We start from the raw sequence: 57,671 nt of genomic DNA, 5'->3' as shown, positions 1-57,671 counted from the left end.
TAGAAAATGGCAAAGTAACATTTACAGGTGATGAACTGGCCATTTGTCGAGCGAACCTATGGCTAAGAACGGCTGACCGAGTTAAAATTAAAGTAGCAGAATTTAAAGCAACGACCTTTGAAGAATTGTTTGAAAAAACAAAGGTGATTGATTGGGCACGATACATACCTGAAAACGGTCAGTTTCCGGTAATTGGTAAATCGGTTAAATCTCAGCTTGCTAGCGTACCAGATTGTCAAAAAATAGTGAAGAAAGCCATTGTAGAAAAATTAAAAAACCAATATAAAAAAAGAACAGAGTGGTTAGATGAAACCGGTGCTCTTTATAAAGTGGAAGTGGCCTTACATAAAGATGTGGCAACAATTACGATTGATGCTAGCGGTAGTGGTTTGCATAAACGAGGTTATCGTGTAGGACAAGGAGATGCACCGATCAAAGAGACGCTCGCAGCAGCTCTCATACAGCTCACGAATTGGACACCTGAACGACCGTTTGTTGATCCGTTCTGTGGTTCAGGTACCATTCCGATTGAAGCGGCTATGATCGGACAAAATATTGCTCCGGGATTTAATCGTGAATTTGTTTCAGAGTCTTGGGATTGGATTGACGACAGGTTGTGGGATGAGGCACGAAATGAAGCTGAACACCTTGCAAAATATGATCAACCACTTGACATACTAGGTACAGATATTGATCATCGAATGGTTCAAGTTGCAAACGACAATGCTTTAGAAGCTGGTTTTGCAGATATAATTCAATTTAAGCAAATGCAAGTAAAGGATTTTCATACGACAAAAGAATTTGGTGTAATTGTTGGAAATCCTCCATACGGTGAACGTTTAGGAGAAAGACAAGAAGTAGAAAAAATGTATCAACAAATGGGGGAAGTTTTCTCTCCATTAGATACATGGTCTGTTTACATTTTAACATCTTACGAAAAATTTGAATCTCTTTACGGAAAACCAGCAACAAAAAAACGAAAACTGTTCAACGGTTTTATTCGTACAGATTATTATCAATATTGGGGAAAACGCCCTCCTAAGCCAGATCAACCACGTATAAAATGATGTTTTTAGGCATATAATAAAACCACTCTGAATTTTTTTGGATGGAGTGGGAGAAATGTTAACAAATCAAGATTTCGAGCGCATTTCAAATGCGTTGCAAAACGCATATGATCAGCTAGTCAAACAAAATTCAACAGATGATGTTTTATTTACGATTAAAGAGGCAGAGCAAAATTTACAAAGTGCGATGTCTGTTCAATCTAGTATAATTTCCTACAAATAGCGATTTTTAAAACATACACTAATGATTGGCTTTCCTGGTGTGGAAAGCCATATTTTTTGTTGTTTAGGAAACCTATGTACAACCTTGTTAATAGAAGGTTTTATGTCTAGCTTCGGCGTTAGCGAACGCCTTGCGCTTTTGTTCTGTGAATCATTTGATTGATTCATTTTTACTAGTTATAAGTGAATGTTTTGGAGGTAACGATGATGGTTCAAACACGACTGCCATTTCCCATTTCAAAAGATGAAACATTTTATGAAGCGTTAAACGGCTGGATTGGTGACGTTTTATATGATATTTTACCTGAACAAGGATTCGAATTGCGTGATGAACAAATTTTTATGGCCTTTCAATTAGACAGAGCCTTTAAGGAGAAAAAGGTGATGTTTGCTGAAGCAGGCGTTGGTACTGGAAAAACGATTGTGTATTTACTATATGCGATAAGCTATGCTCGTTATACAGGAAAGCCTGCCGTCATTGCTTGTGCAGATGAAGCATTAATTGAGCAGCTTGTTAAAAAAGAGGGAGATATTAAAAAGCTTGAGGAAACACTAAATTTAACGATTGATGTTCGCTTAGCGAAATCAAATCCTCAATTTTTATGCTTACAAAAATTAGACAACGCTTTAGGGAAGCGAAATGGACAATTTGACCAAATTTATAATGAATTACCTGATTTTGTCCATGAGAATAAAGGGATGCAATCTTTCTACCCATTTGGCGATCGAAAGCAATACCCGCATTTAACGAATGAAGAGTGGAATGACATTAATTGGGATCCGTTTCAAGATTGCTTTTCATGTTCAAAAAGGCATCGTTGTGGACTAACGTTAACCCGAGAACATTATCGAAAAGCATCGGATCTCATTATTTGCTCACACGATTTTTATATGGAACATATTTGGACATATGAAGCGAGAAAAAGAGAGGGGCAACTTCCACTTCTCCCAGATCATAGTGTTGTTGTGTTTGATGAAGGTCATTTACTGGAGTTTGCTGCACAAAAAGCGCTAACATATCGAGTGAAACGTGGTACGTTACAACAGTTTTTAGAGAGGTTACTTGCCAATGATATTCGAGAAGAGTTTGCGCTATTAGTAGAGGATGCATTGGCACTTCAAGATAAGTTTTTTGATGAACTGGATGATCATTCAAACGTTGTGAAAGGATCAAATCGAAGAACAATTAAACGTTCAAAAAGGCTACTCGATGTGACAAAGGCATTGCATCAGCACATTTTGCAATTAGGCGATGCACTTGTTTTCGAAAGTGAATTGTATACAATTGAACAATATGAATTATCCATTGTAGAGGAATATTTAGATCAGATGGAGTACTCTTTACGTCTTTTTTTACATGATCATCAAGCAATAGATTGGCTAGAAGGCGATGTTGATTTAACATTAGTCATTATGCCGAGAACAGTGAAAGAGATATTAGCGAACCAAGTGTTTTCAAAAAAAATACCTTATATCTTTTCATCTGCAACATTATCTGATCAAGATGGATCGTTTCAATTTTTAGCAAATAGTTTAGGTGTTGATGATTATGTATCTTTCTCTGTTGCCTCTCCGTTTAACTATGAAGAACAAATGGAAATTACGATAGAAACAATAGGAGATCGGGATAAATCAAATTATGTACGAAATTTCGTGAAAGCAAAAGGCGGAAAGACATTAATTTTATTTCGATCAGAAGAGGAAATGGACACATTTAAACAGTCGATCGATGATGAACTCCCATTCTCACTATATTTTGAAGGTGATCGAGAAATTAGTGAGCTCATTTCCTTATTTCAAGAGGAGGAGTCAAGTGTATTAGCAGCAGTCCATTTATGGGAAGGGTTAGATATTCCAGGACCATCACTATCTAATGTCATTATTTGGTCACTGCCGTTTCCTCCAAATGATCCAGTTTTTGAAGCGAAACGAAAGTCGGTGCAAGATCCGCATCTTGATGTGGACATGCCATATATGATATTAAGACTTAAGCAAGGAATTGGTCGATTAATCCGCTCGAAAGACGACCGCGGATCTATCGCCATTTTAATGAATAAAGAGACGGATCAATCAATCTTGAATGAAGTGCAAAAAGTTTTACCTGTTGAAGCAACGGTTGGTACGGTTTCGAAAGAATAAAAAATGGTGGTGTCATTTTTGCCGCCATTTTTTTATTCGATTGAAAAGCTATTTTGTAATAATGACTTTCATTGACACGAATCATCTATGTAAAGTAATCTGAACATAGTTAATATTTTTGAATCTTTGGGGTGAGGATATGAGCTTGAAAGAAAAGGAAAAACAATTTTTAGCATTATTAAAAAAAATGAAACAATATGAAGAAGCGATTAATGTGATGTATTGGGATTTGCGAACAGGAGCTCCAAAAAAAGGGGTAGAAGATCGATCAGAAGTGATTGGTATGCTTTCTACTGAAGTTTTTCAATTATCAACTTCTGAAGAAATGGCCTCATACATAGCAGAATTATCGAATGATGAACATTTATCACATATAACGAAAAAGTCCCTTGCGGAATGTAAAAAAGAATACGATCGTAATAAAAAAGTTCCTCGAGATGAATATAAAGAATATGTGATTTTACAATCAAAAGCAGAATCAGTTTGGGAAGAAGCAAAAGAGAAGGCTGATTTTAATCTTTTTGCTCCTTACTTAGAAAAGCTAGTTCAGTTCAATCAAAAGTTTATTGAATATTGGGGTTTTGATACTCATAAATACAATACACTGCTTGATTTGTATGAACCAGGTATTAAAGTTGATTTATTAGATCAAGTATTTGCTCAATTAAAAGAAAAAATTGTCCCGCTCGTTCACGAAATTATAGAATCACCAAATAAGCCTGCAACCGACTTTTTATTTGGTTTGTTTGAAAAAGAAAAGCAAAAAGAATTTTCTCACCTTTTACTACGTGAGCTTGGTTATGACTTTGAAGCAGGACGACTTGACGAAACCGTTCATCCATTTGCTATTGAATTAAATCAAGGAGATGTTCGAATTACAACGAAATATGATGAGAACGATTTCCGGTCGGCAATTTTCGGAACGATTCATGAATGTGGCCATGCAATTTATGAACAAAATATTTCGAAAGACATAAAAGGTACACCGCTTGCAACTGGAACTTCAATGGGGATTCACGAATCACAGTCTCTTTTTTATGAAAGCTTTATTGGAAGAAGCGAATCTTTTTGGAACCGTTATTATGAATCATTAAAAAAATATTCCCCTCACCAATTTAAAGGTGTTGCATTAGAACGTTTCTATCGCGCCATCAATGAAGCTAAACCATCTTTAATTCGCATTGAAGCAGATGAATTAACGTATCCGTTGCACATAATCATTCGCTACGAAATAGAAAAGGCATTATTCGCTGATGAGATACGAGTAAAAGACTTACCTGGGATATGGAATGAAAAATATGAAGAATATTTAGGGATTCGTCCGAAGCATGATGGGGAAGGTGTATTACAAGATGTACATTGGGCTGGAGGAAGCTTCGGTTATTTTCCATCTTATGCATTAGGATATATGTATGCTGCCCAATTTAAACATACAATGCTAAAAGATCTTCCAAACTTTGATCAGTTAATCGAAGAGGGAAAATTTGAAGTTATAAAAGAATGGCTAACGAAAAATATTCATCAATATGGAAAAATGAAAAAGCCGCTAGAAATATTGCAAGATGTTACAGGAGAATCATTAAATCCAACGTATTTAATCGATTATTTAGAGAGAAAATATAAAAAAATATATAGCTTATAAGAAAGCACAAGTGCCTTGTTCATCCTTAGACACAAATGTTCTTGCGATGAAAAGGCGCTTTTTGCCTTTACAGCGTCACGTTTTTGACTCGAGGAGATAGATGATTTTCATTGGCCACTGAAGACTCCATTACCATTGAAAACTTAATCAAAATGAAATAAATTCTCATATTAAAAGAAAACCGGTGCAAATGTGCACCGGTTTTCTGCGCCTATCAAAGAAGCATTATGCCTTCTGCTGGCGTGTAATTAACATGACGAAATAACTTAGGACACCAAATAGTAACGAAATGAATAAAGCGTGTGATAGAGCAAGCATTAAATTTAATTTGCTAAAAACGACAAGCATTCCTGATAGAGCTTGCAGGACGATGAGAATAAATGCAATGATCCAGCCCCAGTACATAACACGTTGATCTTTGTAATTTTTAATCGCATGGTACGTGGCAGCGCAAATCCAAATGAAAATAAGGAATGCTGCCAAGCGGTGTCCCATTTGGACAAATTCATGAAAAGTTGTCGGTAAAAAGTTGCGATTACTACAAAATGGTACACTTGGGCATGCTAAACTTGAGCTTGTATGTCGTACGTAAGCACCTGTGTAGACGACGATGTAGCTATAAATGATAATTCCGAATACGTGAAATCGCATAGTTTTGCCTATTTTTAAGGATGAAGCGTCAAACTTTCGATCTATTTCAAATATGAGTAATGTCAATAATAAGACAGATGCAAACGAAATTAATGAAATCCCGAAGTGAAGAGCTAATACTGCATCAGATTGTCCCCATACAACAGCTGCTGCACCGATGAGCGCTTGAAGGATGAGGAAAAAAACAGATAATACGGCTAACAACTTTGTTTCGCGTTTATGCCCGATGTATTTCCATGATAAAATGGACAAGGCTAAAACGAGAAAACCAGCTGTCCCACTAACGAGTCGGTGTGATAGTTCGATAATCGTTTCAAGTGTCAGCGGATCTGGAATAATTTGTCCGTGACATAAAGGCCATGAACGGCCGCATCCCATGCTGGATCCAGTTTTCGTTACAAGTGCACCACCCATAAGGACAAATAACATAACGAATGAAGTAATTACGGATAAAAATTTTAAAAAGCGTTGCAACTGTGTCACCTTCTTCATTTAAGATAATTTTTTTACATCATAATGTTGTCTTCACTCATCCTATTATAGTGAAAAGAGAGAAGAAAATAAAAAAGTTATTTGAAAAAACTTGAATATTTATATAGAGTTTGCTAGAAATAGTAAAGGGATAGTTTTAAGCATTTTATTAGCAAACGCACATTTCATTATAACGCTTTATTTTTTTTATTACATGCCCTTCACAATTTCGACAAACTTTATTCATGAACTATACACAAAAAATTGACGAAATATGGTTTAATAACAAGTGTATGTTTATTTGTCCTATCTTTTTTTATATGATGTAAAAGTATGAGTTGGAACCGCCTTCAAAGAGGAGCCGATGTTTGAAATAAGGAGGAAAACAGATGGCAAATACTAGGGGTGAGATAACCATTCAATCTCATAAGATTGAAAACACAACTACTATTTGGAAAGATTTTCTTTCCTTAATTAAAATAGGCATTGTGAACTCCAATTTAATTACAACATTTACTGGTTTATGGTTGGCTCTATACTTTAGTGGAGAGAGCTTTTTACATAATATAGATAAAGTTTTATTCACACTAAGTGGATCCGCATTAATCATAGCGGGCTCTTGTGCCATTAACAATTTTTATGATCGAGATATTGATCATATCATGGAAAGAACAAAATCTCGTCCGACAGTGACTGGGAGAGTAACGCCACTACAAGTCGTATTACTTGGTTTAGGTTTTCTTTTCGTTGGGACATTTCTTTTAGTAATGACTTCGATTACAGCAGCTGTAATCGGGTTAATAGGTGTCTTCAGTTACGTTGTGTTATATACAATGTGGACGAAGCGCCATTATACAATTAATACCGTTGTCGGCAGTATTTCTGGAGCAGTGCCCCCATTAATCGGGTGGACAGCGATTACAGATTTATCGACAGTTGCTTGGGTATTATTTTTGATTATGTTTGTTTGGCAACCACCACATTTCTTGGCACTAGCAATGAAACGATGTGAGGAATACCGAGAAGCTAAAATTCCAATGTTACCAGTCGTTCATGGCTTTGCTATAACGAAGCGCCAAATAATGATTTGGGTTGCGTGTCTCTTGCCATTACCATTTTATTTATATAGTTTAGGTATTGGATTTATTGTTCTTGCAACACTATTAAATATTGGGTGGTTAATCCTTGCTTTAGCAGGAATAAAAATGAAGGATGACCTAAAATGGGCAAAGTGGATGTTTGTCTATTCGTTAAATTATTTAACAATTCTTTTCTCTCTGATGGTTATCTTTGCGATTCAATAACTTTGGTTGTAATTCTTTCTAAAAGAATTTCAATATAGAAGGAATTTATTATTTTCTTCATCACAACTATGTGGATATTAAGGTAGAAAGAGGGGTTTGATTTTGCTATGAAAAAGTGGCTGACAAAATGGCGTCTATTTTCACTTTTTGCTATGGTGGCGCTAATTTTATCTGGCTGCGGTGAACCATTCCTTTCCACGTTAACACCAGCAGGTGAAGTGGCTGATGAGCAGTACTCATTAATGATGTTAAGTACGCTTATCATGGTGGTTGTCGTTGCAGTCGTAACTGTAATTTTCATCTATGTTATTATTAAATTCCGTCGGTCTAAAGTGGGAGAAAAAATTCCAGTACAAGTAGAAGGAAGTCATAAGCTTGAAATAATTTGGACAGTTATTCCGATTTTGCTTCTAATTGTACTAGCGATTCCTACTGTTGCTGCAACTTTTAAGTTAGCGGATGTAGATCCAATGGAAAAAGCATTGGCTGATTCAGAAAATGGCGGAAAAGATCCGCTTGTCGTCAATGTACGTGCAAACCTTTATTGGTGGGAGTTCGAGTACCCTGGATATGGAGTCATCACAAGCCAAGACTTAGTGATGCCAACTGATGAAAAAGTATACTTTAACATCGTTGCATCTGATGTGAAGCACTCTTTCTGGATTCCTGCTGTCGGTGGTAAGATGGATACGAACACGGATAACGTGAATAAATTTTGGTTAGAAATTGATTCAGAGCGTGCGGAGGAAGCTGGCAATGTATTTTATGGTAAATGTGCTGAGCTATGTGGCCCTTCTCATGCATTAATGGACTTTAAAGTCCAAGCTGTTTCACGCGCAGAATTTGATCAATGGGTTGCAAAAATGCAAAACTTTGATCCTGAAAAAGTGGCGAAAACAGCATCTGCTAAACAAGGTGAGCAATTATTCCAAGATAAAGGATGTATTGGCTGTCACGCAATCTCTCCAGCTGATACGCGTCCAGAAGCAGCACGTACTGCTCCAAACTTAGCGAACTTTGGAGATCGTGAAAAAGTAGCTGGTATTGATGAAAACAATGAAGAAAACGTTAAAGCTTGGTTGGCAGATCCTGAAACGATTAAACCAGGTAATAAAATGACAAATACGTATCCAAAGCTTACGGATGAAGAGTTGGATGCATTAACAGAATACTTATTAAACCTTTCTGTAGAGAGCAAATAAAAACATTAGTAAAAAGGGAGGTAGCAAAGTGAGTACGTTAGCTCAGAAAAGAGGATTCGGAGCAACTTTATGGGACTACTTAACAACAGTAGACCATAAAAAAATTGCCATCCTTTACCTACTTGCTGGTACATTACATTTAATCATTGGCGGTATTGAAGCGCTATTAATGCGCTTACAGCTGATGTACCCAGAGAGTACACTAGTTAGTGCACAAACATTCAATGAATTATTAACAACACATGGTACAACGATGTTATTTTTTGCTGCAACACCACTTTTGTTTGCGTTTATGAACGCTGTTGTACCGTTACAAATTGGAGCTCGAGATGTAGCATTTCCGTTTTTAAACTCGCTTGGCTTTTGGTTATTTTTCTTTGGAGCATTATTCTTTAACCTAGGGTGGTTTTTAGGCGGATCTCCTGATGCTGGTTGGACATCATATGCTTCACTAGCATTGAATTCACCTGGCCATGGTGTAGATTTTTATCTATTAGGATTGCAAATTTCCGGTTTAGGTACATTAATTTCAGGGATTAACTTCCTTGCGACCATTATTACGATGCGTGCACCAGGTATGACGTTTATGCGTTTACCGTTATTTACTTGGACGACATTTGTAACATCTTCACTTATTTTATTTGCCTTTCCACCTTTAACGGTTGGATTAGCATTATTAATGTTTGACCGCTTGTTTGGAACAGCATTCTTTGTTCCAGAAATGGGTGGTAATACGATCATTTATGAGCACATTTTCTGGATTTTTGGTCACCCAGAAGTATATATTCTTGTTTTACCTGCATTCGGTATTTTCTCGGAAATTATTCCGGTATTTTCCAGAAAACGCTTATTCGGATACTCATCCATGGTATTCGCAACCGTTTTAATTGGATTCTTAGGATTCATGGTGTGGGCTCACCACATGTTCACAACGGGTCTTGGTCCTGTAGCTAACGCAATCTTCGCGGTTGCAACGATGGCAATCGGTGTACCAACTGGTATTAAAGTATTCAACTGGTTGTTAACAGCATGGGGAGGAAGCATTCGCTTTACCGTACCAATGCTCTATGGAGTTACATTTATTCCATCATTTGTTATGGGTGGGGTAACGGGTGTCATGCTTGCAACAAGTGTAGCTGACTATCAATATCATGACACATACTTTGTTGTTGCTCATTTCCACTATGTAATCGTAGGTGCGATTGTGTTTGCGATATTAGCTGCAACGCACTATTGGTATCCAAAAATGTTTGGTCATATGTTAAGCGAAAAATTAGGCGTTGTAACCTTCGTATTATTTACGGTCGGTTTCCATTTAACATTCTTTATTCAGCATTTCTTAGGACTTTGGGGAATGCCACGTCGCGTGTTCACTTATTTACCAAACCAAGGTTGGGACACGGCAAACTTTGTAAGTTCCGTTGGAGCCATTTTCATGGCAGTTGCTGTTATTGTGTTAGTGATTAACGTCATTGTTTCTGCGATAAATGCAAAACCTGTTAGTGGAGATCCTTGGGGAGATGGACGTTCTTTAGAATGGGCTGTATCTTGTCCACCACCAGAGTATAACTTTAAACAAACTCCACTAGTTCGTGGATTAGATCCACATTGGATTGAAAAAATGGAAGGTAACAAAGAATTAACGCATGCTGAGCCATTAGGTGATATTCATATGCCAAATTCATCGATTTTACCGGTTATCATCTCGATCGGTTTATTTATTGGAGCGTTAGGTCTCTTGTATATTAATGACTACTCATGGGGATTAGGAGTGGCCATTTTAGGATTAGTGATTACTTTAGGTACGATGTTCTTCCGCTCTGTTATCGATGACCACGGTTATCATATTCATAAGGAAGATCTGTTAAATGATGATGATAAGGGGGTTAAGGCATAATGAACGTTGAGGAAAAATTAACGGCTGAGACGTTTCCAGCTCATCCAGAAAAAGCCACCCTCGAAGGGAAAAATAAATTTATAGGATTTTGGTTATTTTTAGGTGGAGAGACCGTTCTTTTTGCGACTCTCTTTGCCACATTTATCGCTTTAAGGAATTCCAATGCGGGTGGTCCAACCACTCAGGAACTTTTTGAAATACCACTCGTATTTGCTATGACGATGATATTATTGACGAGCAGTTTAACAAGTGTGTATGCGATGTACCATATGAAGAACTTTGATTTTGGTAAAATGCAGCTTTGGCTTGGCATTACCGTGTTATTAGGGCTAGCGTTTCTTTCATTAGAAATTTATGAGTTCAATCATTATATCCATGGCTTTGACTTTACACTTAAAACAAGTGCTCTAGGTTCTGCATTCTATGTACTTGTTGGTACACATGGTGCCCACGTGGCTTTCGGATTGTTATGGATTACAACATTAATCGTGCGAAACGCAAAGCGTGGATTAAGCTTATACAATGCACCAAAATATTATGTTGCAAGCCTTTACTGGCACTTTATCGACGTAGTATGGGTGTTCATCTTCACAGTTGTATATTTAATGGGAATGGTGGGATAAACTGATGGCAAATAGTCAAAATTCAGGTAACCCAAATGTTGATGTTGCTTATCGTCGTAAGAAAAATAAAGAGGAAATGAAATATCAAGTCGTTTCTTTTGCATTAATGATTTTCCTTACGATTGTAGCGTTTATAGCAGTAGGATATGAAGGAATTGGAGAATGGTTTAAAGTTCCATTTATTCTTCTTCTTGCATGTATCCAAGTGATATTCCAACTTTACTATTTTATGCACATGAGTCATAAAGGGCACGAAGCGCCACAAATGTTTATTTTTACTGGTATACTTATTACATTCGTTACAGTTCTTGCCCTTTCTACAATCGTATGGTGGTAAAAAAACAACTGGCACAATGCCAGTTGTTTTTTTGTAATAACAAATTGAATATGTATAAATTGAAGTGAGTTAGGTTCATACTTTTTTCTGAATAAATTTTTTCAAAGAACGTTCATTTGTATTTAGGCAGACAAGTTGTATAATAGAACATGTGAAAGATTTGCAATGAATGGTATGGATTAGCTTAAAAGGAGATGAGCCTTGATGAGTTTGAATATTTTTGGGTTCCGGGCATTGTGGAGTCCTTATTTTATTTTGTTCGTTATTGCGTTAACAGTCATGTACTTTTATTTAATTGGTCCCGGACGCAAGCATTTTAAAGAGGCTGGCGATGTTTCTTTGAAACAGAGAGTGTATTTCGTGTTAGCGATGGTAATGCTTTATATTAGTCTAGGGAGTCCATTAGACTTATTTGGCCATATCTCGTTTAGTGGACATATGGCTTCGATGGCCATCCTTTTCTTAATTGTTCCACCTTTGTTAATTTTCGGGATTCCTGTTTGGGGTTGGAATGCATTTGTCCATCTACCAATCGTTCATCCAATCATGAAGTTTTTTACCAAACCAATTATTTCCTTGGTGCTATTTAATACATTTTTCTCACTTTATCATGTTCCTTTCATCTTTGATGTCATAAAAACGAATGCCGTTTATCATGCCATTGTTACGTCACTTATTTTTGTTTTTGCCTTTTTTATGTATTGGCCATTATTAAATCAATTGCCGAATTGGAATCAGATTAACGGACTAAAGAAAATAGGGTATATTTTAGGGAATAGCGTATTAATTACACCAGCTTGCGGTCTAATTATTTTTGCGGGGACACCGCTTTTTGCCACGTATTCCAATCCGGATGCTTGGGTTCAAGCGCTTAGCTTATGTGTACCTACAGATATGTTACAAGGTCTTTCGTTAACAGGACCAGAGATGTTTACAAGCATGGACCTTCGTGAGGATCAGCAACTTGGCGGTATTATTATGAAAATTATTCAAGAACTTGTATACGGTAGTTTTTTAGCGTACGTATTTTATGAATGGGCACGAAAAGAAAGAGAGAATGATCAAGTTGACTATTCTCCTGAACCAATAAAGTAACGTACAAGGCTGAATCCAATGAATGGATTCAGCCTTTATATTTTGAAATTCAGTTTAATAATCCCAGCTTCTCTAGCTGAATTGTAGGCGATGAGTAACAGCGGACCGATAAAGAATCCTAAAAAACCAAAAAGCTTTAACCCTAAATACATTGAAATTAATGTTGAAAGTGGCGATAAACCAATTTGGCTTCCCATAACTTTTGGTTCAAGTGTTCGGCGAATAATGAGTAATACGGCTGTTAAAATTCCCAATTCTGTTGCCATGCCCATGTCACCAGATAATAAATAGAAAAGTGTCCAAGGCCCCATAATAATAATTGATCCTAGAATTGGAATAACATCGATGACCCAAATAATGAATGCCATTAATACCGCCACATCCGGGACAATAATCAATAGACCAATTAAAGATGCTATGAAAATGACGATACTTACTAAAAATTGAGCCTTAACAAAACCGAAGACCACATAAGATAAACGCGAAAACATGAAGGTTACTTTTTCTGCTGTACTCTCCGTTAAATGTGAATACAATCTTTTTTTCAGTCTCGGTAAATCGATCAAAAATAAAAATAGCGCGATTAAATAAACGAGTAAATTAACTAAATAGTTTGGTATATTCGTAAATATATTTTTTATATTTTCAATGTTTACAGCACTAATTAAATATAATTTCACTGATTGTAAAAATTGCCCTACTTGATTACTTACCTCTCTCACGAATTCAGGCGGTAAATCTTCAGCTGTGTTATACAATGTTTTTTCAATGTTTAACCATATATGGTTAATATCATTAATATAAATTGGTAAGTTTTCTGCAACTTCAATCACTTGTCCTATTACTTTTGTCGCTAAAAATAATGTACAAAATGTACTTATCAGCATAAATAATAAAAATACGATAAGAACAGAAAAATTGCGTTTTAACTTTAATTTCTTCTGCCCTAGCTTTACGACCGGCTCTAATACTAGCGCTGTAAAAAAGGCAAGGATAAGCGGCACGCTAATTGGTAAAATAAAATATCCGATTACAACGAGAAATAGTAAATAAAGTGTAATAATGAATGGTTTCTTTCGGAAAAAAGCAGTCAAACGAAGGCCCCTTTCTACGTTCTAATTACATTAAAATTATAGTATGTACATATAAAAAAAACAAAGAGTTTTCAGTAAAAAAACTTTATGACAAATACGTTACAAAGGAACTAGGGTTGGGATAGTAAAAAAGCAAAAGCATCGAGGCTTTTGCTTTATAATAAAGAAGAGTAAAAACTTTGCACATGTTGTCAGTGTCAAGCTCATGGAAACCATGGCTAGAACTTCACAAATGAGTCTCATCAAATGGGTATAGGGACTCTTTATCCGAATAGAGAGGCCCGATCATGACTTAATGAGCCACTATTAAATTATACATTCAATTTTTCCACTACTTCTTTTGCACGTTTTAAAAGCTTTTCGCTAGTTTCTACGATCGTTGTTGGGAAATGTTCATCTTCACCGTATTCAACACCGTGTGGATAGTAATGTTTACCAAGCAATGGAGTCATTAATTGAATGATCGCCTGATGTGCACCTACATCCCCTTCAACTGCATGACCTTGAATACGTAAATAAAACACATCTCCTTTATGCTCAAATTTACGATCATACGTTACTCGTTCATAATCCCATTGTGCGGCACGCACAAAACCTAAATCCTCTAAAGCATCATCAAGTGTGGATAATTCAACCTTTAACCCTTCAATTCCAAAATTAGTAAATTTCATATGTATTCCCTCCTATGACCTTATAGCATTCCATCACAAAAGTATTCTCTACTGTTTAATAATAGTATGAATGAATAAAACATGCAATTATCTATCAGAAAATGTGATAGCGTTTTAATTAATTTTCAACATTTCGTTCAATAATTATGCAATTGGACATACTAAATAAGAAATACTTAATGTTCTCTACACGAATTTTACGTGCATAGGATTAACATTCAAATTAATAATAAATACGAAAGGAGTATCCGTTAAGATGAAAACTGTAAGAGACGTAATGACGACACATGTTGATTGTTGTACAACACTTGACAATGTTTATGAAGCAGCTCTGAAAATGAAGGAATTAAATGTAGGGGCTATTCCAATTATAGAAAATGATCAGCTTGTTGGTATGGTGACAGATCGAGATTTAGTTGTACGAGGAATAGCGGAAAAACATCCAGGCTCCAGTAAAATAACGGATATTATGACTAAAGATATTACAACGGTCTCACCTTCAGATTCGGTTGAAAAGGCGTTACAAGTAATGTCGGAGCAACAAATTCGTCGCTTACCTGTTTTAGAAAGTGGAAAATTAGTTGGAATTGTATCACTTGGTGATTTTTCAATCGAAGAACAGAGTGATGAGTTAGCAGGTGAAGCTTTATCGGACATTTCTGAACATGATAACCATCATTAATCTAAATCATGATCACAATATTCCTTTGTTGAGGCGTCTGTTGACGTCTTTTTTATGTTTCTAAAGAGCATGAGTTTGCAGGTTTTTCAAAATTATACTACTATTAGATTAATTATCATATGCTGAATATGTTTCATTTCTCACACTATGATTGGTAGAAAGAAAAGAAAGTAGGGAAATGCTTGAGAACATTATTTCGAACGATTATGATGTTCATCGTGGTGATGACCATTTATTTGATTTTGACCGAACCTTTTGATGAAAACAAAGATGAACAAAATCGTATATCGACAACAATTGAGAATGAAACAACTTTAAACACGAATCAAATGCCAATGACGTCACTTATTGGACAATCAGAAGAAGAATTAATGGAGTTGTATGGTAAACCGACTCGAATAGATCCATCTTTTTATGGGTATGATTGGTGGATTTATGATCAAAATGAACGTGAATATATGCAAATTGGGATTCAAAACAATACGGTTGTAACAGCTTATATCATTGGTGAAGCTATTAATATAGAGCCGTTTCATATTGAACAAAACATATCAGATATTTTTTCGATCACGACACCTGAACCGACGATTGCTGTTGAATACGATGGAAATTATTATCGCTTTGAATTATCAGAAGAAGATATGAATATTCGACCATTGATTGATATGGATGGCGTATTTGTCCAGCTTTATTTAGACCGGTATACTGGAAAGCTTTCGAGTGTCAGAATGATGAATGCTGAAACGTTAATCAAACTACGCCCGTATGAAGTTGTGTATCGCGGAGAGCTAGTATCGCCAGAACGAGTAAACAAAGAACAACTTCGCATGATTGAACGAGGTCAAGAGAAACAGATTTTTGATGTTACAAATATTATTCGTAAGCGCCATCAATTACGAAAACTAATTTGGGATGAGGATACAGCGAAAGTAGCCTACGGTCATAGTAAAGACATGAGTGAGGAGCACTACTTTTCACATCATTCTTCTAAACATGGTTCTTTAGGAAATCGATTAGAAAAAGGGGCGGTTTCGTACGAGTTAGCAGGTGAAAACATTGCGGCACAATATATAGATGGGCTTGCAGCGGTAGAAGGTTGGTTAAATAGTGAAGGACATCGGAAAATGTTATTAGAAAAAAATTTCACTCATATCGGAGTTGGCGTGTACAATAAGTACTACACGCAAAATTTTGTGAAAAAATCGAAAAAAGAATCATAATTTTTTTACACAACATCGAAATTCACGCCTTTTAACATCCATTAATATATTACTAATAGGCCAACAGCTATAGGGGTGTTAAAGATGACGAAAAAAAGTGTACATCCAACCGTTCAACAATTTAAGGAATTTGTCAAGGAGCATCCGAAGCTAATTGAAGCTGTTCGAAAAGGGGAGAAAGATTGGAAAGATATATTTGAAGATTGGCGTCTATTAGGTGCTGACGATCCAACGTGGAAAAAGTATAAAGAAACGGAAAGCGAAAAATCAACAAGCTCAGAAGGGAAATCATCTTTTTTTACAGCTTTGTTATCGTCAGTAAAAAAAATGGATGCAGATCAACTAAATGAAAATATTTATAAAATGAATAATGCCATTTCCTCTATACAAGAATTGCTTCAACAATTTAGTCAAGGGAAAAGTCAAGACATTCCTTCAAACCAAAAACGGAACCAACCTTTTATGTTTCGAAAGGATTAGCGTAAAAGATGAGACGAGATTTATATGAATACATCCAATCCGATCCAGATTTAAAAAAGTTTATTCGTGAACAACCGCATTGGTACCGGAAATTGTCACGAAACCCATCGCAAATTGAAAATATGCAAATTGAGATGTTGAATTTTTACAAAAAGACGATTCCTCATAAAGTTTCAGGGTTATCTCAATCGCTTCAACTAGTTGAAATGATGATGGGAATGATGGGATCAATGATGAAACAAGATTAAAAAGATGATGGCACATGTTTTTCCTTTATACGTAAACAATATGTTTATAAAAGGAGGGAATGTGCTTGAAAATCTTCGCCTTAATTTCTTGTGGATTGTTAGTATTGTTAGCAGGTTGTACGAACGATAAGCCTACTCCAGAAGGAGTTACACATGATACAGTACCGACAATTGAAGTATTAAACATGCAAGAGCTCTCTCATTCAACTGACCAATCGATGTCTGTACGCCATCATGTAAGAGGAAATCGAGTTTATGTAGAATGTTATGTTTCGCATTTCACTTTTTCGGAAGGGAATGGCTATTTACAACTATCAATTGACGGAAATAAGATAAAAAGGCTTCGAACAGCTGCCTTTGTCATAAAGGACCTATCAAAAGGAAAGCATCAAATAAAAGTCGAACTTGTTAAAAATGACCATTCCAAACAAGTGTTAAAGAAAGAGTGGACAGTCGATATTCATGATATGTAGTAGTTGTGACAAATTGGCTTAGCATGGTAAAATGATTGCATGGAGGTGTCGTTCTCTATGCATGTTTCTACAGAAAGCATTGTCCTATTGGATCAAGCAGATATGCTTGCAAAGATGATTTTAAGGTCAGAAATTGCAGAACATTATCGACGTTCATTATATAAATTAGAGCAGGATAAAGAAGCTCAAAGGATTATCGAGCAATTTAAGAAAACGAAAGATCTTTATGAAGATGTAATGAGGTTTGGAAAGTATCATCCTGATTATAAAGTTATTTCGAAAAATATGAGGGAAATAAAACGTGAGCTAGATTTAAACGAACGAGTAGCGGAATTTAAAAAGGCAGAACGAGGATTACAGCAATTACTAGATGAAATTAGTATGTACATCGGTCGTTCAGTTTCAGAGCATATAAAAGTCCCTACTGGTAACCCGTACTTTGATGCGACTCCATGTGGGTCTGGCTGTGGTTCAGGAGGCAGTTGCGGTTGCAAAGCTTCATAAAGTGAAGCATTATTCAGTGAGGGATCTTATTGCTCGTTAAGAGTTGGCTAAAATTTGGCGAGGTGAATTCCCTCGCTTCTTTTATGTAATTGATTCGGAATAAAACAGTCTCTACATAAATTTCCACAACCAACAAAGCATTTTTTCCCGTAGTACATAAAAACGATCGTAAAAAACATACGTATAATCGTTTTGCTGTGCATAAATCGTTGCAAACGTAAGACGTTTATTTATGATGAGACGTTTCGACTTAGCTCTAATTACGATTCACGGTAATAGAAAGAAAGGGGATGCAGGTAATTTTTTTAAACGTATATTGTAAAATTTCACTTTGTTCTAACAATTCAACGAATTGATCGATGTAAGCATTCATAGTGTCCTAAAATCCCCTTTTGATTCGTTTCTCGTAGTCGATAATAAATCATTCATTAACTTAACGTATTGTTAGAAAAGGAGAATGAAAATGTTTCAAAAACGCCAAGGGTTAATCATTTGGCTTCATTCATTAAAACATGTAAAAATGATTCGAAGATATGGAAATTTACATTATGTATCAAAAAGAATGAAGTATGTTGTCATGTACTGTCATATGGATGAAATCGAAGAAAGAATCGAAAAGCTTTCCTCGTACTCCTTTATAAAAAAAGTGGAACCTTCCTACAAACCGTTTTTAAAACTTGAGTTTGAATCGAAAGTTGATAAAGCAAAAGAATACGATTATAAAATGGGAATATAGATGTATGACCTAATAAGAAGGGGATGTCCGAAAAGTGTTATTTACGCCCCGACATCTAAAAAAATAGACCGAAAGAGTGCTGATGTTACAGCATTCTTTCGGCCTTCATTTGGCGGTATTTTACTCTAATATGGACTTTTTAGACAGCTCCTTATTTCATAGGTGCGATGTAACGATTCATTCTTAAAATACCGATTAAATGCTGATAGTATAATTCTTTTTCTGGAAAAATCGTTGATGGTTTTACCGTTAATTCAATCACTTCTTTTTGGAGCTGTTCAGCTGTATCTTTAAATAATTGATATCGCTTATTCTCCTTTACATGCGGATTAGGAATCCCTTCACGGCATATGTATAATGGCTGAAAATCCCCAGGATTCGTCGGGTTCAATACGACAACAAGTGATGTGACATCTTGCCCATTTAATTTTGAATGAAACGCCATTAAATGACAAAGCCGTTTTTTATTTGCTTTTGCAATTTCGATTAACTCATACAAATCAGAATATCCTTCACCTAGCTCAATAAACCGTTGAATCATGCTTATCCCTCCATTACAGAAAAACATCAATTCATATTATCATGAATGATCAAGAATGAAAAGAAAACGTAATCGTTGTTTTAAGGAAAAAAGGCTTTTTTCAAATTATAGTTAAAGGCTTCTAACAAAAAAACCCTGCATTTCTGCAGGGTCCTTCCATGTCTTGAAGCAATGCTTCAAAACAAGAAGGCAAAGGGAGAGGAGAAACCGGAGGAAGAACTTATGGGGAAACGTAAGTCTTCTCCGCGGTTGGCAACAACATCATCGTATCGATGTTGTCATTAATCATTATGAGCCAATACGAAAAAGCTTATACGTGATTTTTATTTTTTCTTTCAGAAAGTAAACCTACCTAGAACGTTTTTTGTCCCCCCCTATCTTTTTTTGAATGTTTTAGATGAAGTCTTTCTGCCCGTTAGAAGTCGGATAATTCATGAAGATAAAGGCGAATATTGTCTCTTGATGTCCGCTATGTTAAGATGTTAGTGCAAAAAAAGAGGATTTTTGTAAAGTTGTGGTGAATAAATGATGAGAGTTGTATCCGGGTCATGTAAAGGGAAACAATTAAAGGCAGTTCCTGGAATGAATACAAGACCTACGACAGATAAAGTGAAAGAAGCTGTTTTTAATATGGTAGGACCTTATTTTGAAGGAGGGATGGCACTCGATTTATTTGCAGGAAGCGGAGGTATCGGAATCGAAGCGCTTTCGCGAGGGATGGAACGATGTGTTTTTATCGATCGTGATCGTAAAGCTATTCAAACGATACATATGAATTTGAAAAGTTGCCGATTAGAAGACCGAGCAGAAGTATTCAAGGCGGAGGCAGAGAGAGCGTTAAAAGCTCTTGTCAAACGTTCTTTAACGTTTGACTTAATTATGCTCGATCCTCCTTATAAAAAACAAAAGCTTGAATCACTAATTACGTTTATTGATGAAAACAAACTATTAAATGAGCATGGAGTCATTATTTGTGAGCATAGTGACGATGTCGAGTTGCCAGAGGAAATCGGCTCTTGCGAAGTCGTAAAAAAGGAAACATATGGTCATACAGTGATTACCATTTATAAATTGATGAAAGATGGATGGGGGAATGAAATTGGCTAGTATTGCGGTATGCCCAGGAAGCTTTGATCCAGTTACATTCGGGCATTTAGACATTATTAAGCGGGGGGCAACTGTGTTTGACAAAGTGTACGTATGTGTTTTAAATAATGCATCAAAAAATCCGCTTTTTACAGTTGAGGAACGATGTGAGCTTTTAAGAGAAGTAACGTCAAATATACCGAATGTATTCATTGATTCTCATCAAGGTCTCCTTGTGGACTATGCACGGAATAAACAAGCAAATGCCATATTACGAGGTCTTCGTGCTGTTTCAGACTTTGAATATGAAATGCAAATTACGTCTATGAACCGAGTTCTGGATGAGAACATTGAAACATTTTTTATGATGACGAATAATCAATATTCTTTTTTAAGTTCGAGCATTGTGAAAGAAGTAGCAAAGTATGGCGGTAACATTTCTGAGCTTGTGCCAAAATCGGTCGAGCAAGCACTGATAAAAAAATATCAAGTGTAAACGGGGATTTCTAAAAAGTCTAAATTAGGATAAAGTACTCCAAAATGAAGACCGAAAGAATGCTGTAAGATCAGCACTCTTTCGGTCTATTTTTTTAGATTTCCGGGCGTAAATACTACTTTTCGGACAGTCTTTTCGCTATCGTTAGGGGGTTAATTGTGTGGCTTTGTCTTGTATTTATGCCAAAATAAATAAATGTAAAGGAGTATCGCGAGAAGGGTTAATACTGGACCAATTTCAATGACCTGATTCCAAATGTAGATAAGCCAATTTACCGATGTTTCTCTTTGTAAAACAGGAATAACGTGTTGAACTGTGAAAGTTGATTCAACATAAAGTGGATGAAATAAAATATTCGTTAAAATAGCAGCTAAAACCCCTTGTGCGATTCTTGCAAAAAAGAAGGGATAAAATTTGATGTCCGTTTCGGCCAATATGCTGGCAACTTGAGCTTGAACAGAAAAGCCGCTAAACGCTAATATGAAGCTAACAATCATTGCTTGTTGCAAAATCGACCCATCCGTATCGCTCGTTAATTTGCTCCCTAACGTAATTTCAAACAATCCAGATATTAAAGGGACACCTAATGTAGTGGGAAAGTCGAATAATAGGATGAATGAAGCAACGATGGAACCGAGAAATTGTGTCACATGAATGAGCGATAGCATTTTGTTCAAAACAGAAAAAAGAATGATGAAACCGCCTATCATGAGCAACGTTTGAATGGAATGGGTTACTGCATCTCCTAACATCTTTCCTAACGGTTTTACTTCATTTCGTTGAAAATGATGTAATGCTCTCAATGCTTTCGTTATGGATGGAAAAGTGATTGTCTTCTTCTCTCTTATGTTTTCTTGTTTTCTTCCGTAAAACCTCATCATAATTCCGACGAAAAAATTGCTTAAATAATGAGAGGTAATTAAAAGAAGTCCGAGCTGTTCATTTTTAAAAAAACCAACGGAAACAGCAGCAAATATAAATAGTGGATTTGAGCAATTTGTAAAGGAGACTAACCGTTCTGCTTCAATGGCTGTAATTTGCTTTTCTTGTCTTAACCTTGCAGTAAACTTTGCTCCTGCCGGAAACCCTGAAGCCATGCCCATAGCCCATACGAACCCCCCCACACCAGGTACTCGAAATAATGGCCGCATTAATGGCTCCAATAATACGCCGATAAAACGTACTACCCCGTATCCAATTAATAATTCTGATACAATGAAAAACGGTAGCAACGATGGAAATACGACATGCCACCACATATGCAATCCATTTTTGGAAGCTTCTAATGCCTCTTTCGGAAATAAAACGATTAATAATGCAAATATAGAAAAAAACAGTGCCAAAAATATGGTATTCCATAAACTTCGCTTCAAGAAAATGACCCCCATTGAAAAAATCAATATGATCATCGTAAGCTTCTCGTAACTGCATGAACACGATGAACATGATAAAATAAAGTAAAACGATTATTTGTGTACTTGAAATAGAAGCATAAACTCCCGTTAAAATCGAAGGAAAGTTCGTCCACCCTTTATATCCAAATATACGTGTATAGGTGGTATATTTAGACCATAAGATAGATAACAAATTCATACAATTAGGAGGCACTAGATGTCTAAGAGACCTCATGTCGGTTTAGCATTAGGTTCAGGAGGAGCTCGGGGATTTGCACACCTTGGCATTATTAAAGTATTAAAAGAACATGGAATACCGATTGATTTTATCGCAGGAAGTAGTATGGGAGCGTTAATAGGATCTTTTTTTGCAGCGGATCTTACAATTGATCAAATGTATAAATTAGCAAAAGCGTTTAAAAGAAAATACTATTTAGATTTTACCGTGCCTAAAATGGGGTTTATTACAGGAAATCGGGTAAAAGAGTTAATAAAAGCATTTACGAAAAATAAAAATATTGAAGATTTGTCCATTCCATTAGCTGTCGTTGCCACAGATTTATATGAAGGGAAAAAGGTCGTTTTTCGAAAAGGGCCGGTTGCTGATGCTGTTCGTGCGAGCATTGCGATTCCGGGTATTTTCGTACCTGTACAAATCGATGACATGCTTTTAGTAGATGGTGGTGTCGCTGATCGAGTTCCGGTATCGGTTGTAAAACAAATGGGAGCAGATATCGTCATTGCCGTGGATGTATCCCATGTAAAGAAACATGAACAAATAACATCAATCTTTGATGTCATCATGCAAAGCTTAGATATTATGCAAGATGAGCTTGTACACCATCGCAAAATTGCATCGGATATTATGATTCGTCCAAGTGTCGGACAATATAGCTCAAAAGCATTCACGAATATTGAAGAAATTTTGAAAAAAGGGGAGGAGGAAGCGGAAAAGTATATAGAAGCAATTAAAGAGCGGATATCGAATTGGGAGGAAGAACAGCTTGAGAAAAAATAAATGGATTCGAACAATTACAATTGGCATGATGTTAGCAATTGTCCTAACATTTTTGAAGTTACCCTTCTATGTCACTCAACCAGGTATGGCAACAGAATTAAAGCCGATGGTAGAAGTGGAGAATGGCTTTCACGAGCAAGGAACGTTTCGTTTAACGACAGTCAGGATTGGAAGAGCCAATCTATATACTTACTTATGGGCGCAAACACAAAAATATTATGAAGTATTCCCAATAGAAGACGTAAAATATGAAGGGGAGACGGACGAACAATATATAAAACGGCAAATACATATGATGGAAGCTTCTCAACAGTCGGCAATTAAAGTTGCTTATGAAAAAGCGAATAAACCGATTCGTTTAAAGTATAAAGGGATCGTTGTCATGCAAGTACTTGAAAATATGCCCGCATTTAACATATTAAAAATGGGTGATCGTATATACGAAGTAGATGGACAAGAAATACATACAGCAGATGAATTTATAGAAATCGTAAAACAGAAAAAGGCAGGAGAAATGTTAACACTTTCCATTGAACGAGACGGTCATGAACTGACAAAAACAATTGAAGTCGTTCCTTTTCCGGATCAACGAGATCAAGTCGGGATCGGAGTAAGCTTAATCACGGATCGAGAGCTTGAAACATCTCCAAATATTATATTAAATACAAAAGATATTGGCGGTCCTTCTGCAGGGTTAATGATGACTCTTGAAATCTATAATCAATTAACCGAAGAAGATATAACGAAAGGATATAAAATTGCTGGAACAGGTACAATTAACGAAGAAGGAAAAGTTGGACCTATTGGTGGGATTGCTCAAAAAATCGTTGCTGCAGATAAAGCAGGAGTGGACATTTTCTTTGCTCCAAATGAAAATGGTGCCAAAAACTCGAACTATGAAGAAGCCGTACAAACGGCTAAGGATATTGATACGAACATGAAGATTGTTCCAGTAGATTCGTTTGAGGATGCTATTCAATATTTAAAAACACAATAATGGAAATTGTAGACTCAACAAGACGAACTTTTCATTCGTCCTGTTGAGTCATTTACGTTAAAAATACGTTTTGTTCTTCATCATATCGCAATGGTGGAGTGGAATACTCTTTATTTAAAAAATCCGTTTGATTATGTTTATGAATGGCTAAAGCGTATACGTTGGCAGCTTTAATGTCTAAATGCAAAAGCGGTAAATCGTATGCTGATAATTTTGCTATAACAGGTACTTCTATTTTTTTCTTCATATGTTTTAAATATTTCTGCCCTTTTTTATTCATGCCTAGCAAACGAATGTAAGGAGCCCTCAAAAGCAAGCCAGCTTCTTTCATCCAGTCTTTTTTCGTATTCGTTAAAATATGTACACAAACTCGTTGAAGTCGTGTCCAAGTATATCGTTTTGTTTTGACAGCTTCAATGAATGGATAGAAGGAGTCAGCTTCTTTGATTTTTGCTTTCATGCGATATTCGAGACCTTCTTCCATTTCATAAATGTTTGCAAGTTCATCAGTGGATTTCGTTAGAATCGCATACTTTAAGTATGGAAAATAATTTTCCCAACGATGAAAGAGATGATACGATTGTTCATATTCATATAGATGTTCATAAGTAGGAGATGGAACGTATGCTCTTAATGAAGAAAGGTCTTTTGTCTCAAACAGTGCTTTGCGAATACTTGTTGCACTCGAAATGGTTGTTTCATGAAGAGCTTCGTCATTGTAGCCTCCACCTATTCGCTTTATCGTCCTAGGCTCGATTTCACTTTGAAGTGTTTCGATCGCGTTAATATATTGATAACCTAAAATATTATTCGGTTGACTTAAATCAACGAGCTCTTTTTCACCGTCCATCACTTGAGCAAAAGCGATGGACTTCGCTTTTGGATAGCTGTACCCTTGTTGGAGAACTTTTTTTAATATGGTTTCGTATTGCGGCTGTTTTTCCTTTAACAACGATCGAGTTTTTAAAAATGGTTCTATTTTACCGAGTTCACTCCCAAAGCATAGCGACTGACAATAAAGGGAATCTAAAATGGAAACGGCACCTTTTGCAAATAATTCAGCTGATTGCGTCGAATAAGCATACGGGAGTTCCACAACGATATCAACTCCGTTTCGGAGAGCCATTTTCGCCCGAGTCCACTTTGAAATAAGAGCCGGTTCCCCGCGTTGTAAAAAATAACCGCTCATGACGGCAATGACAACATCCGCCTTCGTTTCTTTCTTGGACTCAGTTAAATGATACAAATGCCCGTTGTGAAACGGGTTATATTCAACGACAAGGCCTAAGGCATTCAAATGTTCATACCTCCTTTAACCATTTTGATTTTTTTATATTTCATGATACATTGTATATAAGTTTCCTATATTATAGCGTCAAGAAAAAATATTGACAAATATTCTTTTGAAAGCTATAATTACCTTTGTTGTCTTGAGGTGATACCATTTGAAATGGTCAGTGAATGAACTATTTAAGTTACAAGAAAAAGGTTTAGTTATTGATGAAAGCTATGAATTGAACGAATTAGTTAGTTCTCATCCAGACTTGCGGAAAATATCGCCAATCCATGTAAAAGGAAAGGCAGATATTAGCTCGTTAAAGGTTACATTTCATTTAACGTTAACTGGTGTTATGACGCTTCCGTGTGCTCGAACACTCGTCGATGTGGAATATCCGTTTACTATTCAAACGGTGGAAACGTTTTTGTTAAAGCCGTCTGATTATGAGATAGAGGATGAAAACACACATTCGATTCAAGGGGATGTTGTAGACTTAAGTCCTGTTATTCGAGAGCTTGTACTCCTTGAAGTGCCTTTGCAAGTGTTTAGCGAACATGCTGCACCTCAAGAGGGAAATGACTGGAAGATTGTTTCAGAAGAAGAACAAAAAAATAAAATTGACCCTAGATTAGCAGGTCTGGCGAAATTTTTTGAACAAGATGACAATCGTTCATAACATTTTAATCTCTGTAAGGAGGTGGGAAAGATGGCTGTACCTTTTAGAAGAACTTCTAAAACGAAGAAAAGATTACGTCGTACACATTTCAAGCTACAAGTTCCTGGCATGGTTGAATGCCCGAACTGCGGAGAAATGAAATTAGCACACCGCGTATGTAAAGCTTGCGGTACTTACAAAGGAAAAGAAGTTGTAAATAAATAAAAATAAAACGCAAAGCGAAATGCTTTGCGTTTTATTTTTGCATAAAAAACTTACATAATGAAGTGAAAGCTACCTTCTCAACAGTAAGAAATCATTGGTATACTAAAAAAAGAAAAGGGGGATGGATGAATGGAAAAAGTGAAATTAATTCAAAAAGATAACGGAATTTTAGAAATACAAATTAACCGACCTGAAATCCGAAATGCGATTGACGAAGAAGTGATGGACAAGCTGAAATATGTATTGCATCAAGTAAAAGCAACTAATGAAACAAAAGCACTTGTCATAACGGGTGCTGGTGATCGAGCATTTTGCTCTGGTGGAGATTTATCAGTTTTTCATGAATTGAAAAGCCAACAAGATGCGTATCAAATGCTATCCAAAATGAGAGATATTTTATATGAATGGATGATGTTACCGATCCCCACTTTTGCTCTCTTAAATGGAAGTGCAGTTGGTGGAGGGTGTGAACTAGCGACAGCTTGTGATTTTAGAATTGCTCGAGAGAATATTAAAATTGGTTTTATTCAAGGAAAGTTAGCTATTACGACCGGCTGGGGTGGTGCATCGATGCTATTTGAAAAACTTCCGTACGACAAGGCGTTATCGATGCTAATGTCGGCAAAAGTTTATACTTCTGAAGAGGCATATCAATTAGGGTTTGTCACAAAGTTGATTCATGAACAACAAGATTTTAAGACGGAAGCCTATCACTACATAGAAGAGAAAACGACATGTAGTAAAGACGTATTAAAAGCTTATAAATCCCTTAAAATTGCTGAATGGGAGAAAGGGTTAAAGAAAAGAATGGAAGAAGAAATATTGCAATGCTCTATATTATGGGAAAAGGAGGAGCACCTTCAAGCCGTTGACCAATTTTTAAATCGGTAAAGATAGACAAACATCATATAGTCTATCTACTCTATTAGGTGCATAAAATAAGGAATAGGGGATTACGGAGAAAAAACGTAACTCCTAAAGCCTAATAGGAGGGGTGAACATTGACTGCAGCGAGACAAGATGCTTGGACACAAGATGAAGACTTATTGTTAGCGGAAATAGTGTTACGGCATATCCGCGAGGGAGGGACTCAACTCTCTGCTTTTGAAGAAGTAGGAAAAAAACTATCACGTACGGCAGCTGCTTGCGGCTTCCGTTGGAATTCCTATGTGCGAAAGCAATATACAACAGGCATTGAAATAGCAAAAAAACAACGAAAAGAGCTACGCAAGAAAAAGAAAGAAATCGATAGCCAAGAAGCCCATCAAGAAGAAAAACATATTCACGATCTATCACTTAATCAAGTAATAGCCTACTTGCAAAAGCTTGGCGATGACGGTAAGATAGAGCGTTTAAGAGCGGAAAATAGCGAGTTAAAAAGGAAGGTTACAAGCTTAGAAGAGAAGCTTACAAAAGTAGAAAAAGAAAAAACAGCATTAGAACATCATATGAAGGAAGTGGAAGAGGATTACAGAGCATTAATAGAAATAATGGAAAAAGCTAGAAAAATGGTCGTGTTACAAGACGAAGAAAATAAGGTCAAGTTTCAAATGGATCGAAACGGAAATTTAGAAAGAGTGGAAAAATAAAGACCAAGACTAATTTTTAGTCATGGTCTTTATTTTTAATCTGCTATTAGTATTTATATCTTGTACCCATTTTAGTGATTAGGATACGAATATTTCGTACATGTAGGTGATTGAAATCGGTCATTTCGCCGATTTCGACTATTCTGACCTCTGAACAAAGTCGCGTCAGCGGTTTTGTTCAACTACACCTTCTGGGTACCATACGAGAGGATTTTCACCACGGTCACGTTTCATATCATACGTTACTGAAACAAACCCCATCTTTTCCCAGAATGGAGCCGATTTAACGCGTGGATTGGTTTTAATAGGAAGCCCGAATGATTTAGCAAACTGTACGAGAGCACGTCCATACCCTTTCTTTTGATATTCTGGTAAAACTTCAAGCTTCCAAAGCTCCAAAAAGTCTTGGGGAGGTTCAAAATAATGATCGAACCTTTTGTCAACACGATACAAGCTCATTCTCGCAACAAGCTTATCCCCGTAATAAATACCATAAAAAGGTGAGTCGCTATCATTTTCGATTATATTGGCTTGCAGATCTTCAAACATAGATAATTCTTGTAAGCCATACTCTTTAAATTTTTTAAATTCTTCCAACGTTTTATAGTTAACGAGTAAACGTTCTACTTTCATCATGATGAAATCCCCCTTCTTTAGCCTGAGCAGTTAACATAATGTTTGTTTTTCTAATCTATTTGTTATTCGAATTGAATATTTGGATAATTTCATTATACAAAAATTTTTTTTATATTGACAATTTTATTTTAGAATATAAGAAAATTTCAAAATTAAGAAAGCGTTTTCTGAAATTAAAGAAGGATATTTTTTCTCAATGTCGAATGTAAACATATTGTTAGGGGATGAAATACATATGCAAAGGGGGAAAGACATTGAAAAAAGTTTTAATTGCAAATCGAGGTGAAATTGCATCACGAATTATTGAAACGTGTAAAAAAATAGGGATTGAAACGGTTGCAGTCTATTCTGATGCAGATGCTAGTCTCACATTTGTGGACGAGGCTACTTATGCATACCGAATCGGTGAAAGTCCTGTTTCTAAATCTTATTTGCAGTCAGAAACTATTTTAAATATTGCAAAAAAGGAACAAGTTGATGCAATCCACCCTGGGTATGGTTTTTTATCAGAAAATGATCAGTTTGCAAAAGAAGTAGAGAAAATGGGGATTCGCTTTATCGGGCCGAGTGCGGATGTGATTCGACTAATGGGAGATAAAGTAGAAGCGAGAAAGAAAATGGAAGAAGCAGGGGTACCGGTTATTCCGGGAAGTGTAGAAGGATTGGAAACGATAGAAGAAGCAAAAGCACTTGCCGAGGAGATTGGTTATCCAGTAATGCTAAAGGCAAGCGGTGGTGGTGGTGGTATTGGGATGCAAAAGTGCCAAGACAGTACCGAACTTGAAAAAGCTTTTGTAACAACGAAAAACCGAGCGAAAGCGTATTTTGGTTCCGATAAGGTATTTATAGAAAAATGGATTTCAAACGCAAGACATGTGGAAATTCAACTTTTTGGAGATCAGTTTGGGAACGTTGTTCATTTATTTGAACGTGATTGTTCCATTCAAAGACGGAACCAAAAAGTTATAGAAGAGTCTCCATCACCATTTATTTCGAACGAAACACGAGAAATGATGTGTGAAGCGGCTGTAAAAGCGGCTAAACATGTTGGATATGTCAATGCAGGGACGATAGAATTTATTGTCGATGAACATGAACAATTTTATTTCCTCGAAATGAATACGAGATTACAAGTTGAGCATCGTGTCACGGAAATGGTAACGAACATTGACTTAGTTGAATGGCAAATTCGAATTGCTCGTGGTGAAAAGCTTCCACAAACGCAAGATGAAATTTTATCCGCTGGACATGCGATGGAGTTTCGTTTATATGCAGAAGATCCAATTCGTTTTTTACCGTCTCCAGGAGATATTCGCGTTTTACAATATCCGGATCAGGAAGATGTAATCGTTGATAAAGCCTATAAACAAGGGGATAAAGTTACACCTTATTACGATCCGCTCGTTGCAAAGATTGTTGTAAAAGGACATGATCGTTCAAATACAGTTCAAAAAGCAAAAGCGTATTTAACAAAGATAAATATAGAAGGAATTAAAACAAATTTACCGCTATTTATCGAATTACTTGAAGACGATTCATTTTTAAAAGGCGATTATACGACAAACTACCTTGAAAATCGATCGATCGCTCAATCATAAATGATAATAGAACAAATGGAGGAATCATCATGCGTGAAATTAAAGCGACAATGGCAGGTACTGTATTAAATGTAATGGTTTCAAAAGGAGATGTCGTTTCAACCGGTCAAGACGTCTTAATGTTGGAATCAATGAAAATGGAGATTCCAATTCAAAGTGAAGTATCTGGAACTGTAGAAGAAATGAAAGTTCAAATTGGTGACTTTGTGAATGAAGGTGACGTTTTAGCCATTATCTCTAGCTGATGGGGGAATATAGGATGATGAAAACAGAGCAGTTTGAAAAAGTGTTACAAGAAAGAATAGATCAAGTAAAAAAAGGCGGGCACCCGAAATACCATGAAAAATTAAACCAGCAGGAAAAACTGTTCGTTCGCGATCGATTGAAGCTATTATTTGATCAAGGTGAATATACAGAAGATGGATTGTTTGCTAATTTTGAAGCAAGTGATTTACCAGCAGATGGGGTTGTAACTGCGACTGGAAAAATACATGGTCGAACCGTCTGTGTCATGGCAAATGATTCGACAGTAAAAGCAGGTTCTTGGGGGGCAAGAACGGTTGAGAAAATTATCCGGATACAAGAAACAGCGGAAAAGCTTCATGTTCCGTTGCTTTACTTAGTAGATTCTGCTGGGGCGCGTATAACGGATCAAATTGATATGTTCCCGAATCGACGTGGTGCAGGGAAAATCTTTTATAATCAAGTAAAACTATCAGGGAAAATTCCACAAGTTTGTATATTGTTTGGCCCTTCAGCTGCAGGTGGAGCTTACATTCCGGCATTTTGTGATATCGTCATCATGGTAGATGGGAATGCTTCGATGTACTTAGGTTCACCTCGAATGGCTGAAAAAGTGATTGGCGAAAAAGTTACGTTAGAAGAAATGGGCGGCGCTCGTATGCACTGTCAGGTGAGCGGGTGTGGCGATGTATTAGCGCAAACTGAAGAGGAGGCCATTGCCTTTGCTAAAAGCTATTTAACGTACTTCCCTAATAGCTTTAAGGAAAAAACGAAGCCTGCTACTCCAGAGCTTCCGAAAGACGGGAAAAAATTAGCCGATATCGTGCCGGAAAACCAAAATGTTCCGTTTGATATGTATGAGTTTATTGATGGGTTAATTGATGAAGGCTCCTTCTTTGAAATTAAAAAACTGTTTGCACCGGAAATCATTACTGGATTCGCTCGATTAAACGGAGAAGCGATTGGAATTGTTGCTAACCAACCGCGAGTAAAAGGTGGCGTTCTATTTGTTGATTCCGCTGACAAAGCGGCAAAATTTATTCAGCTTTGTGATGCTTATCATATTCCTCTTCTTTTCTTAGCGGATGTACCTGGCTTTATGATCGGGACGAAAGTGGAACGAGCAGGAATTATTCGACATGGGGCAAAAATGATTGCCGCTATGAGTTCAGCAACGGTTCCGAAAATTTCTGTCATCGTTCGAAAAGCGTATGGTGCAGGCCTCTATGCGATGGCAGGTCCAGCCTTTGAACCGGATGTATGCCTCGCTCTTCCTACAGCGCAAATTGCTGTCATGGGTCCAGAAGCAGCTGTAAATGCCGTTTACTCAAATAAAATTAACGAAATCGAAGATCCGAAAGAGAAAATGGCATTTGTTCAAGAGAAGCAGAAAGAGTACAAAGAGCATATTGACATCTATAAATTAGCTTCTGAGCTAATCGTAGACGGCATTGTCGGTGCGAATGAACTTCGAGAAGAATTAATTAGCAGATTTCATTATTATTCAACGAAACAATTAAACTTCAGTGAAAGAAAACATCCAGTATATCCTGTGTAAGAACAAAGTCGCAAACGCGAATTTGTTCAGAAGTCAGAGGTTAGAGATCAGAATCGTCGAAATCGGCGAAATAGCCGATTTCAATCATTCAAAGGTATGAGAACCGTCTGTTCCAATAATGAAAAAGGGATGGATGTATTTTCAGATATTTTAAAAAAGGTGACCGATTGCGTGGGTCGCCTTTTTTCATGTACGATAAAGTCGGAAAAAAGAGCTATAAATAATTGCTGGAAAAAGCGGGTGATATCATGAAAGTTGGCGTTATTGGCGGAGGGGCCGTCGGACTCTTGTTAGCCGGAAATTTAAGTGCAAAGCATGAAGTGACAGTTTATACAAGAACAAAAGAACAAGCTTGTGTGCTGTCGGAAAAGGGGATTGAAATTGTAGGTGAATACCCTTTTAACACAAAAGTTTCTCGGGCGACAAATAGCGCAAACTATGAGGAAGACGTGTTATTCGTAACCGTGAAACAATATCAATTACGTACAGTTGTTGAAAATTTAAAGACATTACCGAGTCGAACTGTTATTTTTTTGCAAAACGGTATGGCGCATATTGACTATTTAGAGCATTTAAAACATCACGATTTAATTTTAGGCGTTGTCGAGCACGGAGTCTTAAAACAGAGCGAGCATACAATCAAACATACTGGAATGGGGCGAATTGTTCTTGCTCCGTACCATCTGAAAAGCATGACGATTTTAGAACAGCTTCAAGAAGAGATTGAAAGGTTTCCGATTGAAACAACAAATCACTGGTATACGCTATTAGCGAAAAAATTGCTTGCTAATGCCGTTATTAACCCATTAACGGCAATTTGGAATGTCCAAAACGGCGAATTAATTGAAAATGGTTATTTTAGGCGAGCAATGGAACAATTATTCAATGAGGTTTGGGAGGTTCTACACTTATCCGGAAAAGAAGAACATTTCGAGTACATTAAAACAATTTGCCAAAAGACAGCAAATAATCGTTCATCGATGTTAAAAGACCTTGATGAAAACCGAGAGACAGAAATAGAGGCAATTTTAGGGTATTTATTGCAAGAAGCAAATAAAAAATACTTATCACTACCGCTTTTGTCCTTTTTATACGAAACGATCAAAGGATTGGAAACAAAATAGTGTGACAGCGTCTCTTTTATTTCAAGCATACATCTATATGTAAGCAAACTTTTTTCGTTTCGATACAATCCGTGCTATACTCATTTCGGAACTAAATAGATTTTGATGCAGAAAGGAAGTTTTAAGATGGAGATTTGTGAACTCTCCCTTCCTATATCCAATCCGTTCGTTCAGGCATATATGAATAATCAATTACAGAACGATCAATTTTTTGATTATAATATACATGATAAAGATGTGTATGAAAGACGTATGAATGATTTACAAGAACGCATTTTTCCTCGCGAAGAACTTGTTGATTATTTACTTTCCTATCATCGACGATTTCAAGATTGTGAAAAAACATTGCAAAATATTGAAAAATTGAAGGATCCAAAAAGTGTTGCCGTTGTAGGTGGACAGCAAGCCGGGTTACTTACAGGCCCTTTGTACACGATACATAAAGTTTTATCCATCATTGCCTTAGCGAAAAAACAAGAAATGAAGGTAGGGGCACCGGTTGTACCTGTATTTTGGATTGCTGGTGAAGACCATGATTTTGAAGAGATTAACCATGTTTATGTCTTGAAGAATGAAAAAGTAGTAAAAAAGCCTATTCGTCAACCTTCTTATCAAAAACAAATGGTGTCTGATTTACGACTTGACCATGAAAAATGTATTATGTGGACGGAAGAAATTTTGAAAGCGTATGGAGAATCGGAGCATACGAACTATTTACGTGACCAATTAACAGCATGTATCCATCGCTCTAACACGTATGTGGAATTTTTCGAAGAATTGATTATGTCGTTGTTTAAGGATGAAGGGATTATATTAGTGAATTCCGCATCGAAAGAGCTGAGACAAATTGAGTCTCGTTATTTTAAACAAATTTTTTATCACAATAAAGAGATTTATGATGCCGTTTTGAAGCAACAACAATTTCTTCGAGAACAGTCTTTTCAACCGTTAATTGAGATGCAGCCAAATAGTACGAATCTATTTATACATGTTGATGAAGAGCGGTTTATGCTTGTGCAAAATGAAGAAGGCCATTTCGTGATTAAAGATCGAAATGAAGCGTTTACCTATGAACAAATACTTGCCCTTCTTGCGAAAACACCTCATCATTTTAGTAATAATGTTGTAACACGTCCGCTCATGCAGGAAATGCTTTTGCCGACGTTAGCGTTTATTGCTGGACCTGGAGAAATTGCATATTGGGCAGAACTAAAGGAAGCCTTCCATACTTGTCACTTGCTTATGCCACCTATCGTTCCAAGATTAAATATGACCATTTTAGAACGACATATCGAGTCAGATTTAAAGGATTTAAATATTACAGTAGAAGATGTGTTCAAAACGGGTGTGAAACAATTGAGAAAAAACTGGCTGAACGAACGAGAGACGATTCAATTTGAACCACTCGTTGAAAAATCGAAAATAGAAATGGAACACATTCATCAATTATTACGTGAAAAAGCGTTAGAGGTAGATCGAAGTTTATCTCCTTTACTTGAAAAAAATGCGAATTTCATTGAAAAGCAGCTAGACTTTTTACATCATGCCGTGCAAAAAAAGATTAAAGAAAAGCATGAAGTCAATTTAAAAAAGTTTCAACGTATTGAACACTCATTAATACCAAACGGAGCTCCGCAAGAAAGAATTTGGAATGTTTATTATTACTTGAATAAATATGGACTAGATTTCCTAAAACTTTTACAGCATCAGACATTTCATTTTAATGGAAAGCATAAGATTGTCAAAATATGAGGACAAAATAAAAAAATCCTGTTTTAAAACAGGGTTTTTTTTTATTCTTATTAATAGTACAATGAAATTGTGGAGAAAAGTGGGGGAAAGTGGTGAGTTAAGGGTAGAAAGTGGGGACATGACATGTTCATGGGGGAATACCATCATACAATTGATACGAAAGGGCGAATGATTATTCCTGCTAAGTTCCGAGAAGGGTTGGGGGAATCATTTGTCTTAACACGTGGTCTCGATAAATGTTTGTTTGGATACCCGATGAGTGAATGGAAAATACTTGAGGAAAAGTTGAAGTCTCTACCCCTTACAAAAAAAGATGCCCGCGCTTTTACGAGATTCTTCTTTTCAGGTGCCGTTGAATGTGAATTAGATAAACAAGGCCGTATAAACATTACAACTCCGCTTTTACAGTACGCCAAGCTAGAGAAGGAATGTGTCGTTATTGGTGTATCAAACCGTATTGAATTATGGAGTAAAAATGTTTGGGATCAATACGTAGAAGAACAAGAAGAATCATTTGAAGAAATTGCCGAAAATATGATTGATTTTGATATATAATCGTTGAAGTGTTGATAATAATAGACGACATGAGATTCGATACAGGATATTAAAGGTGGTTACAACAATGTTTGAACATAAAACAGTACTATTACATGAAGCGGTCGATGGACTAAACATAAAACCGGATGGCATTTATGTAGACTGTACATTAGGGGGAGCTGGACACAGCTATGAAATTGCGTCACGTTTAACTGAAAAAGGTCGGCTCATTGCTTTTGATCAAGATGATGTCGCACTTCAATTTGCAAAAGAAAAACTTGCCCCTTTTATTGACCGCGTTACGTTTATTAAAAGCAACTTTCGCTATTTAACAGAGAAGCTTTATGAAATAGGTGTGACGAAGGTTGATGGTGTTTTATTTGACTTAGGTGTTTCGTCACCGCAATTAGATACGCCAGAGCGAGGTTTTAGCTATCATCATGATGCACCGTTAGATATGCGAATGGATCGTGAACAAACGTTAACAGCTTATCATGTTGTCAACGAGTGGACGTATGAACAATTGGTGAAAATATTCTTTCAATATGGAGAAGAGAAATTTTCAAAACAAATCGCTCGGAAAATAGAAGCCGCTCGAAAAGTCGAACCGATTCAAACAACGCAAGAGCTCGTTGACATTATTAAAGAGGCAATTCCAGCCCCAGCTAGACGAAAAGGGGGGCATCCCGCAAAAAGAATATTTCAGGCGATACGAATTGCTGTTAACGATGAATTGAAGGTGTTTGAAGAAGCGATCGAGCAAGCGATTGCCTTATTAAATCCGAAAGGGAGAGTTTCGGTTATTACATTCCATTCATTGGAAGATCGTATATGCAAAGTAACGTTTAAAAAAGCAGCCGAAACACCGCCATTACCACCGAATTTACCAATCATTCCAGATGAATATAAACCGGATGTTCGAATAATAACAAGAAAGCCTATTCTCCCAACTGAAAAAGAACTAGAGGAAAATAACCGAGCGCGATCTGCCAAGCTTCGAATTGCGGAGAAAATAGATAAATAAGGAGGGTGAAGGGATGAGTAATTTAGCTTACAAGGTTCAACAAAAACAAGTTCAAGAACAAAAGCAAAGTGTACAACAAAAAGTTGTAGTAAAAAAGCGTCCTCTTTTTACTTTTGGGGAAAAGGTGCTGTTTGCTGTCTTTTTAGGGATGGTATTAATTGGTTCTATCTTAGTAATTTCAAACTATGTAAAATTGTATAATGTGAACATGGACATCCAAGCGATTGAAGCAGAGATGAGTAAGCAGCAAAAAATAAACACCGATCTTTATATTCAGCAAGAAGAGTTAAGTAATCCAGAGCGAATTTGGAAGAAAGCAAAGGATGCTGGACTTACATTAAATCCGAATAACGTTAAAGGTGTACAGGACTGATTAGCATGAATAAAAACAAGAACATGAACAGAGGAGCAGCAATATTATCTTTAATATTTGCTTTGCTCTTTTTTGTCTTATTTAGCCGCTTTTTCTACATACAAGCAACTGGAAAAGTAGATGGACAAGTATTAGCGGTAAAAGCGGAAGAAAAATATAAAAATCAAGTAACACTTGAAGCGTCGAGAGGGAAAATTTTAGACCGTAACGGTGAAGTGTTAGCACAGGATACGTCTACATTTACGGTTGTAGCTGTATTAGATGAAAGTCTTACGACGAATTCGAAACAACCACGGCATGTTGTGGACAAAGAAGAAACCGCTAGAAAGCTTGCTCCTCTGTTAGACATGAATGAACAAGAAATATTGTCGGTATTAAAGAAAGATCGAAAACAAGTCGAATTTGGAGCGAAAGGGCGCAATATTAGTTTTTCAAAAAAACAAGAGATCGAAGCGCTTGAGCTTCCTGGTATCGCATTTATACGTGACACAAATCGGTTTTACCCAAATGGAGATTTCGCATCTTACATTATCGGCTTTGCTCAAAGAGAAAAAAATAAGACAGAAGGAAAACTTGGAGTTGAGAAATATTTAGATAAATATTTACAAGAATCAGATGGCTATGTCCAATATGAAAAAGATCATTACGGCTTTAAACTCCCCACGAGTGACGAAAAAATTGTCGCACCAGATAACGGGGCCGATGTTTATTTAACGATTGATCAGAAAATACAGACGTTTTTAGAGGATGCGATGAATGAAGCCGCTGAAGAGTATAACCCGAAAAAAATGATCGCCATTGTCGCTAATCCGAAGACAGGTGAAATTCTCGCAATGTCGCAGCGACCGAGTTTCGATCCGAACAAACGAAATATATTTAACTATTACAACGATGCGATATCGTATCCTTTCGAACCTGGTTCAACGATGAAAATTTTTACATTAGCCGCAGCGATCAATGAAGGGGTATATAACGGAAAAGAAGCATTTCAATCAGGTTCTTATCCTGTAAAAGGATCCAAACCAATTAACGATCATAATTATGGCAAAGGGTGGGGCATGATTCCGTTTGATGAAGGCGTACAACGATCATCGAACGTAGCATTCTCGATTTTAGCAAAAGAAAAATTAGGATTTGAATCATTCTATCAATATATTGAGCGATTCGGATTAACGAAAAAGACTGGTATTGATTTACCCGGTGAAGCAACAAGTCGAATCAACTATAAGTATGAGAGAGATAAGCTTTCAACGGCATATGGACAAGCTTCATCAATTACACCTATCCAGCAAATTCAAGGTGCAACAGCTGTTGCGGGCGACGGGAAAATGATGAAACCATTTGTTATTGATAAAGTTGTGGACCCAGATACGAAAAAGACGATCCTTGATCATAAGCCTAAAGTCGCTGGTGAACCGATTTCGAAGGATACAGCAAAAAAAGTGCGCGATCTTTTAGAGACGGTTGTCAGCTCTGAAAATGGAACGGGTCAAGCCTTTCAAATTGAAGGGTATGAAGTCGCTGGAAAAACAGGAACTGCACAAATCGCAGGGAGCGATGGTAGATATTTAACAGGACGTGAAAATTATATTTTTTCTTTTTTAGGAATGGCTCCAAAAGATGATCCTGAGCTCCTTATGTATGTCGCAGTTCAGCAACCAGAATTAAAGCCGACTGAAACAGGTTCTGCACCCGTATCATTTATCTTTAAAACCGTCATGAAAAATGGATTGGAATATTTACAAGTAAAGCCAGATCATCAGCCGAAGCGTAAATCGTCTGAAACGGATAACGGCTTTTCTTTACAAGACTATACGAATGAACGTGTTGAGAATGTCGAAAAACAAATGGCGAAACAAAATATCGAAGTCATCACGTTAGGAGAAGGAAAAACGATTATTGGTCAATTCCCGTTCCCTGAGACAAGAGTCATTGCAAACGAGAAACTTTTATTGCGAACAGAAGGTCATGCGAAAATGCCAAATGTTATAGGATGGTCATTAAGAGATGTGTTGAAGCTGAGTACGATATGTGACTTGAACCTTCGATATGAAGGGAAAGGGTATGTAACAGCTCAATCGATTAAAGCTGGCTCTGCATTAAAAAAAGGAGCTACTTTAACAATCAAGCTTGACGAACAAACGAAACACCGCTCTGAAGCAGAGAAAGAAAAGAATGACAAAGAGTCACATGGAGAAGAGGAATAGCTTGGCAGTCGATAGAGCTGTCAAGCTTTTCTTTTCAATCACTTACTTTTCCTGTCATTCATAGTTATTCAAATAATCTTATTAAAACATATCATCTCCTCTTTCGATAGCTTGTTCTATCTAAAATGGACCAAGCATATATTGGCGATAACGACCAAAGTGTGAGAGGAGTTTCCTAGGATGCGTGTTTCAAATGTTACCGTTCGCAAACGACTATTAACCGTTTTATTTGCCGGTTTTCTCATCTTTTTTATTATTGATGTACGATTAGGGTATGTCCAATTGATTATCGGGGACGATTTAACATCACTTGCAAAGGAGCTTTGGAGTCGCAATATCCCTTTTGAGCCGATGAGAGGGGAAATACTTGATCGAGATGGAGAAAAATTAGCGACAAACATTAGTGCACCAACCGTTTATGTTGTACCTAGACAAATAAATAATCCGAGTGAGGCAGCAGAGAAACTAGCTGCCATCTTAAACATGCCAGTTGAAAAAGCTTATAAGCATATAACAAAAAAAACGTCTCTTGAACGAATTCCAGAAGGTCGTAAAATATCGAATGAAAAGGCAGAAGAGATTCGTGCCTTAAATATAGATGGCGTTTATATTGCAGAAGATACTAAACGTTACTATCCATACGGAAGCTTTCTTTCACACGTTCTTGGCTTTACAGGCATTGATAATCAAGGGCTTGCCGGGCTTGAATTATATTATGATAAACAACTCCAAGGTGAAAGAGGCTACGTTCAATTTTATTCAGATGCAAAAGGACACCGGCTATCAGGTGAAGGAGAAGAATATACCCCTCCAACTGATGGTTTGAATTTAAAATTGACGACAGATGTGGACATTCAAAAAATCATCGAGCGTGAATTGGACAACGCTGAAGCAAAATACAATCCAGATGGAATGATTGCTATCGCCATGAATCCGAATAACGGGGAAATTTTGGCAATGTCGTCAAGGCCTGATTTTGATCCGGCTACGTATCAAAAGGTTGACCCGATTGTGTATAATCGAAATTTGCCTATATGGAGTGCTTATGAACCGGGTTCTACTTTTAAAATAATTACACTTGCTGCCGCATTAGAAGAGGGGAAGGTAGATTTAGAAAAAGAACAGTTTCACGACCCCGGTTATGCATCTGTTGGAGGAGCGAAGCTAAGATGCTGGAAAAGAGGAGGGCACGGTAGCCAAACCTTTTTAGAGGTCGTGCAAAACTCGTGCAACCCTGGATTTGTAGAATTAGGTGAACGTTTAGGAACATCGACTCTTTTTAATTATATAAAAAAGTTTGGCTTTGGTGAAAAAACAGGAATTGATTTACAAGGAGAAGGAAAAGGGATATTATTTTCTGAAGAACGAGTTGGTCCTGTTGAATTAGCAACGACCGCATTCGGTCAAGGTGTATCCGTTACACCGATTCAACAAGTGGCAGCTGTATCTGCTGCGGTAAATGGAGGGATCTTATATACACCTTATATTGCAAAAGAGTGGATTGATCCCATTACAGGTAAAGTCGTAAGTGAAACAACAACTAAAGCGAAACGTCGCATCATATCGGAAGAAACGTCAAAAAAAATTCGATATGCATTAGAGAGTGTTGTTGCACAAGGAACGGGTAAAGGAGCTTTTGTTGATGGTTATCGTGTTGGTGGCAAAACCGGTACAGCACAAAAAGCTGTGAATGGAGCATATTTAGAAAATAATCATATCGTTTCATTTATTGGTTTTGCTCCTGCAGATGATCCGCAAATTGTCGTCTATATAGCCGTAGACAATCCGAAAGGTACGGTTCAGTTCGGTGGTGTTGTTGCAGCGCCCATTGTCGGTACGATTATCGAAGATAGTTTGCGCCATTTAGGTGTAAAGCCGAGAAAAGATCAAATAGAAAAAGAATATAAATGGGATGACAAAAAACTTATAGAAGTCCCGAACATTATAGGGTTAACGAAGCAAGAGCTAAATCAACAGCTCGTCAATTTACAAGTGGATGTATCGGGTAAAGGCAATGTCGTCATTGACCAGTCACCTTCCCCGGGAGAGAAAGTTGCGCAAGGTTCAAAAGTAAGAGTATTTTTAAGTGATGGTGAAGACGAAGAAGAACATCATCACGAATAAAAAAGAGGGCTTTCTTCAAGTTTTTCATTAAAGGATGAAAGCCCGTATGGCACTTTTTATTTATTTAAGCTAAAATGTTAACGTATGTCTCTTATTCATACATATATTTGAAAAGGAAGTTTTGTTGAGAGGATTGAATATTTATGGAGTTACAGTCTTTGTTAGATCATCTATATCAATATAATATTTTAAAAGAAGGAAATCCACTCATTTCCTCAATTGAGATGGATTCACGAGCTGTAAAAAAGGGAAGTTTGTTTATATGCATAAAAGGTTTTACCGTTGATGGCCACGATTTTGTTGAACAAGCAGTTGAAAAAGGAGCAGTTGCGATTTTAGCCGAGCGAAATGTTTCAACTCCTAAACACGTACCTGTCATTATTGTCAACGATACGAAAAGAGCAATGGCCCGCTTGGCGGATGCCTTTTACGAGAAGCCAACACATAAACTGCATTTAATCGGCGTTACAGGTACGAATGGAAAAACAACAACAACACATATTATAGAAAAAATATTGAAAGAAGCTGACAAGAAAACCGGGCTTATCGGGACAATGTACACGAAAATTATTGATGAGCAATTTGAAGTGAAAAATACGACACCTGAAAGCTTAACATTACAAAAAACGTTCAAACAAATGGTTGATCAGCAAGTGTCACATGCGGTGATGGAAGTTTCGTCACATGCTCTTCATATGGGCCGTGTTCATGGGTGTGATTTCGATGTTGCGGTATTTACAAACCTTTCACAAGATCATTTAGATTATCATGAAACGATGGAGGAATACCGTAACGCAAAAGGTTTATTATTTTCCCAATTAGGAAATGCATTTCATCACGACCGTCAAAAGTTTGCTATTTTAAATGCCGATGACGATACATCAGCGTATTATAAACAAGTGACAAGTGCACATATTGTGACATATGGAATCGAAACACCGAGTGATGTCATGGCAAAAAACATTCAAATGGGGTCAGATGGTACAACATTTGAGCTCGTAACACCAAATGGGCACTTTCCTGTCAACATGAAGCTTGTTGGAACATTTAGTGTGTACAATGTACTAGCAGCGGTTTCGGCAGCACTCGTAAGCAATATCGATATGGAAATAATTATAAAAGCGATCGAATCGCTAGAAGGTGTGCGCGGACGATTTGAACTTGTAAGTGGCGGTCAAGATTTCACGATGATTGTTGATTATGCTCACACGCCTGATAGTTTAGAGAATGTTTTAAAAACCGTTAAGCAATTTACAAAAGGAAAAATATTCGTCGTTATCGGATGCGGGGGTGATCGTGATCAAACGAAGCGTCCATTAATGGCCAAGGTTGCCGTTAAATATGCCGATGAACCGATTTTTACATCCGACAACCCGCGTAGTGAGGATCCGCTTCAAATTTTAAAAGATATGGAAAATGGAGTGAAAGGAGAATACTACCACTCCATTACAAACAGAGAAGACGCCATTCAATTTGCCGTTTCGAATGCGAAAAAAGGTGATTGCATTGTGATTGCTGGAAAAGGACATGAAACGTATCAGCAAATAGGTAATCAAACACTCGAGTTTGATGATAAAGAAGTGGCTTTAAAAGCTGTTAAACAAGTACAATGTAAATCAAAATAATCTTTTTTAAGGAGTTAGAAAGAGGAGAAAATGAAAGTGGAATGGATTGATATGCCGAAACATATGGTGAAAATATATATAGACGTACAAACAGACGTCAAATCAAAGGTAGAAGGTTCGGTGGAAGGGGGAAAAATCGATGCTTGAGCAAGTGATGTTATTTACGATTATCACCAGCTTTTTAATTAGTGTATTACTTTCACCGATCTTTATTCCATTCTTGCGGAGATTAAAATTCGGTCAAAGTATTCGTGAGGAAGGGCCGAAATCTCACAAAAAGAAGTCCGGAACACCTACGATGGGCGGAATCATGATTATTGCCTCCATTATTGTGACGACACTAGTCATGACGAATAAATTTTCTGAACTAAGTGTTGAAATGTATTTATTACTTTTCGTCACATTCGGATACGGTTTACTAGGGTTTTTAGATGACTTTATTAAAGTCGTCATGAAAAGAAATTTAGGGCTTACGTCAAAACAAAAGCTTATCGGTCAAGTCATTATTGCGATCATTTTTTATTTAGTGTTTCAGCAATACGGATTTTCATCAGAAATTCGATTGCCAGGTACTGATTGGTCCTTTGATCTTGGCTGGGCTTACGTACTCTTAATTATTTTCATGCTTGTTGGTGGCTCTAACGCCGTGAACTTAACGGATGGATTAGATGGTTTATTATCAGGCACTGCGGCAGTTGCCTTTGGTGCTTATGCAGTTTTAGCTTGGAACCAAGGGCAGTATGACGTAGCGATTTTTTCAGTAGCCGTTGTCGGTGCTGTACTAGGGTTTTTAGTATTTAATGCACATCCAGCGAAAGTGTTTATGGGAGATACAGGCTCGCTTGCGCTTGGAGGAGCTATCGTCACTGTCGCCATTTTAACAAAGCTTGAAGTATTATTAGTGATTATTGGTGGTGTCTTTGTCATCGAAACACTGTCCGTCATTATCCAAGTCATTTCATTTAAGACAACGGGGAGACGTGTATTTAAAATGAGTCCCCTCCATCACCATTATGAATTGTTAGGTTGGTCTGAATGGCGCGTTGTCGCTACATTTTGGTCGATGGGCCTTGTATTTGCCATTTTAGGAATCTATATTGAGGTGTGGTTGTAATTGAAAAGCGTACAAACATTTCTTGGGAAAAATATACTCGTATTAGGATTAGCAAAAAGCGGCTTAGCGGCCGCTAAATTATTGCACAAGCTTGGGGCGAATGTCATCGTCAACGACACGAAGCCTTATGAAGAAAATCAAGCTGCAAAAGAGTTGGAACAGTTAGGTATATCGGTAATTTGTGGTCATCATCCAGAAGACTTATTGTCAAGTCAAAACATTGAATATATCGTGAAAAATCCTGGCATTCTTTATTCAAACATCATCATTCAGCAAGCTGAACAGATGAAATTACCGATTGTGACTGAGATTGAATTAGCTTATGCCATTTCAGAAGCAGATATTATTGCGATTACTGGCTCGAACGGGAAAACAACGACAACGACTTTAATTTATGAAATGCTAAAAGAAGATGGACAAAACCCGTTAATTGCAGGAAACATTGGCAATGTAGCGTGTGAAGTCGTTCAACAAGCGACAGAGGAAAATGTAATTGTTATGGAGCTGTCTTCCTTTCAACTTTTAGGAACGTTGAACTTTAAGCCGAAGATAGCATTGCTTTTAAATATTTTTGATGCTCATTTAGATTATCACGGAACGAAAGAAGAATATATGCGAGCAAAGCAACGAATCTTCTTAAACCAACTGGAGAACGATTACTCTGTCATCAATGCAAATGACGAAAATGTAAAGCAGTTAGCCAAAATATCTAAAGGTAAAAAAGTATCTTTTTCAACATCCTCGGCTCATGTTAACGGTGCATACATGAAGGACAATCAAGTCTTTTATCAATCTGAATCCATCATCCCGATAAAAGAAATTGTATTGCCGGGAGAGCATAGTTTAGAAAATATTTTAGCGGCTGTTACTGTAGCAAAGCTTCGCGGTGTAAGGAATGAATCCATTCGAAAGGTTTTAAAAACCTTTTCTGGTGTAAAGCATCGCCTTCAATACGTTGGGACGATAAAAGGGAGACTTTTTTTTAACGACTCAAAAGCAACGAATATATTAGCTACCTCAAAAGCATTAAGTGCCTTTCAACAACCGACCATTTTATTAGCTGGTGGTTTAGATCGTGGGAATGAATTTGATGAATTAAAGTCCTATATGAAGAACGTAAAAGCTGTTATAACGTTCGGACAAACAGCTCCGAAAATTGAACGAATCGCTACAGAGATAGGAATAGAACAGATTAAACGTGTCGATAATGTGGAACAAGCGGCTTTTTATGCATATGAAATTTCTGAAGAACATGATGTCATCCTGCTTTCTCCTGCATGCGCAAGCTGGGATCAATATAAAACTTTTGAAGAACGTGGTGACATTTTCATAGATGCTGTGCATAAGCTAAAATAAGGGCTTGTTCGAGAGTTGCGCCCTATAATTTGTATAACGGGGTGTTTATGCGTTGACAACAAAAAGATCGACTCCTGATTTTATATTATTAATCATCACGATATCTTTACTTGCAATCGGATTAATTATGGTTTATTCGGCAAGCGCTGTTTGGGCTGCGTATAAGTTTGATGATTCGTTTTTCTTTGCTAAAAGACAGCTATTATTTGCAGGGCTAGGCATCATTGCGATGTTTTTCATCATGAATGTCGATTATTGGACATGGCGTACATGGGCGAAAGTATTGCTCATTATTTGTTTTATTTTACTTGTTGCTGTACTGATTCCGGGGGTAGGGATGGTTCGAAACGGTTCGCGAAGCTGGATCGGAGTCGGTGCTTTTTCCATCCAACCGTCAGAATTTATGAAGTTAGCGATGATTGCTTTTTTAGCGAAGTTTTTATCTGAAAATCAAAAGAAAATCACCTCTTTGAAAAAAGGGTTAGTTCCGACATTAAGTCTCGTATTTTTCGCATTTGGAATCATTATGCTGCAACCGGATCTCGGTACAGGAACCGTTATGGTTGGTACATGCATCGCAATGATTTTTATTGCAGGAGCGCGAATTAGCCATTTCGTCGGTCTAGGCATTATCGGACTCGTTGGCTTTGCTGGTCTTATTTTATCCGCACCATACCGGATTAAGAGGATCACTTCCTTCTTAAACCCATGGGAGGACCCGCTTGGAAGTGGGTTTCAAATCATTCAGTCGTTATATGCGATTGGACCAGGAGGTTTGTTCGGATTAGGGCTTGGACAAAGTCGACAAAAATTCTTTTATTTGCCTGAACCACAAACAGATTTCATTTTTGCTATATTAGCAGAAGAGCTCGGATTTATTGGCGGAACGCTCATATTACTACTTTTTAGTTTATTATTGTGGCGTGGCATTCGCATAGCGCTTGGAGCTCCTGATTTATATGGAAGCTTTTTAGCCGTTGGTATTATTGCGATGATTGCGATACAAGTGATGATTAATATCGGTGTTGTAACGGGGCTAATGCCTGTAACAGGGATTACGTTACCCTTCCTAAGTTATGGAGGCTCATCGTTAACCCTTATGTTAATGGCCATCGGAGTCCTTTTAAACATTAGTCGATATGCACGGTATTAGTTACGATCAAAATTGTTTTCGAAACGTAAAATTGTTGTAACGTTTCGTCATATTAAATCGTTATAATAGTAAGGAGAATGATTGAAACTGATACCCTGTTTACATAAACAGGGTATCTATGTTTCTAAAGTCCTTTTTAGCAAACTTTATTAGTTGGGGGATTAAAATGAAAATTGCGGTTTCAGGAGGCGGAACGGGAGGGCATATTTATCCTGCTCTTGCTTTAATTAAAGAGATTCAAAAACGTCGAAAAGATGTTGAATTTTTATACATAGGAACAGAAAAAGGATTGGAAAGCACGATTGTGAAGCGGGAAGGAATTCCTTTTAAATCAATACACATTACTGGGTTTAAACGTAAGATTTCCGTCGAAAATATGAAAACTGTGATGCGCTTTATGAAAGGTGTATCTATTAGCAAAAAGCTATTAAGAGATTTTGGTGCAGATGTTGTGATTGGAACAGGCGGATACGTATGTGGACCTGTTGTGTATGCTGCCTCAAAGCTTGGCATTCCAACAATCATTCACGAGCAAAATAGTTTGCCAGGATTAACGAATAAATTTTTAGCGAAATATGTTGATAAAGTAGCGATTTGTTTTGAGGATGCAAAAAAATATTTCCCTGAACATAAAGTTATATTAACAGGGAATCCGCGCGCATCAGAAGTTGTTGGAAAAGATCCAGAAAAAGGTCGCGCGTCATTAGCACTTCAAGCTGGGAAGCGTTCTGTTTTACTTTTCGGTGGAAGTAGAGGCGCTCGTCCAATTAATGATGCCGTACTCGGTGCCCTAAAAACATTCTCAAAAAAAGATTATCAAATTATATACGTAACGGGCGAAGTGCATTACGATTCGGTTATGGAAAAAGCGAAAGATGCGAATATCGGCGAAAATGTTATCATTAAGCCATTCATCCATAATATGCCTGAAGTATTAGCAGCTGTCGATTTAGTCGTTTCTCGTGCTGGTGCAACGACATTAGCGGAAATTACAGCGTTAGGTCTTCCAAGTATATTAATTCCGAGTCCCTATGTGACAGCTAATCATCAAGAGATGAATGCGCGAAGTTTAAGTGATTATCATGCCGCTGTTCTTTTGTTAGAAAACGAGCTTACAAGTGAGTCGTTAATCAAACATATTGATCAAATTTTGTTAAATGATCGAGAACTAAAGAGAATGAAAGAATCTTCTAAAAAGCTAGGTATACCGGATGCTTCCAAAAGACTATATAAAGAAATCGAAATGCTTATTTCAAAAAACAAGAACGTTAAATAATGAGAAACGGGGTGTAAACATGAAGGAAATCATACAACAGTTGAAAGATGCCCAAGTAGGAAAAGTACTTGAAAACGAACCGCTCGCCAACCATACGACAATGAAGGTAGGTGGGCCTGCCGACGTTTTTGTCGAACCGAAGAATATAGAAGGGTTAAAGAAAACGATGGACATTGTGAAGGAACATCATGTACCTTGGCGTGTTATCGGAAGAGGCTCCAATTTACTCGTTTTAGACGAAGGATTACGAGGCGTTGTTATAAAGCTTGGAAAAGGTATTGATCACCTTGAAGCTAATGGTGACTATTACACAGTTGGAGGCGGTTATTCCATCATCACTCTTTCAACCATTCTTAGCCGAAAAGGGTTATCTGGATTAGAGTTTGCAAGTGGAATTCCAGGTTCAGTTGGTGGGGCTGTTTATATGAATGCAGGGGCACATGGATCTGATATGTCCAAAATATTAGTTAAAGCACATGTGCTTTTTGCCGATGGTACGATGGAGTGGTTAACAAATGAAGAAATGGAATTTTCATATCGCACCTCCATTTTGCAAAATAAACGTCCAGGAATTGTTGTAGAAGCAATGATTAAGCTTACACATGGTGAACGTGACGCGATCGTCGCTGAAATGAAAAAAAATAAAGAGTATAGGAGGGAGACACAACCTTGGAATTATCCGTGTGCTGGAAGTATTTTTAGAAATCCATTACCGAATTATGCAGGTCAATTGATTGAAAAAGCAGGGTTAAAAGGCTATCAAATTGGCGGTGCGAAAGTTTCTGAAATGCACGGTAATTTTATTGTAAATGCTGGTGATGCGAAGGCGCGTGATGTCCTTGATTTAATCGACTATATTAAGCGTATAATAAAAGAGAAATTCCAAGTTGAAATGGAAACGGAAGTTGAAATAATTGGCTCATAAATGATAAATCTAATCCCTTCTTTCTCTTTTCCTGTGGTATAATGTCTAATAAAGGAAACACGAAAATAAACGGCATTTTGTGCCGTTTATTTTCAGTTATACAAAGGAAGTTGAAATTTAAATGAACACCTAGATGTGTTTAGTCTAGGATGGGGTGAACATAATTTTGGATAAACAAAAAGTCGTTTCGCTAGAAGAGCGCGTTCCAAAACTAAAAGAAAAGAGAAAGCAAAAAACGAATCGACAGCTCACTTTTTTTGTTATTCTTTTTTTCTTATTAATTCTCATCATCATTTATTTGCAAACACCACTGAGCAAAGTTTCGAATATCGTTGTGGAAGGTGCCGTTAACGTCCCAAAAGAAACGGTGATAAAGTTAAGTGGAATTACAACAGAGACAAGCTTTTGGAAAATTGAAGAAGATAAAACAGTAGCAGCTATTAAAGAAAATAAGCAAATTAAAGAGGTAGACATTCAAAAAAGGTTTCCATCAACTGTTATCCTATCGATTGAGGAAAATGAAAGGGTAGCATATGTATTTAAGGATTCGGCTTTTTATCCGATATTAGAAAATGGAGGTTTTTTGGAAAAGCAAAAGCAGTTAACGGTTCCAGATGCACCAATTTTGATCGATTGGAAAAAGCCTGAAATGATTCAGGCGATGTCTGCACAATTAAAAAAACTACCTAGCAGTATTGCAAACGCCATTTCTGAAATTCATCTCACACCGTCAAACACAGACGAAGAACAAATTACGGTTTACATGAGTGATGGAAATGAAGTGATAGCAACGATCTCTACATTTGCCAGTAAGATGAAATCATATCCCCAGATTATTAGTCAAATTGACCCAAATATTAAAGGAACGGTTCATTTTGAAGTAGGCTCATATTTTGAAGCCTACAATAAAGAAGATTTGAAGAGTAATGAAGAGGAGAATTCGGAACATGAAGAAAATGAAGGTTAATTCATTTTTAGTTTTTGTCGTCATGGCGGTTGTTGGCTTTTTAATTTCTTATTCCTATCAATTAACAAAACAACAAGTGAAACCGACAGACGATACCTCTTCTAAAACGTGGGAAAAGGAATACAGTATACGCAGTTTGCTCATTTCTCAAGAAGAAAGGAATAGAGAGCTTCAGCAGCAATTGTATTCCCTTCAGCAAGAAGTGACTGAATATGAGGAAAAATTAAAGGAAGAAACGCAAATTTACTATAACCTTGTCGAGGATGTTGAAAAATTGCGTATGTTTGTTGGAGAGGTTGGGGTTGTAGGGAAAGGGATTGAAGTAAAGTTAGAAGATGCATCTTATATTCCTGAAGGTGAAAACGTAAATAACTATATCGTTCACGAAAGCCATTTATTTAAAGTTATTAACGAATTGAAAATATCTGGCGCTTCCGCTATCGCCATAAATGGACATCGTATTACGAATCACTCTTATATTTATTGTAACGGTCCGGTTGTAACAGTAGATGGCGAGCAGTACCCAGCTCCATTTGTTATTTCTGCAATTGGTGACCCAGATGTGCTGTCACAAGCATTAAATATTGCAGGTGGTGTGTTAGATCAACTAACATATGAAAATGTCGACGTTCAGATTTCCAAAAAACAAGAAATCAAAATGGAGCCATTGTTGCAAAAACAACCGACGAGTTAATCTATGTTAGAATAGGTGATCGATTTTGAAAAACATTTCGTGGAAGGTTAGTCTACCTTTTTCACTCATAACGGCTATATTTGGCTTTATGCTCGCTGTACAATTTCAATCGATTCAAGAACCAGTCGTTCGAGATACAAGGGACATGTGGGAATTAAGAGCCGACTTGAAAGAAGAGCAAGAGCTTCAAGTCGATTTGCTTGAGCAAATTCGTAAATATGAACAAATGTTAGAAAATTACCGGAAACAAAAAGAAGAAAGTAAAGAAACGGCATTGCGAGAAACATTGGATGAATTAAAGAAGGAAGCGGGATTAACAGAGATGACGGGAAACGGCGTTATAATAACAGTTGAGCCACTTTTTCAATTGGATCTCGCAGGCGTCTCATCACACCAAATTTCCCCACAACTTTTAATTCGAACGATCAACGAACTTAATTCATATGGTGCTGAAAGTATTTCGATTAACGGTCATCGTGTCATAAGCTCAACCGTCATTCGGGATATTAATGGAATCACAAAGATTGATGGTTCCAATTTAAATGGATTTCCTATTACGATTCAAATCATTACTGAAGATGCGGAAAAGCTATATAACCGAATTAATGGCTCTTCCTTAAAAGACGATTATGCGATTGACAACTTAAGCTTATCGATTTCAGAACCCGAAGGTAACATCGTTGTCCCTGCTTACAAGGAAACGATCCGCATTAAAAATATGGAACCATTTAATATTGAAAAGGAAGGGAATTCATAATATGTGGCTTCCGGTCATTGGTTTACTACTAGGGATTACGCTAGGTTTTTTTAGTGATGTGAAAATACCTGCTGAATATTCGAATTATTTATCGATTGCCATTTTAGCTGCACTCGATACTGTTATAGGGGGGATTAGAGCCCATTTACAAAAAATATATGATGATCTTATTTTTGTGACGGGATTCTTTTTTAACATTATGCTAGCAGCAAGTTTAGCTTTTCTAGGTGTACATCTTGGTGTAGACTTGTACTTAGTAGCTCTTTTTGCTTTTGGAGTAAGGCTTTTTCAAAATATTGCTGTCATTCGTCGTCTTCTCATATCAAATTGGAAAGCGATGAAAGAAATTCCAAAAAAAAATTGAAATTTTAAAAGGGAATAGCGATCATTTGTTGAATTTACTCATATAACAAATTGATACATACTAAAACTCATTGTTACAATTATTTAATACTAGTTTCATTGTAATGTTCTTCTTGAAATAATAGAATAGACTTGACAGGTAAGGAGGTGCCATAGAATGAACAGCAATGAAATATTCGTAAGTCTTGACATCGGTACATCCAATGTGAAAGTGATTATTGGCGAAATGACAGACGAATCACTTAACATTATTGGCGTCGGTAATGTTAAATCACAAGGGTTAAAAAAAGGTTCTATAGTTGATATAGATGAAACCGTTCATTCTATTAAAAAAGCAATTGAACAGGCTGAAAGGATGATTGGAATCCCAATTAAACGCGTTATCGTTGGGATTGCTGGGAATCATGTTCAACTGCAACCATGTCATGGAGTTGTTGCGGTTTCAAGTGATAACAAAGAAATTAAAAATGAAGATGTGAAGCGAGTGATTGAAGCCGCACAAGTGTTATCCATTCCCCCTGAAAGAGAAATTATTGATTGTATTCCACTGCAATTTATTGTAGATGGCCTAGATGGAATTAATGATCCGAGAGGTATGCTAGGTGTCCGACTGGAAATGGAAGGGATATTAATAACAGGATCTAAAACAATCTTACATAATTTATTACGTTGCGTTGAACGTGCAGGATTAGAGATATCTGACATTGCCCTCCAACCTCTAGCGGCAGGTACAGTTGCTCTTTCGAAAGACGAGAAAAATCTTGGCGTTGCTTTAGTAGATATCGGCGGAGGATCAACGACAATTGCTTATTTTGAACAAGGCATGTTAAAGTGTACAAGCATTTTACCAGTAGGCGGGGAGCATATTACAAAAGACATTTCCATCGGACTAAGAACAGCAACTGAGGATGCGGAAAAAGTGAAGTTAAAATATGGTTATGCCTATTATGATCATGCTTCTGAAGACGAAGTTTTTGAAGTTTCGATTATTGGTAGTGATAAAACGCAACAGTTTAGCCAGCTACATTTAGCTGATATTATTGAAGCAAGGCTTGAAGAGATTTTCGAGCTTATACAGCATCAACTTAAAAAAATGGGGGTTCAAGAGCTTCCGGGTGGATTCGTTTTGACGGGCGGTTCTGTCAATATTCCAGGAATTTTGGAACTTGCTCAAACGGTACTAGCGAATAATGTCCGTATTGCAAGCCCAGATTATATCGGAGTGAGAGATCCTCAATATATGACTGGGGTTGGACTTATTCAGTTTGCGTATCGAAATGCCAAAATTCAAGGTAGACGAATTGGCTCTAACGTTCAAGTGGAAAGGGCTGAACAAGCCGCAACAACCGAGCCCGTTCAAGTTCAACGGAACGCACAAAAACCAAAGCAGAAAAATGAAGAAAAGGTAAGTCGCGTGAAAAAGTTTTTTGGATATTTCTTTGAATAACTTGTAAGCATAGAAGCATTGATGGATTAGGAGGATTCACATGTTGGAGTTTGATACGAATGTTGACGGATTTGCTACGATAAAAGTAATCGGTGTCGGCGGTGGTGGAAATAATGCTGTCAACCGCATGATTGAACATGGTGTGCAAGGAGTAGAGTTTATTGCTGTAAATACGGATGCACAAGCATTAAATCTTTCAAAAGCTGAAACGAAAATGCAAATCGGTGCTAAATTAACGAGAGGTTTAGGAGCAGGTGCTAACCCTGAAGTTGGTAAAAAGGCAGCTGAAGAAAGTAAAGAGCAAATTGAAGAAGCGTTAAAAGGTGCTGACATGGTTTTCGTTACCGCTGGTATGGGAGGCGGTACTGGAACTGGAGCAGCTCCGGTCATCGCACAAATTGCAAAAGATTTAGGAGCGCTTACAGTTGGCGTTGTCACACGTCCATTTACGTTTGAAGGACGCAAACGTGCGATGCAAGCTGCAGGCGGAATTTCTGCAATGAAAGAATCTGTTGATACGTTAATTGTCATTCCAAATGACAGACTTTTAGAGATTGTTGATAAAAATACTCCGATGCTTGAAGCGTTTAGAGAAGCAGATAATGTACTACGTCAAGGTGTACAAGGTATTTCTGACTTAATAGCAGTGCCGGGGCTAATTAACCTAGATTTTGCTGACGTTAAAACGATTATGTCAAATAAGGGATCTGCCTTAATGGGAATTGGGGTTGCAACAGGTGAAAACCGTGCTGCAGAAGCTGCGAAAAAAGCGATTTCCAGTCCATTACTTGAAACATCGATTGACGGTGCCCAAGGTGTGCTTATGAATATTACAGGTGGTACGAATTTAAGTCTTTATGAAGTACAAGAAGCTGCCGATATTGTTGCGTCTGCATCAGATCAAGATGTAAATATGATTTTTGGATCTGTTATTAATGAAAACTTAAAGGATGAGATTGTTGTTACAGTTATTGCGACAGGTTTTACAGAAGCAGAAGTGAATCCTATTAAGCAGCAAGCTCGCCCTTTTGCAAATAACAATGTGCAAAAACAACAAGCAGCTGCACCTAAACGTGAACCGAAACGTGAAGAGATTCAGCAAGATATGACGAATCGAGCGGTTCAACAGGCAGAAGATACGTTAGATATTCCAACGTTTTTACGTAATCGTAGAAAACGATAAAGATAACCTTCATTTAGACAAGGATTGACACCGAATAAACAAAAAGCATGGGAGAGCCCATGCTTTTTTCTTTGTTGCACCAGGAAACGAATTGTGGGCAAGTTTGTTCATAGTTAGCTTGTTCCGTCTAGCTCCAGGCGTTAGCGGCTTATAAACTTACCATTTTATCCGTCCGATAAGACAACATCGACTGATACGTCGCCCGAGTTTCCTTTATCTCCTTCTGAAATGGTACAGTTTGTACAATCGCCACTTTAGCGGTTGCCCTTTGCTTGTGTTCTCGATAGGGAAAGGAAAATGTCATTTGGATAAGTATATAAGAGATATAATGTATAAATGACGAACCATTCTAATAAGGAAACCCTTACGAGAGGAGATGTGAATGGAAAATCATTTATTCCTCACCGATGCATGGAATAGTGGGATCAAGGTAGGTATATTCGCTGTGTTTTCTATGCTTTTCTTCCGTTTAAATGATCGAAAAGCACAAAAAATAATGAAAGAGGAAGAAATTTTTTATAAGAAACTTTTATTAACAAGTTTTATGCTTCTCTATATTTCCTTTAGTATTCAACCGACTATAGCTTATGAATGGATCATGACAAATCATATGTTAAAGATGAGTTTGTTCCTATTTATTTTTCCAGTGTTTTGCTTGTTTTTTTCTTTATCTCAAAAAACAGAACAGCGTTTAACTTATCGTTTATATTTGCTTATCTTTACCTTTGCATTTCTTTTTACGATGTATCACGTACCGATTATGTTAGAATACATTTTACAATTTCCATATTTACATGATAGCTTCCTCTTTACCCTCTTTGTTCTATCACTCTTTATATGGCAGTCTATTTATCGATGTAAGTCTTCACCTTTTCATCTTTTAATAATTAGTGGGTGGCTACTCTTCCCTGCATGCTTATGGTTAATGCTTTCTCCTATCATCAATGAAAATGGACATTTATCGTCCATTCACTTATCAAGCCTTTTATGTATACCTGTTGAAAACAACAACTTAACAGGAATGTCCAATCCTTATGATCAAGTTATAGCAGGCTTTGCGATGTTGTTTTTGCATAAAATTAGCATTCGTTTTGGTTATCGGCTATTCCAATTATAGAAATGTAATGAAAAAGCTCTTCCGAACGAAGAGCTTTTATTCATTCGATGAGCAGAATTTATATCATGTATGGAAAAGATTGTACGGCTAATGGAGTGTTCGTTGTCCAGCGAAAGCCACCTATTCCCTCGAGTCAAAAGCGTGACGCCGTAAAGGAAAAAAGCGTCTTAATTGGACGAAGAACATTTTTACTTGAGAATGAGCAAGGGTGCTTACGTTTTTCTTATAACTCGACGATTTGCCTGTTTTTCTGCCAAAATTACTAGAAATCATTCGTCAGTAAATGACAGACTTTCTTTCTTTTGTCATTTATACTTAGGTCAAACAAAGATGTGCGTCCCAAAAAATGAAAAAGCCAAGGAAGGAAGAGGGGCTTGTCCATTTATTTAGATGTGATATGGTTGTTAAATTTTTGTTTTGACTTATTTTTACTTCTTCTAACCGCCTTAATTTTAAAAAGGAGAATGAAGTGGTTGTTCGTATTAATTTCAGCATGTATTGGTTCATCTATGGTGCTTTTCTTATTTACTCCATTTGCTGAAAGTGCTAGTCATCCTCTTACAAAATTTTTCGTTTCATGCATGATGGTCATTGTTGCATTTGGGTTTAAACGGTTTCGCTTTTTTATACAAAGCTTATTAGCCTTTTATTTTGTCTCCTTCGTTATTGGAGGTGGGATGCTTGGCACGTATTACTTTTTTGAGGTAAGTTTTGTTTTTCAAGACTCAGTTATTTTAACGAATGCCAATGGTTTTGGTGATCCAATTAGTTGGCTCTTTGTATTGATTGGTTTTCCACTTACATGGTTTTATTCTCGTCATCAGTTTGATCAAGTTGAAATGACAAAAATTCATTATGACCAAATTGTCGAAGTATCAATTGAAATTTCAGGAAAATCTATTATTTTAAAAGGTTTGATCGATAGTGGAAATCAACTATATGACCCGATTACTAAGCTTCCAGTCATGATTGTTGAAAGTGAAAAAATGGTTCAGATTATTCCGCAAGAAATAATCGATCTCGTTTCAGATCAAGATCCACTTGAGAAAATGCATGAAACAGATCATTGCTGGATGAATCGATTACGTATCATTCCATATCGTGGAGTTGGACAGGATCATCAATTTCTTTTCGCTATTAAGCCAGATGAAGTTATCATTCAGCATAGAGAAGGAAGTATTAACGTGAAAAAAGTACTAATTGGATTAAATAATCGAACATTATCGTCTGATGGGAATTATGCGTGCATTGTCCACCCAAAAATGATTCAATCAGGTCGTACCGAAAACGTATCATAAGCTTTAAAAAGTCGCTATTTTAGTTAGTATACAAGGGGGAGAACCTATGAAGAAATTACGTCTTTATATTACTTATTACTGGTATAAAATATTATTTAAACTCGGGATTAAAACAGATGAAATTTATTATATTGGAGGGAGCGAAGCTCTGCCCCCACCGCTCTCAAAAGATGAGGAGGAAGTTTTATTAAAGAAACTCCCGAGTGGGGATCAAACGGCTCGTTCCATATTAATTGAGCGAAATTTACGTTTAGTCGTATATATCGCTCGGAAATTTGAAAATACGGGAATTAACATAGAAGATTTAATAAGCATCGGAACGATTGGCTTAATTAAAGCTGTCAACACATTTAATCCAGAGAAAAAAATTAAACTCGCGACATACGCATCCCGTTGTATTGAAAATGAAATATTAATGTACTTAAGAAGGAATAATAAAATTCGCTCTGAAGTATCTTTTGATGAACCGTTAAATATCGACTGGGATGGAAACGAACTTCTTTTGTCGGACGTTTTAGGAACGGAAGAGGACATTATTACAAAAGATTTAGAGGCGAATGTTGACAGAAAGCTATTAATGAAAGCATTACAACAGTTAAATGACCGTGAAAAACAAATAATGGAGCTTCGATTCGGACTTACTGGTGGCGAAGAAAAAACACAAAAAGATGTCGCTGATATGCTTGGAATTTCTCAATCGTATATTTCCCGGCTGGAGAAACGAATTATTAAACGACTTCAAAAAGAATTTAATAAAATGGTATAGACTTTATTCCTTTTATGATAAAAAATGGTCGTGTGAAATCAAAAAATTTTTGCGTAATTTATCCTATATTTTACAATAGTTCAACGGTTTTTAATCATATATTGCCCTTAAGGCTTGTGCATATTTTTCCCTCCAAAGGAGATACTTAACGTAGTACAGCAAGAACTCCTGTTGGGAGGGAACAAAGTGACAAGGAATAAGGTCGAAATATGCGGAGTAGATACTTCTAAATTACCCGTATTGAAAAATGAAGAAATGCGAGAATTATTTAGAAAAATGCAGAGCGGGGATATATCAGCCCGTGAAAAGCTTGTAAATGGAAATTTACGACTTGTATTAAGTGTGATTCAGCGTTTTAACAACAGAGGCGAATTTGTCGATGACCTTTTTCAAGTAGGCTGTATTGGACTCATGAA

General features: G+C 36.9%; 58 protein-coding genes (2 of these 58 running past the window's edge). 51 read left to right on the top strand and 7 right to left on the bottom strand.

All coding sequences use genetic code 11. From position 1 onward, the window contains the following. The 4 genes from MLD65_RS01135 to MLD65_RS01120 all read left to right on the top strand — a co-directional run. Positions 1 to 1,067, top strand: partial view of a THUMP domain-containing class I SAM-dependent RNA methyltransferase gene (locus MLD65_RS01135; protein ID WP_243290009.1) — the 3' portion only. Its footprint begins 100 nt before the window's first position; the window shows 1,067 of its 1,167 coding nt (coding positions 101-1,167); the start codon falls outside the window, past its left edge; its stop codon occupies positions 1,065 to 1,067. Positions 1,068 to 1,122: 55 nt separating this feature from the next. Continuing rightward, positions 1,123 to 1,290 (top strand): hypothetical protein, encoded by a 168-nt coding sequence (locus MLD65_RS01130; protein ID WP_243290008.1) that lies wholly within the window; start codon positions 1,123 to 1,125, stop codon positions 1,288 to 1,290. A 206-nt stretch (positions 1,291 to 1,496) separates the two neighbouring features. Further along, the gene (locus MLD65_RS01125; RefSeq protein WP_243290250.1) at positions 1,497 to 3,428 is read left to right on the top strand and encodes an ATP-dependent DNA helicase; all 1,932 of its coding nucleotides are present in this window, start codon (positions 1,497 to 1,499) and stop codon (positions 3,426 to 3,428) included. 139 nt (positions 3,429 to 3,567) lie between these two features. After that, on the top strand, positions 3,568 to 5,070 hold the full coding sequence (locus MLD65_RS01120; RefSeq protein ID WP_243290007.1) for a carboxypeptidase M32: 1,503 nt from the start codon (positions 3,568 to 3,570) through the stop codon (positions 5,068 to 5,070). A gap of 225 nt (positions 5,071 to 5,295) precedes the next feature. Here MLD65_RS01120 and MLD65_RS01115 read toward each other — a convergent pair whose 3' ends face one another. After that, positions 5,296 to 6,195 (bottom strand): COX15/CtaA family protein, encoded by a 900-nt coding sequence (locus MLD65_RS01115; protein WP_243290006.1) that lies wholly within the window; start codon positions 6,193 to 6,195, stop codon positions 5,296 to 5,298. A 386-nt stretch (positions 6,196 to 6,581) separates the two neighbouring features. On the opposite strand from MLD65_RS01115, the gene cyoE reads away from it, so the two are divergent. The 6 genes from cyoE to ctaG all read left to right on the top strand — a co-directional run bounded on the left by cyoE (position 6,582) and on the right by ctaG (position 12,650). Then, positions 6,582 to 7,496, top strand: coding sequence for a heme o synthase (cyoE, locus tag MLD65_RS01110; RefSeq protein WP_243290005.1), 915 nt, complete (start codon positions 6,582 to 6,584; stop codon positions 7,494 to 7,496). 107 nt (positions 7,497 to 7,603) lie between these two features. Beyond that, positions 7,604 to 8,698, top strand: a complete 1,095-nt coding sequence (gene coxB / locus MLD65_RS01105; protein ID WP_243290004.1) for a cytochrome c oxidase subunit II — start codon at positions 7,604 to 7,606, stop codon at positions 8,696 to 8,698. 28 nt (positions 8,699 to 8,726) lie between these two features. Next, positions 8,727 to 10,595 carry a cytochrome c oxidase subunit I gene (locus tag MLD65_RS01100; protein ID WP_243290003.1) on the top strand — a complete coding sequence of 623 codons (1,869 nt, stop codon included), beginning with the start codon at positions 8,727 to 8,729 and terminating at the stop codon, positions 10,593 to 10,595. After that, positions 10,595 to 11,218: a cytochrome c oxidase subunit III gene (gene ctaE, locus MLD65_RS01095; RefSeq protein WP_243290002.1), complete on the top strand. Its 624-nt coding sequence runs from the start codon at positions 10,595 to 10,597 to the stop codon at positions 11,216 to 11,218. Before MLD65_RS01100 ends, ctaE begins: the two co-directional genes overlap by 1 nt. 4 nt (positions 11,219 to 11,222) lie before the next feature. Next, positions 11,223 to 11,555, top strand: coding sequence for a cytochrome c oxidase subunit IVB (ctaF, locus tag MLD65_RS01090; protein ID WP_243290001.1), 333 nt, complete (start codon positions 11,223 to 11,225; stop codon positions 11,553 to 11,555). 204 nt (positions 11,556 to 11,759) lie between these two features. Further along, entirely contained in the window at positions 11,760 to 12,650 is an 891-nt protein-coding gene (gene ctaG, locus MLD65_RS01085; RefSeq protein WP_243290000.1) for a cytochrome c oxidase assembly factor CtaG, read from the top strand. 35 nt (positions 12,651 to 12,685) lie between these two features. On the opposite strand, the gene ytvI is transcribed toward ctaG, so the two are convergent. Both ytvI and MLD65_RS01075 read right to left on the bottom strand, forming a co-directional pair. After that, a complete protein-coding gene (gene ytvI, locus MLD65_RS01080; protein ID WP_243289999.1) occupies positions 12,686 to 13,744 on the bottom strand; it encodes a sporulation integral membrane protein YtvI in 1,059 nt (352 codons plus the stop codon). A 311-nt stretch (positions 13,745 to 14,055) separates the two neighbouring features. Further along, the gene (locus MLD65_RS01075; RefSeq protein ID WP_243289998.1) at positions 14,056 to 14,415 is read right to left on the bottom strand and encodes a YugN family protein; all 360 of its coding nucleotides are present in this window, start codon (positions 14,413 to 14,415) and stop codon (positions 14,056 to 14,058) included. Between the two features lie 256 nt (positions 14,416 to 14,671). Here MLD65_RS01075 and MLD65_RS01070 point away from each other — a divergent pair, with 256 nt between their 5' ends. From MLD65_RS01070 to MLD65_RS01040, 7 genes are all read left to right on the top strand, one after another. After that, positions 14,672 to 15,097, top strand: a complete 426-nt coding sequence (locus MLD65_RS01070) for a CBS domain-containing protein (RefSeq protein WP_243289997.1) — start codon at positions 14,672 to 14,674, stop codon at positions 15,095 to 15,097. A gap of 182 nt (positions 15,098 to 15,279) precedes the next feature. Continuing rightward, the gene (locus MLD65_RS01065) at positions 15,280 to 16,317 is read left to right on the top strand and encodes a CAP domain-containing protein (RefSeq protein WP_243289996.1); all 1,038 of its coding nucleotides are present in this window, start codon (positions 15,280 to 15,282) and stop codon (positions 16,315 to 16,317) included. Positions 16,318 to 16,401: 84 nt separating this feature from the next. Further along, the gene (ylbD, locus tag MLD65_RS01060; RefSeq protein WP_243289995.1) at positions 16,402 to 16,797 is read left to right on the top strand and encodes a YlbD family protein; all 396 of its coding nucleotides are present in this window, start codon (positions 16,402 to 16,404) and stop codon (positions 16,795 to 16,797) included. An 8-nt stretch (positions 16,798 to 16,805) separates the two neighbouring features. After that, positions 16,806 to 17,045 carry a YlbE-like family protein gene (locus MLD65_RS01055; RefSeq protein ID WP_243289994.1) on the top strand — a complete coding sequence of 80 codons (240 nt, stop codon included), beginning with the start codon at positions 16,806 to 16,808 and terminating at the stop codon, positions 17,043 to 17,045. Positions 17,046 to 17,110: 65 nt separating this feature from the next. Then, the gene (locus tag MLD65_RS01050; protein ID WP_243289993.1) at positions 17,111 to 17,518 is read left to right on the top strand and encodes a hypothetical protein; all 408 of its coding nucleotides are present in this window, start codon (positions 17,111 to 17,113) and stop codon (positions 17,516 to 17,518) included. 57 nt (positions 17,519 to 17,575) lie between these two features. Next, the gene (locus MLD65_RS01045) at positions 17,576 to 18,022 is read left to right on the top strand and encodes a YlbF/YmcA family competence regulator (protein WP_243289992.1); all 447 of its coding nucleotides are present in this window, start codon (positions 17,576 to 17,578) and stop codon (positions 18,020 to 18,022) included. 463 nt (positions 18,023 to 18,485) lie between these two features. Further along, entirely contained in the window at positions 18,486 to 18,758 is a 273-nt protein-coding gene (locus MLD65_RS01040) for a YlbG family protein (RefSeq protein ID WP_243289991.1), read from the top strand. A 151-nt stretch (positions 18,759 to 18,909) separates the two neighbouring features. Here the strand turns inward: MLD65_RS01040 and MLD65_RS01035 are convergent, their stop codons facing one another. Further along, the gene (locus tag MLD65_RS01035) at positions 18,910 to 19,299 is read right to left on the bottom strand and encodes a DUF7147 family protein (protein ID WP_243289990.1); all 390 of its coding nucleotides are present in this window, start codon (positions 19,297 to 19,299) and stop codon (positions 18,910 to 18,912) included. 528 nt (positions 19,300 to 19,827) lie between these two features. On the opposite strand from MLD65_RS01035, the gene rsmD reads away from it, so the two are divergent. Both rsmD and coaD read left to right on the top strand, forming a co-directional pair. Further along, the gene (gene rsmD, locus MLD65_RS01030; protein WP_243290249.1) at positions 19,828 to 20,406 is read left to right on the top strand and encodes a 16S rRNA (guanine(966)-N(2))-methyltransferase RsmD; all 579 of its coding nucleotides are present in this window, start codon (positions 19,828 to 19,830) and stop codon (positions 20,404 to 20,406) included. Then, on the top strand, positions 20,399 to 20,881 hold the full coding sequence (coaD, locus tag MLD65_RS01025; protein ID WP_243289989.1) for a pantetheine-phosphate adenylyltransferase: 483 nt from the start codon (positions 20,399 to 20,401) through the stop codon (positions 20,879 to 20,881). The genes rsmD and coaD overlap by 8 nt, the downstream gene beginning before the upstream one ends. A 152-nt stretch (positions 20,882 to 21,033) precedes the next feature. Here the strand turns inward: coaD and ylbJ are convergent, their stop codons facing one another. Beyond that, positions 21,034 to 22,254 carry a sporulation integral membrane protein YlbJ gene (gene ylbJ / locus MLD65_RS01020; RefSeq protein WP_243289988.1) on the bottom strand — a complete coding sequence of 407 codons (1,221 nt, stop codon included), beginning with the start codon at positions 22,252 to 22,254 and terminating at the stop codon, positions 21,034 to 21,036. Between the two features lie 238 nt (positions 22,255 to 22,492). Here ylbJ and MLD65_RS01015 point away from each other — a divergent pair, with 238 nt between their 5' ends. Both MLD65_RS01015 and MLD65_RS01010 read left to right on the top strand, forming a co-directional pair. Further along, a complete protein-coding gene (locus MLD65_RS01015) occupies positions 22,493 to 23,293 on the top strand; it encodes a patatin-like phospholipase family protein (protein WP_243289987.1) in 801 nt (266 codons plus the stop codon). After that, on the top strand, positions 23,280 to 24,290 hold the full coding sequence (locus tag MLD65_RS01010; protein ID WP_279325919.1) for a SepM family pheromone-processing serine protease: 1,011 nt from the start codon (positions 23,280 to 23,282) through the stop codon (positions 24,288 to 24,290). Before MLD65_RS01015 ends, MLD65_RS01010 begins: the two co-directional genes overlap by 14 nt. Positions 24,291 to 24,342: 52 nt before the next feature. On the opposite strand, the gene MLD65_RS01005 is transcribed toward MLD65_RS01010, so the two are convergent. Further along, a complete protein-coding gene (locus MLD65_RS01005; RefSeq protein ID WP_243289986.1) occupies positions 24,343 to 25,587 on the bottom strand; it encodes a nucleotidyltransferase in 1,245 nt (414 codons plus the stop codon). A 148-nt stretch (positions 25,588 to 25,735) separates the two neighbouring features. On the opposite strand from MLD65_RS01005, the gene MLD65_RS01000 reads away from it, so the two are divergent. The 4 genes from MLD65_RS01000 (at position 25,736) to MLD65_RS00985 (ending at position 28,038) form a co-directional block, all read left to right on the top strand. Next, positions 25,736 to 26,245, top strand: coding sequence for a YceD family protein (locus MLD65_RS01000; RefSeq protein WP_243289985.1), 510 nt, complete (start codon positions 25,736 to 25,738; stop codon positions 26,243 to 26,245). Positions 26,246 to 26,275: 30 nt separating this feature from the next. Continuing rightward, positions 26,276 to 26,449: a 50S ribosomal protein L32 gene (gene rpmF / locus MLD65_RS00995; protein WP_097159476.1), complete on the top strand. Its 174-nt coding sequence runs from the start codon at positions 26,276 to 26,278 to the stop codon at positions 26,447 to 26,449. Between the two features lie 129 nt (positions 26,450 to 26,578). Further along, complete coding sequence (locus tag MLD65_RS00990; protein WP_243289984.1) at positions 26,579 to 27,340, top strand: enoyl-CoA hydratase/isomerase family protein; 762 nt, start codon at positions 26,579 to 26,581, stop codon at positions 27,338 to 27,340. A gap of 110 nt (positions 27,341 to 27,450) precedes the next feature. Continuing rightward, positions 27,451 to 28,038, top strand: coding sequence for an RsfA family transcriptional regulator (locus tag MLD65_RS00985; protein ID WP_243289983.1), 588 nt, complete (start codon positions 27,451 to 27,453; stop codon positions 28,036 to 28,038). A gap of 165 nt (positions 28,039 to 28,203) precedes the next feature. Here the strand turns inward: MLD65_RS00985 and MLD65_RS00980 are convergent, their stop codons facing one another. Further along, positions 28,204 to 28,674 carry an N-acetyltransferase gene (locus tag MLD65_RS00980; protein WP_243289982.1) on the bottom strand — a complete coding sequence of 157 codons (471 nt, stop codon included), beginning with the start codon at positions 28,672 to 28,674 and terminating at the stop codon, positions 28,204 to 28,206. 254 nt (positions 28,675 to 28,928) lie between these two features. Between MLD65_RS00980 and MLD65_RS00975 the strand changes: the two genes are divergently transcribed. The 26 genes from MLD65_RS00975 to sigG all read left to right on the top strand — a co-directional run. Continuing rightward, positions 28,929 to 30,272 (top strand): acetyl-CoA carboxylase biotin carboxylase subunit, encoded by a 1,344-nt coding sequence (locus MLD65_RS00975; protein ID WP_243289981.1) that lies wholly within the window; start codon positions 28,929 to 28,931, stop codon positions 30,270 to 30,272. Between the two features lie 29 nt (positions 30,273 to 30,301). Further along, positions 30,302 to 30,517 (top strand): acetyl-CoA carboxylase biotin carboxyl carrier protein subunit, encoded by a 216-nt coding sequence (locus MLD65_RS00970; RefSeq protein WP_243289980.1) that lies wholly within the window; start codon positions 30,302 to 30,304, stop codon positions 30,515 to 30,517. A gap of 14 nt (positions 30,518 to 30,531) precedes the next feature. Next, a complete protein-coding gene (locus MLD65_RS00965; RefSeq protein WP_243289979.1) occupies positions 30,532 to 32,073 on the top strand; it encodes an acyl-CoA carboxylase subunit beta in 1,542 nt (513 codons plus the stop codon). A 248-nt stretch (positions 32,074 to 32,321) separates the two neighbouring features. Next, the gene (locus tag MLD65_RS00960) at positions 32,322 to 33,197 is read left to right on the top strand and encodes a 2-dehydropantoate 2-reductase (protein WP_243289978.1); all 876 of its coding nucleotides are present in this window, start codon (positions 32,322 to 32,324) and stop codon (positions 33,195 to 33,197) included. A 126-nt stretch (positions 33,198 to 33,323) separates the two neighbouring features. Beyond that, positions 33,324 to 34,949 carry a bacillithiol biosynthesis cysteine-adding enzyme BshC gene (gene bshC, locus MLD65_RS00955; protein WP_243289977.1) on the top strand — a complete coding sequence of 542 codons (1,626 nt, stop codon included), beginning with the start codon at positions 33,324 to 33,326 and terminating at the stop codon, positions 34,947 to 34,949. Between the two features lie 123 nt (positions 34,950 to 35,072). Next, a complete protein-coding gene (mraZ, locus tag MLD65_RS00950; protein WP_243289976.1) occupies positions 35,073 to 35,504 on the top strand; it encodes a division/cell wall cluster transcriptional repressor MraZ in 432 nt (143 codons plus the stop codon). 67 nt (positions 35,505 to 35,571) lie between these two features. Beyond that, entirely contained in the window at positions 35,572 to 36,510 is a 939-nt protein-coding gene (gene rsmH / locus MLD65_RS00945) for a 16S rRNA (cytosine(1402)-N(4))-methyltransferase RsmH (protein WP_243289975.1), read from the top strand. A gap of 13 nt (positions 36,511 to 36,523) precedes the next feature. Further along, on the top strand, positions 36,524 to 36,883 hold the full coding sequence (gene ftsL / locus MLD65_RS00940; RefSeq protein ID WP_243289974.1) for a cell division protein FtsL: 360 nt from the start codon (positions 36,524 to 36,526) through the stop codon (positions 36,881 to 36,883). 5 nt (positions 36,884 to 36,888) lie between these two features. Further along, positions 36,889 to 39,090 carry a penicillin-binding protein gene (locus MLD65_RS00935; protein WP_243289973.1) on the top strand — a complete coding sequence of 734 codons (2,202 nt, stop codon included), beginning with the start codon at positions 36,889 to 36,891 and terminating at the stop codon, positions 39,088 to 39,090. 180 nt (positions 39,091 to 39,270) lie between these two features. Continuing rightward, positions 39,271 to 41,214 carry a stage V sporulation protein D gene (locus MLD65_RS00930; protein WP_243289972.1) on the top strand — a complete coding sequence of 648 codons (1,944 nt, stop codon included), beginning with the start codon at positions 39,271 to 39,273 and terminating at the stop codon, positions 41,212 to 41,214. Between the two features lie 143 nt (positions 41,215 to 41,357). Continuing rightward, entirely contained in the window at positions 41,358 to 42,839 is a 1,482-nt protein-coding gene (locus MLD65_RS00925) for a UDP-N-acetylmuramoyl-L-alanyl-D-glutamate--2,6-diaminopimelate ligase (RefSeq protein ID WP_243289971.1), read from the top strand. A 139-nt stretch (positions 42,840 to 42,978) separates the two neighbouring features. After that, positions 42,979 to 43,953 (top strand): phospho-N-acetylmuramoyl-pentapeptide-transferase, encoded by a 975-nt coding sequence (mraY, locus tag MLD65_RS00920; RefSeq protein WP_243289970.1) that lies wholly within the window; start codon positions 42,979 to 42,981, stop codon positions 43,951 to 43,953. Next, positions 43,954 to 45,309: a UDP-N-acetylmuramoyl-L-alanine--D-glutamate ligase gene (gene murD, locus MLD65_RS00915; RefSeq protein WP_243289969.1), complete on the top strand. Its 1,356-nt coding sequence runs from the start codon at positions 43,954 to 43,956 to the stop codon at positions 45,307 to 45,309. It abuts the gene before it with no gap. Positions 45,310 to 45,361: 52 nt separating this feature from the next. Further along, complete coding sequence (gene spoVE / locus MLD65_RS00910) at positions 45,362 to 46,462, top strand: stage V sporulation protein E (protein WP_243289968.1); 1,101 nt, start codon at positions 45,362 to 45,364, stop codon at positions 46,460 to 46,462. Between the two features lie 166 nt (positions 46,463 to 46,628). Continuing rightward, complete coding sequence (gene murG, locus MLD65_RS00905; RefSeq protein ID WP_243289967.1) at positions 46,629 to 47,738, top strand: undecaprenyldiphospho-muramoylpentapeptide beta-N-acetylglucosaminyltransferase; 1,110 nt, start codon at positions 46,629 to 46,631, stop codon at positions 47,736 to 47,738. Positions 47,739 to 47,757: 19 nt separating this feature from the next. Continuing rightward, positions 47,758 to 48,663: a UDP-N-acetylmuramate dehydrogenase gene (gene murB / locus MLD65_RS00900; protein ID WP_243289966.1), complete on the top strand. Its 906-nt coding sequence runs from the start codon at positions 47,758 to 47,760 to the stop codon at positions 48,661 to 48,663. Between the two features lie 166 nt (positions 48,664 to 48,829). Beyond that, positions 48,830 to 49,630 (top strand): cell division protein FtsQ/DivIB, encoded by an 801-nt coding sequence (locus MLD65_RS00895; protein ID WP_243289965.1) that lies wholly within the window; start codon positions 48,830 to 48,832, stop codon positions 49,628 to 49,630. Continuing rightward, positions 49,620 to 50,324: a DUF881 domain-containing protein gene (locus MLD65_RS00890; RefSeq protein WP_243290247.1), complete on the top strand. Its 705-nt coding sequence runs from the start codon at positions 49,620 to 49,622 to the stop codon at positions 50,322 to 50,324. The genes MLD65_RS00895 and MLD65_RS00890 overlap by 11 nt, the downstream gene beginning before the upstream one ends. Before the next feature lie 88 nt (positions 50,325 to 50,412). Next, positions 50,413 to 51,081 (top strand): DUF881 domain-containing protein, encoded by a 669-nt coding sequence (locus tag MLD65_RS00885; RefSeq protein WP_243290246.1) that lies wholly within the window; start codon positions 50,413 to 50,415, stop codon positions 51,079 to 51,081. A gap of 1 nt (position 51,082) precedes the next feature. Next, positions 51,083 to 51,445: a small basic family protein gene (locus MLD65_RS00880; protein WP_243289964.1), complete on the top strand. Its 363-nt coding sequence runs from the start codon at positions 51,083 to 51,085 to the stop codon at positions 51,443 to 51,445. Positions 51,446 to 51,601: 156 nt separating this feature from the next. Continuing rightward, positions 51,602 to 52,891, top strand: coding sequence for a cell division protein FtsA (gene ftsA, locus MLD65_RS00875; RefSeq protein WP_243289963.1), 1,290 nt, complete (start codon positions 51,602 to 51,604; stop codon positions 52,889 to 52,891). A 40-nt stretch (positions 52,892 to 52,931) separates the two neighbouring features. Next, on the top strand, positions 52,932 to 54,074 hold the full coding sequence (gene ftsZ, locus MLD65_RS00870) for a cell division protein FtsZ (protein WP_243289962.1): 1,143 nt from the start codon (positions 52,932 to 52,934) through the stop codon (positions 54,072 to 54,074). Positions 54,075 to 54,456: 382 nt separating this feature from the next. Then, entirely contained in the window at positions 54,457 to 55,191 is a 735-nt protein-coding gene (locus MLD65_RS00865; RefSeq protein WP_243289961.1) for a hypothetical protein, read from the top strand. 374 nt (positions 55,192 to 55,565) lie between these two features. Next, the gene (gene spoIIGA / locus MLD65_RS00860; protein WP_279325918.1) at positions 55,566 to 56,489 is read left to right on the top strand and encodes a sigma-E processing peptidase SpoIIGA; all 924 of its coding nucleotides are present in this window, start codon (positions 55,566 to 55,568) and stop codon (positions 56,487 to 56,489) included. A gap of 46 nt (positions 56,490 to 56,535) precedes the next feature. Next, positions 56,536 to 57,255: an RNA polymerase sporulation sigma factor SigE gene (gene sigE, locus MLD65_RS00855; RefSeq protein ID WP_243289960.1), complete on the top strand. Its 720-nt coding sequence runs from the start codon at positions 56,536 to 56,538 to the stop codon at positions 57,253 to 57,255. 186 nt (positions 57,256 to 57,441) lie between these two features. Beyond that, positions 57,442 to 57,671, top strand: partial view of an RNA polymerase sporulation sigma factor SigG gene (gene sigG, locus MLD65_RS00850; RefSeq protein WP_243289959.1) — the beginning only. It continues 550 nt past the right edge of the window; 230 of the gene's 780 nt are visible here — the first part of the coding sequence; the start codon lies at positions 57,442 to 57,444; the stop codon falls past the right edge of the window.

It is taken from the genome of Bacillus sp. FJAT-47783, assembly GCF_022808615.1.
Classification (GTDB): domain Bacteria; phylum Bacillota; class Bacilli; order Bacillales; family Aeribacillaceae; genus Bacillus_BZ.
This window is presented reverse-complemented; position numbering and strand designations above follow the sequence as displayed.

What these genes read in the sequence shown, in the direction of transcription:
- mraZ (WP_243289976.1), top strand. Translation starts at nt 35,073, where the DNA reads ATGTTCATGGGGGAATACCATCATACAATTGATACGAAAGGGCGAATG.
- MLD65_RS00990 (WP_243289984.1), top strand. Translation starts at nt 26,579, where the DNA reads ATGGAAAAAGTGAAATTAATTCAAAAAGATAACGGAATTTTAGAAATA.
- MLD65_RS00970 (WP_243289980.1), top strand. Translation starts at nt 30,302, where the DNA reads ATGCGTGAAATTAAAGCGACAATGGCAGGTACTGTATTAAATGTAATG.
- ftsZ (WP_243289962.1), top strand. Translation starts at nt 52,932, where the DNA reads ATGTTGGAGTTTGATACGAATGTTGACGGATTTGCTACGATAAAAGTA.
- rsmD (WP_243290249.1), top strand. Translation starts at nt 19,828, where the DNA reads ATGAGAGTTGTATCCGGGTCATGTAAAGGGAAACAATTAAAGGCAGTT.
- mraY (WP_243289970.1), top strand. Translation starts at nt 42,979, where the DNA reads ATGCTTGAGCAAGTGATGTTATTTACGATTATCACCAGCTTTTTAATT.
- bshC (WP_243289977.1), top strand. Translation starts at nt 33,324, where the DNA reads ATGGAGATTTGTGAACTCTCCCTTCCTATATCCAATCCGTTCGTTCAG.
- MLD65_RS01015 (WP_243289987.1), top strand. Translation starts at nt 22,493, where the DNA reads ATGTCTAAGAGACCTCATGTCGGTTTAGCATTAGGTTCAGGAGGAGCT.
- MLD65_RS00965 (WP_243289979.1), top strand. Translation starts at nt 30,532, where the DNA reads ATGATGAAAACAGAGCAGTTTGAAAAAGTGTTACAAGAAAGAATAGAT.
- MLD65_RS00880 (WP_243289964.1), top strand. Translation starts at nt 51,083, where the DNA reads ATGTGGCTTCCGGTCATTGGTTTACTACTAGGGATTACGCTAGGTTTT.
- MLD65_RS01045 (WP_243289992.1), top strand. Translation starts at nt 17,576, where the DNA reads ATGCATGTTTCTACAGAAAGCATTGTCCTATTGGATCAAGCAGATATG.
- ftsA (WP_243289963.1), top strand. Translation starts at nt 51,602, where the DNA reads ATGAACAGCAATGAAATATTCGTAAGTCTTGACATCGGTACATCCAAT.
- MLD65_RS01075 (WP_243289998.1), bottom strand. Translation starts at nt 14,415, where the DNA reads ATGAAATTTACTAATTTTGGAATTGAAGGGTTAAAGGTTGAATTATCC.
- rpmF (WP_097159476.1), top strand. Translation starts at nt 26,276, where the DNA reads ATGGCTGTACCTTTTAGAAGAACTTCTAAAACGAAGAAAAGATTACGT.
- MLD65_RS01125 (WP_243290250.1), top strand. Translation starts at nt 1,497, where the DNA reads ATGGTTCAAACACGACTGCCATTTCCCATTTCAAAAGATGAAACATTT.
- MLD65_RS01070 (WP_243289997.1), top strand. Translation starts at nt 14,672, where the DNA reads ATGAAAACTGTAAGAGACGTAATGACGACACATGTTGATTGTTGTACA.
- MLD65_RS00890 (WP_243290247.1), top strand. Translation starts at nt 49,620, where the DNA reads ATGAAGGTTAATTCATTTTTAGTTTTTGTCGTCATGGCGGTTGTTGGC.
- MLD65_RS01035 (WP_243289990.1), bottom strand. Translation starts at nt 19,299, where the DNA reads ATGATTCAACGGTTTATTGAGCTAGGTGAAGGATATTCTGATTTGTAT.
- cyoE (WP_243290005.1), top strand. Translation starts at nt 6,582, where the DNA reads ATGGCAAATACTAGGGGTGAGATAACCATTCAATCTCATAAGATTGAA.
- MLD65_RS01120 (WP_243290007.1), top strand. Translation starts at nt 3,568, where the DNA reads ATGAGCTTGAAAGAAAAGGAAAAACAATTTTTAGCATTATTAAAAAAA.
- MLD65_RS00930 (WP_243289972.1), top strand. Translation starts at nt 39,271, where the DNA reads ATGCGTGTTTCAAATGTTACCGTTCGCAAACGACTATTAACCGTTTTA.
- coxB (WP_243290004.1), top strand. Translation starts at nt 7,604, where the DNA reads ATGAAAAAGTGGCTGACAAAATGGCGTCTATTTTCACTTTTTGCTATG.
- MLD65_RS00885 (WP_243290246.1), top strand. Translation starts at nt 50,413, where the DNA reads ATGCTCGCTGTACAATTTCAATCGATTCAAGAACCAGTCGTTCGAGAT.
- MLD65_RS00935 (WP_243289973.1), top strand. Translation starts at nt 36,889, where the DNA reads ATGAATAAAAACAAGAACATGAACAGAGGAGCAGCAATATTATCTTTA.
- ctaG (WP_243290000.1), top strand. Translation starts at nt 11,760, where the DNA reads ATGAGTTTGAATATTTTTGGGTTCCGGGCATTGTGGAGTCCTTATTTT.
- ftsL (WP_243289974.1), top strand. Translation starts at nt 36,524, where the DNA reads ATGAGTAATTTAGCTTACAAGGTTCAACAAAAACAAGTTCAAGAACAA.
- MLD65_RS00960 (WP_243289978.1), top strand. Translation starts at nt 32,322, where the DNA reads ATGAAAGTTGGCGTTATTGGCGGAGGGGCCGTCGGACTCTTGTTAGCC.
- MLD65_RS01130 (WP_243290008.1), top strand. Translation starts at nt 1,123, where the DNA reads ATGTTAACAAATCAAGATTTCGAGCGCATTTCAAATGCGTTGCAAAAC.
- murB (WP_243289966.1), top strand. Translation starts at nt 47,758, where the DNA reads ATGAAGGAAATCATACAACAGTTGAAAGATGCCCAAGTAGGAAAAGTA.
- MLD65_RS00980 (WP_243289982.1), bottom strand. Translation starts at nt 28,674, where the DNA reads ATGATGAAAGTAGAACGTTTACTCGTTAACTATAAAACGTTGGAAGAA.
- MLD65_RS01055 (WP_243289994.1), top strand. Translation starts at nt 16,806, where the DNA reads ATGAGACGAGATTTATATGAATACATCCAATCCGATCCAGATTTAAAA.
- ylbD (WP_243289995.1), top strand. Translation starts at nt 16,402, where the DNA reads ATGACGAAAAAAAGTGTACATCCAACCGTTCAACAATTTAAGGAATTT.
- ctaE (WP_243290002.1), top strand. Translation starts at nt 10,595, where the DNA reads ATGAACGTTGAGGAAAAATTAACGGCTGAGACGTTTCCAGCTCATCCA.
- sigE (WP_243289960.1), top strand. Translation starts at nt 56,536, where the DNA reads ATGAAGAAATTACGTCTTTATATTACTTATTACTGGTATAAAATATTA.
- rsmH (WP_243289975.1), top strand. Translation starts at nt 35,572, where the DNA reads ATGTTTGAACATAAAACAGTACTATTACATGAAGCGGTCGATGGACTA.
- MLD65_RS00925 (WP_243289971.1), top strand. Translation starts at nt 41,358, where the DNA reads ATGGAGTTACAGTCTTTGTTAGATCATCTATATCAATATAATATTTTA.
- murG (WP_243289967.1), top strand. Translation starts at nt 46,629, where the DNA reads ATGAAAATTGCGGTTTCAGGAGGCGGAACGGGAGGGCATATTTATCCT.
- ctaF (WP_243290001.1), top strand. Translation starts at nt 11,223, where the DNA reads ATGGCAAATAGTCAAAATTCAGGTAACCCAAATGTTGATGTTGCTTAT.
- MLD65_RS00865 (WP_243289961.1), top strand. Translation starts at nt 54,457, where the DNA reads ATGGAAAATCATTTATTCCTCACCGATGCATGGAATAGTGGGATCAAG.
- MLD65_RS01040 (WP_243289991.1), top strand. Translation starts at nt 18,486, where the DNA reads ATGTTTCAAAAACGCCAAGGGTTAATCATTTGGCTTCATTCATTAAAA.